Here is a 40,521-nt window from a genome sequence, read left to right as displayed (position 1 = left end):
GATATCAGCTTGATCCACCGTCGAGATGTACTGCTACGTCGCCCTCAGGAAATTCCGGCAACATGAACCAGAGAAACCGAAAAACCGATCCCGATTGACACCGGGAGTCATATCAGCCGTTCGGCCGAGTGGCGCGAAGAGTCGCGCCAGCCGATGATAAAGCCGTCTTTCGCTCACCGCGGCTTCCGGCCGGCAATCGATGTTTTCTATTCCTGATCGTTTTAGCGCGCATGGCACTGCGCGTGCCTGTGCAGCACTCACTGCCGATGGCGCTGGCGGTGCCGTGCGAGTTGGCCTCGCTACGCAAGCCTCCGTTGCGCCCGACGACGCACCGGCCGTGCGCCTGCTCTCCGAAACACTGCGCGAAGCCGCACGGCGCAACGCCTCCGACCTGCATATCGAGCCGCTCGAACATGGCTGGCGCATTCGTCTGCGCATCGACGGCGTATTGCACGAAGCCGCGCGGCCGCCGGCGCACCTGCGCGACGCCTTCGTCACGCGCATCAAGGTGCTCGCGCGCATGGATATCGCCGAGCGCCGCGTTCCCCAGGACGGACGTCTGCGGCTCGCGCCACGCGGTGAAACGCAGGCGCATGAAGACTATCGGGTGAACTCATTGCCTACGTTGCACGGAGAAAAACTTGTGCTGCGCCGGCTCGAAGCCTTGCCTGCCGATCTCTCGCTCGCCGCGCTCGGTCTCGATGCAACGCAGCAGCAAACGCTCGAGGCGGCGATCGGTGCACCCCATGGACTCGTACTGGTCACAGGCCCGACCGGCAGTGGCAAGACGCTGTCGCTCTATTGCTTCCTGCAGATGCTCAACAACGCATCGCGCAATCTTTGCTCCGTCGAGGACCCCGCGGAAATCCAGCTCGCCGGCATCAATCAGGTCAACGTGCGCGAGAAGGCCGGGCTCACCTTCGCGTTGGCACTGCGAGCGTTGCTGCGCCAGGATCCGGACGTCATCATGATTGGCGAGATCCGCGACGAAGAAACCGCCAGCGTCGCGGTCAAGGCAGCACAAACCGGCCACCTCGTGCTCTCCACCCTCCATACGAACGATGCGCCCGCCGCGCTCGCCCGGCTCATCGACATCGGTGTGGAGCCGTATAACCTCGCCGCTGCATTGCGGCTCGTCACGGCGCAGCGGCTCGTGCGACGCCTGTGTCCGCAATGCCGCATGAGAGCCGATGAATCGGCAGCGGCACTTGGCGCAGTCGGTCTCGATTGCCGCCAGGACCACGCAAAGCAGGAATCGCAGCCCTTTGTCGCGCACGGGTGCGAGGCGTGCCACGGCATCGGCTACCGGGGGCGTATCGGCATTCATGAGGTCATGCCGGTGAGTGCCGCCATGCGCGACCTGATCGTGGCGCAACGCAGCGCGCACGAGATTGCGCGCCAGGCGCGCGCGGAAGGCGTGGCCACACTGCGCGACGCGGCGCTCGCACGCGTGCGCGACGGCACGACGAGCCTCGCAGAAGCGCTCTGCACAACGGACGTTCCGTCATGAGGCGCGCACCGCCGCCGTCCGACTGGCGCTTCGCCTGGCGCGGGCTCGATGCCGCAGGCACCGCGCGAAGCGGCACGCTGATCGCTTTTGATGCGGCGGCAGTGCGCGGCATACTCAAACGCGAGCGCGTCACCGCCACCGTAATCGAGCGGCGCGGCCCGGCTCCGCAACCGCGCGCGAGTCAGGCCGACATCACACGCTTCACGCGTCAGCTCGCCAGTCTGCTGCGCGCCGGCTTGCCGCTAGCGAGCGCGCTCGACCTGCTCGCGCAGGCGCCGGGACCGCGTGGGCTGCCGCGCATCGCCGCCACACTCGCGCGCGAGATCACGGCGGGCATGCGCTTTTCCGACTCGCTCGCACAGCATCCTTCACGGTTCGGCGCGCTCTACTGCCAGCTCGTCGCTGTCGGCGAGGCTTCGGGCGCGCTCGCCGCCGTGCTCGCCCGCCTAGCCGACGACCGCGAGCGCGCCGCCGCGCAACGCGCCAAGGTGCGCGCGGCACTCACCTACCCGGTCGCGGTGCTGCTGCTCGCGCTCGCCATTACGGCCGCGCTGCTGGTCTGGGTCGTGCCCACCTTCAAGCAGATCTTCGACGGATTCGGCGCGACCCTGCCCGCCCCCACGCAATTCGTGCTGATGCTCTCGGACGCCGCCGCGCGCTGGAGCATGCCTGCCGCCGTCTGTGCCGCCAGCGCCACATTCGCGTTGCACGCGCTGTTGCGCCGCTCCGAAGCATTTCGCCTCGCTTTCGGGCGCGTCGTGCTCGCGCTGCCGCTCGCGGGCGCGCTGCTCACTACGTTGTGCGCCGCACGCTGGAGCCGTGCGCTAGGTACGCTGCTCGCCGCAGGCACGCCGCTAGCCGATGCCTTCGACTCGCTTACGCATGCGAGTGGCAACGCCTTCTTCGACCGCGCGAGCGCGGATATCAGTGCGCGGCTGAGGCACGGCGAGCGGCTTGCCTCGGCCATGCGTTCGGCCGGCTGTTTTCCCGCGGACGTGATCCAGCCCGTTGCGGTCGCCGAGGAATCGGGCGCGCTCGACGCCATGTTGCTCGACGTGGCCGCGCTCGCAGACCGTCAGGTGGACGAAAAGATCGCGCTTGTCGCCAGCCTGTGCGAGCCGCTCGTGATCGTGGTGCTCGGCGCACTGGTCGGAGGCCTCGTCGTCGCCATGTATCTTCCCATCATTCAACTCGGCAACGTGGTGTAGCATCGCTGCCAGATTACGGTTCTCCACTCATGCCCGCCCTCCTTTCGTCCGCCATTGCTGCGCCCGCATCTTCCATGATGGATTCGAGCGTCCCGGCCGCAGCGTTTGCGTCGCTTGCGTCGACCACGTCCGTCGATACGGCCGCCTCGTTCGCTGCCGCCCTCGGTACGCTACCGCCCGGGCTGCTGATGGGCTTCGCGATCGTGATCGGCCTTGTCGTCGGCAGCTTCCTGAACGTGGTCGTGCATAGGCTGCCGATCATGCTCGAGCGCGCATGGCGTGCGGACGCCGCCGAAGCATTCGGCCACGCGCCCACGAGCGGTGAGTTCTCTGGAAACGACCGAGCAAATGACGGCGCGGGCGACGGCGTAAATGGCAGCGCAAACCACGCCCCGAACGACGGCCTGCCCGCCCGCTACAACCTGTGGTTGCCGCGCAGCGCCTGCCCGCATTGCGGCCACGTGCTGCGCGCATGGGAAAACATTCCCGTCGTGAGCTGGCTCGCGCTGCGCGGCCGCTGCTCGAAATGCGGCACGCGCGTGAGCGTGCGCTACCCGGTGATCGAACTCGCCGGCGCGGCGTGCGCCGCTGCCGCGTTGCTCGCGTTTGGCCCCACGGGCAAGGCACTTGCTGCGTTCGCGCTGTGCGCGACGCTCATCGCCACGAGCGCCATCGACCTCGAACATCAACTGCTGCCGGACGCGATTACGCTGCCGCTCATCTGGGCCGGGCTGCTCGTGAATCTCGCCGGGACTTTCGCCGACCTGCACGCCGCAGTGATGGGCGCCGTAGCGGGCTATCTCGCACTCTGGTGCGTCTACTGGCTGTTCCGGCTACTGCGCGGCATCGAAGGCATGGGACACGGTGATTTCAAATTGCTCGCCGCGCTCGGCGCCTGGCTCGGCTGGGCCGCGTTGCCGCAGATCGTCGTGATCGCCGCGGTGACCGGCGCCGTGATCGGTCTCGCCGCCACCTTGAGCGGACGCATGCGCTTCGAAGAGCCGCTGCCCTTCGGGCCGTATCTCGCTGCCGGCGCAGTCGTCACGCTGTTTGCAGGCACACCGCTTTATGCTGTTTTTGTGTAGGGGAATGGACCAATGATTGCGGTTGGCTTGACTGGGGGCATCGGCAGCGGCAAATCCACCGTCGCGGATCTGTTCGCGGCGCGCGGCGTGCCGCTCGTCGACACGGACGTGATCGCGCACCGCATCACCGCGCCGCACGGCATTGCGATGGCCGAGATCGCCGCGCAATTCGGCCCTGAATTCGTCGCCGCCGACGGCTCCATGGACCGCGCACGCATGCGCACGCTCGTGTTCGGCGACGAGTCGGCGCGCAAGCGGCTCGAAGCCATCACGCACCCGTTGATTCGCGCCGAGACCGAGCGCGAGACGCGCGAGGCCAATGGGCCTTATGTGATCGTGGTCGTGCCGCTGCTCGTCGAATCCGGTAGCTGGAAAATGCGGGTCGATCGCGTGCTCGCCGTCGATTGCAGCGTGGAAACGCAGATCGCGCGCGTGATGCGTCGCAATGGCTTCACGCGCGAGCAAGTGCTTTCGATCATCGCCCGCCAGGCCACGCGCGAAGCGCGCCTCGCCGCTGCCGACGACGTGATCGTCAACGACGGTGCCACGCCAGAGTCACTCGCGCAGGACGTCCAGACGCTGCACGAGCGCTACCTCGTCCTGTCACGCGCGTAACGAAGGGTAAAAACAGTGGTCAAACCGCCTGCGGCGCGCGCCGTAGCGAAGCTCGCTGTTTCGCGGCGTTAGAGAACGGTGCGGGTCGGCAAAATGCCTTGAATCGGGGGCTTGCGCGGGCATAGTGCGGGTGGTGCGCGATTGCGACCGCAGACTCGCGGCATTAGAATGTGCTGCAATCCTTCACCGACCACGTCCGAGGCGAGCGCGCTTGATTCTTTACGAGTATCCCTTCAACGAGCGAATCCGGACGCTGCTGCGCCTCGAAGATCTCTTCGAGCGCTTCACGTTTTTCCTGACCCAGGAGGATCCGAGGGAACATCACGTCGCGCTCACGACGCTCTTCGAAATCGCGGAAGTCGCTGGCCGCGCCGACCTCAAGTCGGACCTCATGAAGGAACTCGAAAGGCAACGTCAGACGCTCGCACCGTTCCGCGGAAATCCCGGCATCGAACAGAACGCACTCGAAGCCGTCCTTGGCGAAATCGAGCAAACGCTCGCGGGCCTCACGCAGATGCAAGGCAAGACCGGCCAGCATCTCGCGGACAACGAATGGCTCACCAGCATCCGTAGCCGCGCGATCATTCCGGGCGGCACCTGCAAGTTCGATCTGCCTTCGTACTACGCATGGCAGCAATTGCATCCGGACCAGCGCCGCCAGGACATCGCCAAGTGGGTCACGCCCCTCTTGCCGCTGCGCGACGCCGCGAGCATCGTGCTGCGCCTCGCGCGCGAGTCCGGCCAGGCATCGAAAGTCATGGCGATGCAAGGCAGCTATCAGCAAATGCTCTCGGGTCGCACGTATCAATTGATGCAGGTGCGCGTGGCACCGGAATTGCATGTCATTCCCGAAGCGAGCGCCAACAAGTACATGCTTTGGGTGCGCTTCACCGTGCAGGACGGCAATCTGCGTCCGCGTGCCGTTGATCAGGACGTGCCGTTCCAGCTCACGCTGTGCAGCCTGTAAAGTGCTGATTGTGTAGTGCTCCTGCCAGGTGCGCCCGCGAAGTGCTTCCGCGAGGTCGCCCCTTAAAGGCACGCCAATTGCGCGCTTGCTGATGCGCCGCGGTTTTTACCGCTTTTGCCAATCTCGGCGCCGTCATGCGAGGCGGTGCCCAGTCACAGACCGTTCTAACGAATGACCACCGTTGTCAAATGTCCGACCTGCGGCAAGGATGTCCGCTGGGTGCCGGAAAACCGCTTCCGCCCGTTCTGCTCAGAACGCTGCAAACAGATCGATCTCGGCGCATGGGCCGCCGAAAAGTATCGGATCGGCGGCAACGAAGAAGATACGCCGCCGGACGACGAAGCGCCGCCCACGGACACGCGCCAGTAAGCGCAAGCACTGCGCCGCGCCCGCGCGCGACGTAAAAAAAGCCGCTGCACGTTGTGCGCAGCGGCTTTTGTCTTTCTATCGAGGCAGACTCACCCGAGAGGCAGGCTCACTCGGCCGCCAGCCACTCCAGCACAGGAATGGTCGCGGGCAAGAGCGGCTCGACGCTGGCTGGCAGCGACTGCCAGACGAACGCCTGGCCCTCGCGGCCATGCGGCTCTCCGCTCCATTCGGTCACCTTGCAGAAGTAGAGCCGCACATAGGCATGCGGGTAGTCATGCTCGAGCGTATGCCACAGGTGGCACGATTTCACGTCGATGCCCAGTTCCTCGTGCAGTTCACGCGCAAGCGCAGCCTCGACGGACTCGCCCTTCTCCAGCTTGCCGCCCGGAAATTCCCAGTAGCCAGCATAAGGCTTGCCTTCGGGACGCTGGGCCAGTAGATAACGGCCATCGGGTTGTACCAGCACGCCCACCGCAACTTCCGTCACCGGGCGCGCCGGCGCAGCCGGATCCTTCATCTGATCGCTCATGCCGCTCATGCCTCTTGCGCCTTCTTGCCCGACCAGTCGCGCGCAAACTGCCACGCCACGCGACCCGAGCGCGAACCGCGTTCCAGCGCCCAGACGAGCGCATCGCCGCGCGCCGATTCGACTTCGGCGTCACCGCAACCGAAGTGACGCAGCCAGTGGCCGACGATCGTCAGATAGTCGTCCTGCTTGAACGGATAGAAGCTCACCCACAGCCCGAAGCGCTCGGAAAGCGAAATCTTCTCTTCCACCACTTCACCCGGATGAATCTCGCCGTCGGGCATGTGCTTGTACGACTCGTTGTCGCTCATGTACTCGGGCAGCAGGTGGCGACGGTTCGAGGTCGCGTAGATCAGCACGTTGTCCGACTGCGCAGCCACGGAGCCGTCCAGCGCCACCTTCAGCGCCTTGTAGCCCGACTCGCCGTCTTCGAACGAGAGATCGTCGCAGAACACGATGAAGCGCTCGGGGCGCGACGCGATCAAATCGACGATATCGCCCAGATCGTGCAGATCGTCCTTGTCGACTTCGATCAGACGCAGGCCGTCTTTCGCGTACGCGTTCAGGCAGGCCTTGATGAGCGACGATTTGCCGGTGCCGCGCGCGCCCGTCAGCAACACATTGTTCGCGGGCTTTTTCTGCACGAACTGACGCGTGTTGCGGTCGATGAGGTCCTTCTGGCGCTCGATGTTCTGCAGGTCATCGAGCGAGATCGCCGAGATGGCCGGCACCGGTTGCAGAAAACCGCGCCCCTGGCGCTTGCGCCAGCGAAACGCGACTCCCGCACTCCAGTCGACTTCGGGCGTGGCCGGCGGCAGCACGGCTTCAAGGCGGCCGAGCAGCGCTTCGGCACGGGTCAGAAACTGTTCGAGCTTGTCCATGGAAATCGAGCTGAAATCAGAAGCTGGAATTAAAAGCCGGGATCAGGAACCGGGATCAGGAACCGGGATTAAGAACCGGGATTAAGAACCGGAATTAAGAACGATAGTCGGCGTTGATGCTCACGTAGTCGTGCGACAGATCGCAGGTCCAGACGGTCGCCTGCGCATCGCCACGGCCGAGCAGCACGCGGATCAGGATCTCGCTCTTCTTCATCACACGCTGGCCGTCTTCCTCGCGGTAGTCGGGGTTGCGCCCACCGGCCTTGGCGACGAGCACATCGTCGAGATACAGGTCGATCTTTTCGACGTCCAGATCGGTCACGCCCGCATAGCCGATGGCAGCCAGAATGCGGCCCAGATTGGGATCGGACGCGTAGAACGCCGTCTTCACGAGCGGCGAGTGGCCGATCGCGTAAGCGATCTGGCGGCACTCGGCCACGTCCTTGCCGCCTTCCACTTGCACGGTCATGAACTTGGTCGCGCCTTCGCCGTCGCGCACGATCAGTTGCGAGAGCGTCTGCGCGACTTCGGTCACGGCGTCGCGCAGCGCGGCATAGGCGGGCGAATCCGTCGACGTGATCGCGGGCAGGCTCGACTTGCCCGATGCGATCAGGATGAACGAGTCGTTGGTCGAGGTGTCGCCGTCGATCGTGATGCAGTTGAACGAGCGGTCGGCCACGTGCTTCACGAGTTCGTCGAGCACGGGCTGTGCGACGTTCGCGTCGAACGCGAGGAAGCCGAGCATGGTCGCCATGTTCGGCTTGATCATGCCCGCGCCCTTACTGATGCCCGTGAGCGTGACCGTGTGACCGTCGATCGTCACCTGGCGCGATGCGGCCTTCGGCAGCGTATCGGTCGTCATGATCGCCTGCGCGGCGTCGTACCAGTTCGCGGCCTTGCGGTTCGCGAGCGCTGCGGGCAAGCCCGCCTTCAGGCGGTCGATCGGCAGCGGCTCCAGAATCACGCCGGTCGAGAACGGCAGCACCTGCGAAGACTCGATGCCCGCGAGACGCGCGAGTTCGTCGCAGGTTTCGCGCGTGTTCACGAGACCCGGCTCGCCGGTGCCCGCGTTCGCGTTGCCGGTATTGATCACCAGCGCCCGGATCCCTTTGCCGCCCGCGCGCACCTTCGCGAGATGCTCGCGGCACACCGTCACCGGCGCGGCGCAGAAGCGGTTGAGCGTGAACACGCCCGCGACGCTCGCGCCTTCATCGACGGAGATCACCAATACGTCCTTGCGGTTGGGCTTGCGGATATTGGCTTCCGCCCAGCCGAGCGTCACGCCGGCGACCGGGTGAAGTTGTGCGGGATCGATCGAGGGGAAATTGACAGCCATGGTGGCGACCTGTCGAAAAGGCAATGCCGGCGGCGGCATCTGTCAGCCGGGCCGGCATTCGGGATTCAAAACACAAGGCCCGCCAGGAAGAGCGGGCCACCGGAATCAACGGTCAAGCCGCGTAATGTGGCGAGCGGCGGGTGGCGAGCGGCGGGTGGTGAGCGGCGCGAGCCGTGCCAAATGCACACTGCGCTGCACACGCGCCGCCGCGTCCATCACGAGATCTTGCCGTGGCACTGCTTGTACTTCTTGCCGCTGCCGCACGGGCACGGATCGTTGCGGCCGACCTTCGGCACGCCCTGGCCGTCGGGCACAGCAGCGTGCGCGTGGGTCATGGCCGCGCCGACCATGGCCGCTGCGGCATCGGCTGTCACCGGGGTGTCGGATGTCGGCGCCGCCTCGGCTTCAGCGAATTCGGCGTGACGGAATTCGACGTTCTCCAGATGGCTGCCATGCTCGTCCATCTGCTCTGCGGCTTCTTCGAGTTGCTGCGGCGACTGGATCTGCACGTTCATGACGATGCGCGTGACTTCCGTCTTCACGGCATCGAGCATCGCAGCGAAGAGCTCGAACGCCTCGCGCTTGTACTCCTGCTTCGGATTCTTCTGCGCATAGCCGCGCAGATGAATGCCCTGGCGCAGGTGGTCGAGCGCGGCGAGGTGTTCACGCCAGCTACGGTCGAGCGTTTGCAGCATGACCGAGCGCTCGAACGCGCTGAACGATTCGCGGCCCACGAGCGCGACCTTCTGCTCATAGGCTTCGTCGGCGGCGGCGAGCACGGCTTCGAGAATCTCATCGGCATCGATCGACGACGACTCGTTGATCATTTCCTGGATCGCGAGGTCGAGCTGCCACTCGTTGCGCAGCACCTCTTCGAGCTCGGGCACGTCCCACTGCTCTTCGATGCTGCCGTGCGGCACGAACTGGCGCACGATGTCCGTGATCACGCCGTGACGCATCGCGCCGATGGTTTCGGTGATGTCGTGCGCCTCGAGCAGCTCGTTGCGCTGCTGGTAGATCACCTTGCGCTGGTCGTTCGAGACGTCGTCGTATTCGAGCAGTTGCTTGCGGATGTCGAAGTTGCGCGCTTCGACCTTGCGCTGCGCCGACTCGATCGAGCGCGTCACGATGCCCGCCTCGATCGCCTCGCCTTCCGGCATTTTCAGGCGGTCCATGATCGCGCGCACGCGGTCGCCGGCGAAGATGCGCAGCAGCGGGTCTTCGAGCGACAGATAAAAGCGCGACGAACCCGGGTCGCCCTGGCGGCCCGCACGGCCGCGCAACTGGTTGTCGATACGGCGCGACTCGTGACGCTCGGTGCCGATGATGTGCAGGCCACCGGCGGCCTTCACCTGGTCGTGCAGCGTCTGCCATTCGTCGTGCAGTTGCTGGATGCGACGCGCCTTTTCGTCGGCGGGAATCGATTCGTCGGCTTCGATGAACGCGGCCTGCTTCTCCGCGTTGCCGCCCAGCACGATGTCGGTGCCGCGGCCCGCCATGTTGGTGGCGATGGTGACGCGCTTCGGACGGCCGGCTTCGGCGACGATGGCCGCTTCCCGCGCGTGCTGCTTCGCGTTGAGCACCTCGTGCGGCAGACCGGCCTTGGTCAGCAGGTTCGAGAGCAATTCCGAACTCTCGATCGACGTCGTGCCGACCAGCACCGGCTGGCCGCGCTCGTGGCATTCGCGGATGTCGCGAATCACCGCGTCGTAGCGTTCCTTGGCGGTCTTGTAGATCTGGTCCTGCTTGTCGATCCGCTTGGGCACGCGGTTGGTCGGAATCACGACCGTTTCCAGGCCGTAGATCTCGTTGAACTCGTACGCTTCGGTGTCGGCCGTGCCGGTCATGCCGGAGAGCTTCGCGTACATGCGGAAGTAGTTCTGGAACGTGATCGAGGCGAGCGTCTGGTTCTCGCTCTGGATCTTCACGTGCTCCTTCGCTTCCACGGCCTGGTGCAGGCCGTCCGACCAGCGGCGGCCGGCCATCAGACGGCCCGTGAATTCGTCGACGATGATCACCTCGCCATTCTGCACCACATAGTGCTGGTCCTTGAAGAACAGCGTGTGTGCGCGCAGCGCGGCGTACACGTGGTGCATCAGCGTGATGTTCTGCGCCGCATAGAGGCTCTCGCCCTGGCCGATCAGGCCCCACTCGGCGAGCATGCGCTCGGCTTTCTCGTGGCCCGATTCCGTGAGGAACACCTGGCGCGCCTTTTCGTCGAGCGTATAGTCGCCCGGCTTCTCGACGCCCGTGCCGTCGGCTTTCTCTTCGCCGATCTGGCGCTCGAGCAGCGGCGGCAGCGCGTTCATGCGCACGTAGAGCTCGGTGTGATCCTCGGCCTGGCCCGAGATGATGAGCGGCGTGCGCGCTTCGTCGATCAGGATCGAGTCCACCTCGTCGACCACGGCGAAGTTCAGCGCGCGCTGCACGCGCGCCTCGGTCTCGTAGACCATGTTGTCGCGCAGGTAATCGAAGCCGAACTCGTTGTTCGTGCCGTAGGTGATGTCCGAGCCGTACGCCTCTTGCTTCATGGCGTGATCCATCTGCGACAGATTGATGCCGACGGACAGACCGAGGAAGTTGTACAGACGCGCCATCCACTCGGCGTCGCGCTGGGCGAGGTAGTCGTTCACCGTGACCACGTGCACGCCACGCCCGGACAGCGCGTTCAGGTACACGGGCAGCGTGGCGACGAGCGTCTTGCCCTCGCCCGTGCGCATTTCGGCGATCTTGCCGTAGTGCAGCACCATGCCGCCGATGAGCTGCACGTCGAAGTGGCGCATCTTCAGGACGCGCTTGCTGGCCTCGCGGCAGACGGCGAATGCCTCGGGCAGCAGCTCGTCGAGCGACGTGCCATTGGCCACGCGCTCGCGGAACTCAACCGTTTTCGCGCGCAGCTGGTCGTCGGTGTATTGCTCGATCGTCGGTTCGAGCGCGTTGATCGCCGCGACCTTCTTCTGATATTGCTTGATCAGGCGCTGATTGCGGCTGCCAAAGATTTTCTGTAAGAAACCGGTGGTCATCGGATCGGTGTCTGCGTCGCGGCTTCGGCCGGGATTCCTGCGCAGCTCGCTTGCGGCTCTTCAGCCCCGGATTGCGCCGGATTTGCAAACGATTCTCGCGCCACGCACCCGGATCGGAAGGACCTCGGCGGCTTAAGCCCAAATTGGTGGATTCGAATCGGGCATTTTAGCACGCACCCTGGTCGCCGCCCGTGTCGGCCGCTTGAAGGATGTCGTGCGCAACGCCCGCGCTGACGCGCCTTGCGAGCCGTTGGGACAGTTGGCTCGCGGTCGGCTCGCGGTCGGCTGACAGTCCGGGCCGAGCCCCATGCCGCGGATGCCCGCCGCATTCGTCCTGCGGGCTCGGCGGTTTGCGGCCAGGCGGTCCTGGCCGAATGGCGGCAAGGCGCGTTGGGGCAAAGTACGCGGGCTACAATGACAACCATAACGCGCAGCCCGCGCGCCTCCTCTTCCTGTCACATGAGCCGTTTCTCGCCGTTTTCAAGGCCGGATGCCGCAGCAGCCGCGGCTTTGCGTACCTCGGGTATCTCAGGCACTTCGGCCAGGCCGGGCAAATCGCGCAAATTTGCCTCGCCGCGCGCGCCGCAGCCGCTCACCGAGGTCCTGAGCCGCACCGACGCATTCGCGCCCCTGCGCGCCGGCGTCGAGCAAATCGCGGCCATCCAGCGCGACCTCGACGCGCTGCTGCCCGACTATCTGGCCGCGAGCGTGGAACCGGGCTTCATCAAGGACGGCAAGCTCGCCCTGTTCGCGGCGCACAACGCCCTCGCGGCACGGCTGCGGCACCTCGAGCCGCGCCTCGTGGCCGATCTCCAGGCGCGCGGCTGGCCGCTGGACGGCGTGCGCATTCGCGTGCGCCCGCAGGCGGTAAAGGACGCGCCATTGCCCAAGCAGGCGCGCATGACACCGGCAGGCGCCGCCGCGCTCGCCGCGCTCAGTGAAAACCTGCCGCCCTCACCGCTCCAAGAAGCGCTCGCGAAGATGGCCGCGCGCCATTTGACGCGGCGCTGAGCAAGGCCAAACAAAATAATCTGAAGGGAAAATAAAAAAGGGTGGCGTCGAGCCACCCTTTTTCGTTGCACAGCCGGAGCAGACGCCCGGCGCGCGGATCAGGCAAACGCCGTCTGCGCCTCGTAACCGAAGCCGCGCGGCGCCTTCTGTGCGTCGCCAAACGTGACGATCTCGTACGCGTCCTCGTGCGCAAGCAACTCGCGCAGCAATGCGTTGTTCAGGCCGTGGCCCGATTTGTACGCATCGTACGAAGCCAGCAGCGGATGACCGACCACGTACAGGTCGCCAATCGCGTCCAGCATCTTGTGCTTCACGAACTCGTCGTCGTAACGCAGGCCGTCGTTGTTGAGGATGCGGTACTCGTCCAGCACGATTGCGTTGTCCATGCTGCCGCCGCGCGCGAGGCCCAGCTCGCGCATCATCTCGACTTCATGCGCGAAGCCGAAGGTGCGGGCACGCGCGATCTCGCGCACATACGAAGTATTCGCGAAATCGACTTCGAGCGCCTGGCCCGTTTTGTCCACGGCCGGATGACGGAAGTCGATGGTGAACTTCAGCTTGAAGCCGAAATACGGGTCGAGGCGGGCGAACTTGTCGCCATCGCGCACTTCCACGGGCTTCTTCACCTTGATGAACTTCTTGGGCGCGTTCTGCTCTTCGATGCCGGCCGACTGGATCAGGAACACAAACGACGATGCGCTGCCGTCCATGATTGGAATCTCTTCCGCCGTGACGTCGATATAAAGATTGTCGATGCCAAGACCCGCACACGCGGACATCAGGTGCTCGACCGTCGACACACGTGCGCCGTCCTTTTGCAGCACAGAAGCCAGGCGCGTATCGCCAATCGACATTGCCGACGCGGGGATGTCCACCGGTGTCGGCAAATCCACGCGCGAAAACACGATGCCCGTATCCGGCGCCGCCGGGCGTAGCGTCAGATCGACCTTGCGGCCCGAGTGCAGGCCGATGCCGACCGTCTTCACGATCGATTTGATGGTTCGCTGCTTCAACATAGTTTTCTGCTCATTGAAAATCCCAATCGGGACTTTTTAACTCATAGCGCGAATTATACTCCAAGTCTGCTGAATCCGTCGTTGCCGCAGGCGTGACAATCTGTTTCCCGTTGTTACTCGAGCGGGATGGACGACGGGCCGATGACCGGAACGGAGGCGTTCCCGGCCAGCGGCCCGCACGGCTTGTGGTAATAGCCCGTCACATTTACGCCGCCGGCCCGTTGCACTCGGGCAACGCAGGCGCGGTAAATGCGCTCATGTGGGGCTTAACGCGGCAAGTATGCTCGCGGCATCGCTGACTTCGAACTTGCCGGGTGCCTCGACGTTCAGCGTCTTGACCACACCGCCGTCGACCACCATGGCGTAGCGCTGGGAACGGACTCCCATGCCGCGCGCCGACAAATCCTGCTCCAGACCGAGCGCCCGGGTGAACGCCGCGCTGCCGTCCGCCATCATGCGTACCTTGCCCGAGGTCCGCTGATCGCGCCCCCACGCGCCCATAACGAACGCGTCGTTGACGGACACGCACCAGATTTCGTCGACGCCCGCTGTGCGCAGTGCTTCGTACTGCTCGACATAACCTGGCACGTGCTTTGCCGAGCACGTCGGCGTAAAGGCGCCCGGCAATCCGAAGATCACCACGCGCTTGCCCGCCGTCTGCTCGCGCACGCTAAAGCTGTTCGGCCCCAGCGTGCAGCCCGCACGCTCGTCTTCGATGAATTCGAAGAGCGTTGCGTCGGGCAGCGTATCACCCACTTTGATCATGACTCGTCCTTCACATCGATGCGCAAAGCGTTCCGGCACGCTTGCAATTCAGTTGGCAACTGCCTCGCCGAAGACCTCGCCATTGTGCTACTGACACGGACTGCCTGCACCTATTTGCCGCGCGTCAAAACGCGGCGGACAGACCGCCCTGCCAGGCATCCTCGCGGATGCGGCGTCGAGGCGCTTCTTCGTCTTCATTGCAGCACCATGCCGGCAACTCCGTCTGCGGGCGGGCGCACCCGTAACGCTTGCGCCGCGCCGCAGCAGGATTTCGCTTGCAGTGCGCCTCAGTCGGCCTGCTTGCGCAGGAACGCCGGGATGTCGTACGTGTCGACACCCTTTTCCTGCAGCGCCTGAACGTGCGAAGCCGCGGTGTCACGCGACGTGCGCCACACTGCCGGCGTGTCGAGCGCGCCGTAGTCGGCGGTTTGGCCTTGCTGCGGCGCGTAGGTGTGCTGAACCGCGGCAACCGGGTGATTGTCCGTGCCGGTGCGCAGCAACGTCATCGGCGCTGCCTGCTGCTTGTTCGCCGCGCGGCCGAGGCCCGTGGCCACCACCGTCACGCGCAACGCGTCGCCCATCGCATCGTCGTACACCGCACCGAAGATCACCGTGGCGTCGTCGGCCGCGTAGCTCTTGATGGTGTTCATCACTTCGCGCGTTTCCGACAGACGCAGCGAACGGCTCGACGTGATGTTGACCAGCACGCCGCGCGCACCCGAAAGATCCACGCCTTCGAGCAGCGGGCTCGCCACGGCCTGTTCCGCCGCGAGGCGCGCGCGATCGACGCCGGCCACCGTGGCCGTGCCCATCATCGCCTTGCCCTGCTCGCCCATGACCGTCTTCACGTCTTCGAAGTCGACGTTCACGAGGCCATCCACGTTGATGATTTCAGCGATGCCTGCAACTGCGTTGTTCAGAACGTCGTCCGCGCACTGGAAGCACTTGTCCATCTCGGCGTCATCGCCCATCACGTCGAACAGCTTGTCGTTCAGAACGACGATCAGCGAGTCGACGTGATCCTCCAGTTGCTGCGAGCCGGCTTCCGCCACGCGCATGCGCTTGCCACCTTCGAATTCAAACGGCTTGCTCACCACACCAACGGTGAGAATGCCCATTTCCTTGGCGATCTGCGCGACCACGGGCGCCGCGCCCGTACCCGTGCCGCCACCCATGCCCGCGGTGATGAACACCATGTGCGCGCCACGCAGCGCGTCGGCGATACGCTCACGCGCTTCTTCCGCTGCCGCGCGGCCCATCTCGGGCTTTGCTCCCGCACCCAGACCCGTGTTGCCAAGCTGGATCACGGCAGACGCGCGCGAACGCGAAAGCGCCTGGGCGTCCGTGTTCATCACGATGAAGTCGACGCCTTGCACGCCGCGGTTGATCATGTGCTGCACGGCATTGCCGCCAGCGCCACCGACGCCCACCACCTTGATGATGGTGCCGTTGGTTTCCGTTTCCAGCATCTGGAATTCCATGTTGCCTCCGTCAAGAAAAAGATATCCGCACCTCGGCCGTTATTCAGGGGTGAGTCGGGCAACCCACTCCTGCGCGCCAGCCGCCGGCACCAGCGCTAAATCGGTCTCTGCTCTTACCCTTACACACGGGTCACTGCGTTATTCACTGCATTGATTAATCGCTGCACCAGCCACTGCATCAGAAGTTGCCGAGGAACCAGTCTTTCATGCGTGAGAAGACCTGCCCCATCGACCCCGACTGCACGGCAACCTTGCGACCGCGCATACGCTGCGCGCGGCCCTCAACGAGCAGCCCCATCGCCGTCGAATAGCGCGGATTGCGCACGACGTCGGCGAGACCGCCCGCGTACTCCGGCACGCCAATGCGCACCGGCTTCAAGAAGATGTCTTCGCCGAGCTCCACCATGCCCGGCATCATCGCGGCGCCGCCCGTGAGCACGACGCCCGAACTCAGCAACTCTTCATAACCCGACTCGCGCACCACCTGCTGCACGAGCGAGAACAGCTCTTCCACGCGCGGCTCGATCACGGCCGCCAGCGCCTGGCGCGACAGCGTGCGCGGACCGCGCTCGCCCAGCCCCGGCACCTCGATCATTTCGTCGGGATCGGCGAGCGCCTGCTTCGCGATGCCGTAGCCCACCTTGATGTCTTCCGCGTCGGGCGTGGGCGTGCGCAGCGCCATGGCGATGTCGCTCGTCACCTGATCGCCCGCGATCGGAATCACCGCGGTGTGGCGGATCGCGCCTTCGCTGAAGATCGCGATGTCGGTCGTGCCGCCGCCCACATCCACCAGCACCACGCCGAGTTCCTTCTCGTCGTCGGTGAGCACCGCCAGCGACGACGCCAGCGGTTGCAAAACCAGATCGTTCACTTCCAGACCGCAGCGGCGCACGCACTTAACGATGTTCTGCGCCGCACTCACGGCGCCCGTGACGATGTGCACCTTCACTTCGAGGCGGATGCCGCTCATGCCGATCGGCTCGCGCACATCTTCCTGACCGTCGATGATGAATTCCTGCGTGAGGATATGCAGCACCTGCTGGTCGGTCGGGATGTTGATCGCCTTCGCCGTTTCGATCACGCGCGCGACATCCGTTTGCGTGACTTCCTTTTCCTTGATGGCGACCATCCCGCTCGAATTGAAGCTGCGGATATGGCTACCTGCGATGCCGGTGAACACATTAGTGATCTTGCAGTCGGCCATGAGTTCCGCTTCTTCGAGCGCGCGCTGGATAGACTGCACCGTGGCCTCGATGTTCACCACCACACCCTTCTTGAGACCCTTCGATTCGCTCTGGCCAAGGCCGATCACCTCGTAGTGACCATCGCCCTTCATTTCGGCGACGATGGCCACCACCTTCGCTGTCCCGATGTCGAGGCTGACCAGCAGATCCTTATAGTCTTTACTCATATCGTGCTCGTTGCGTGTGATGTGCTGTTACTTCTTCCCCGGAGTCGGCGTGTCGCTGATGAAGCGCATGCCGGCCGCCCGAATGGCAAAACCGTTCGGATAACGCAGGTCCGCATATTCGATCTCTTTCCCCCAACGTTGCGTGAGCGGCGTCCATGCCACGATGAGCCGGTGCGTGCGCTCAGCAAGCGTGGTGGCATTGCGCTCGCGTCCGAGTTCCACCTGCATGCCGTTCGAGAGCTTCACCGTCCACGCGTAGCGCGGCGAGAGCATCACCTCTTCCGGGTCGAGGCCCAGTGGCGCGAACCACTTCTGGAAATCACGATAGCGCGCGACCACTTCGGGCGCGGTGCCGTCCGGACCATCGAACGCGGGCAGGTCTTCGTCGAGCTCGCCCTGGTTCGCGGTGAACAGCTCGCCATCGGTGCTCACGAGCTGGTCGCTACCCCACGTGCCAAGCGGCTTGTACTCTTCGAGATTCACCGCAAGCGCATTCGGCCAGACGCGGCGCACGCTTGCATGGCGCACCCACGGCATCTGCTCGAACGCGGCGCGCGCGGCATCCAGGTTCACCGTGAAGAAGTTGCCCTTCAGGCGCCCGACCACGCTCGCGCGCACGGTCGGTTCGTTGATGTGCTCGGTGTCGCCCTCGATGCGGATCTCGCGCAGCGCGAAATTCGGGCGCTGCACGAGCCAGTAGCCGCCAGCCGCCAGGAGCGCGAGCACGAGCAGCGCGTGCAACGCGTTGGCGGCGAGATTGAGCTGGCGTACGTTATTCCACATGTCGAGATTGTCGATTCAATGCACGGACTGCAATTCGTTAGTCAGAGATTGCTTAGCGGTTCAATCCTTCAGCGTGAGCGCGAGCACTTGCACCACGAGGTCGCGGTACTCGATGCCCACCGCGCGCGCGGCCTTCGGCGGCAGCGAGTGATCGGTCATGCCCGGCGCCGTGTTCACTTCCAGGAAATACGGATTGCCCTCGCCGTCCATCATGAAATCGGCGCGGCCCCAATCGGTGCAGCCGAGCACGTCGAACGCGCGGCGCGCGATCTTCTTGAGCTCCGCTTCTTTTTCCGGCGCCACGCCGCACGGAATCAGGTACTGCGTGGTGTCGAGGATGTACTTCGCGTCATAGTCGTAGAACTCGCCCGCCGGCACGATCTTGATGATCGGCAGGTCCAGGTCGCCGGCGACGCACGCGGTGTACTCGCCGCCGCCTTCGATGCTCTTCTCCACCAGCACGATCTTGTCGTGCTGCGCGGCTTCTTCGATCGCAGGCACGAGTTCTTCCGCCTTCTTCACCTTGATGACCGCGACGCTCGAGCCTTCGCTCGCCGGTTTCACGAAGAGCGGCAAGCCGAGCTTCGCGACGATCGCAGGGGCCTGCGCAGCGTAGTCATCGCCACGCAGCACCGCGACGAACGGCGGCGTGGGAATGCCAAGCTGCTGCCACACGAGCTTGCTGCGGAACTTGTCGAGGCCGAGCGCCGAGCCGAGCACGCCGGTGCCCGTATAGCGGATGCCGTAGAAGTCGAGCGCGCCCTGGATCTGGCCGTTCTCGCCGTAGCCGCCATGCAGCGCGTTGAACGCGCGCACGAAGCCTTCGTCCTTGAGCGCCGAAAGCGGCCGCTCGGACGGATCGAACGGATGCGCGTCGATGCCCGCGCTCTTGAGCGCCTGAAGCACCAGCGTGCCCGACTTGAGCGACACCTCGCGCTCGGCGGACACGCCGCCGAACAGCACCGCAACCTTGCCGAACTGCTTCGGATCGAATCTGGAATCGATACTGCTCATGTCACTCACGCCTTTTGTTCCTGTTGCGCGATCCGGCCCGGCACACCGCCGATCGAACCCGCACCCATCGTAATCACCACGTCGCCGTCGCGGACCACCGCGGCCAGCGCGTCCGGCACTTCATCCACCGTTTCCACGAACACCGGCTCGACCTTGCCCGCCACGCGGATCGCGCGTGCGAGCGCGCGGCCGTCGGCGGCCACGATCGGCGCTTCGCCCGCTGCGTACACATCGGTCAGCACGAGCGCATCGACAGTCGAGAGCACCCGCACGAAATCTTCGAAACAGTCACGCGTGCGCGTGTAGCGGTGCGGCTGGAATGCCAGCACGAGGCGGCGCTCGGGGAACGCACCGCGCGCCGCCGCGATCGTCGCGGCCATTTCCACCGGGTGATGACCGTAATCGTCGATCAACGTATAGGTGCCGCCGCCGTTGACCGGAATCTCGCCATATCGCTGGAAACGTCGGCCCACGCCGTTGAATTCCGCGAGCGCGCGCTGGATGTCCGAGTCCTTCACTTCGAGCTCGGTCGCGATCGCAATTGCGGCCAGTGCGTTCTGGACATTGTGCGTGCCCGGAAGGTTCAACACGATGTCGATCGAAGGCGCGTCTTCGCGCATCGCCGTGAAGTACATCTTGCCGTCGCGCGCCATCACGTTGACCGCGCGCACCTGCGCATCGGACGCAAAACCGTAGCGGATGATCGGCTTCGAGACGAACGGCAGGATTTCCTTCACGTTCGGGTCGTCGACGCAAAGCACTGCGATGCCGTAGAACGGCAGACGGTGCGTGAATTCGATGAACGCCTGCTTCAGGCGCGCGAAGTCGTGCCCGTAGGTGTCCATATGGTCGGCGTCGATGTTCGTGATGACTTCGATCACCGGGAACAGATTCAGGAACGATGCGTCCGATTCGTCGGCTTCCGCCACGATGAAATCGCCCGTGCCGAGACGCGCGTTCGCGCCCGCGCTAATCAGGCGTCCGCCGATCACGAAGGTCGGGTCGAGCCCGCCGGCCGCCAGCACGCTCGCGACGAGCGACGTGGTGGTGGTCTTGCCGTGCGTGCCCGCGATCGCGATGCCTTGCTTCAGGCGCATCAGCTCCGCAAGCATGACCGCGCGCGGCACGATCGGGATGCGTCGATGGCGCGCCGCCAGCACTTCGGGGTTGTCGCTGCGCACTGCGGTGGAGACGACCACCGCGTTCGCACCTTCGATGTTCTCCGCGTCATGGCCGATCGCGATGCGCGCGCCGAGCGCGGCGAGGCGGTCGGTGACTGCGTTCTTCGTGAGGTCCGAGCCGCTCACGTGATAGCCGAGATTGACGAGCACTTCGGCGATCCCGCTCATGCCGGCGCCGCCGATGCCAACGAAATGGATATGTTTGACGATGTGTTTCATTGCTTTCCTCCCGGACTGGCGCCCGCCACGACCGCGCAAATGCGCGCGACCTGATCGGCGGCGTCGGGTTTTGCGAGCGCGCGGGCGCGCCCGGCCATGTCTGTGAGCGATGCTCGGGTTTGTTGCTTGAGCCAGTCCGCGAGCGCCTCTGCCGAAAGCTCGCGTTGCTGCACCACGCGTGCCGCGCCCTCTTGCGCGAGAAACGCCGCGTTGGTGGTCTGGTGGTCGTCGACCGCGTAGGGGAACGGCACGAACAGCGCCGCCACGCCCACGGCCGCGATCTCGGCCACCGTCATTGCGCCCGAGCGGCAGATCACGAGATCCGCGTTTTCGTAAGCGCTTGCCATGTCGTCGATGAACGGCACGAGCTGCACGGTGTCGCCCGGCTCGAGTCCTGCAGCGACGTAGTTCTGACGCAATGCGTCGATATGCTTTGCGCCCGCCTGATGCACCACGTGCGGACGCCCTTCCGGTGCGAGTTGCGCGAGCGCACGCGGCACGACTTCGTTGAGCGCCGCCGCGCCGAGGCTGCCGCCCACCACCAGCACGCGCAGCGGACCGCTGCGCTGTGCGTAACGCGCCTGCGGCTGCACCACGTGTTCGAGTTCCTCGCGAATCGGGTTGCCGGTCCACTCGGCGTGCGGCAACGCGCCCGGGAATGCCACGAGCACGCGCTTCGCGAGCTTCGCGAGCACCTTGTTCGCGAGGCCCGCGATGGAATTCTGTTCGTGCAGCACGAGCGGGCGGCCCGACAGCGCGCTCATCACCCCCGCCGGGAACGTGATATAGCCGCCCATGCCGAGCACGACGTCGGGCTTCACGCGGCGCAGCGCCGCGAGGCTCTGCGTGCACGCGCGCAGCATGTTCAACGGCAGCATCAGCTTGGTCTTGAGGCCCTTGCCGCGCACGCCGCCAAACCGCACGTACTCCATCGGAATGCCGTGCTTGGGCACGAGCGTCGCTTCCATGCCCGCGGGATTGCCGAGCCACACCACGCGCCAGCCCCACTGCTCCATGCGATGCGCGACGGCGAGCCCCGGGAACACATGTCCCCCGGTGCCGCCGGCCATCACCATGAGCGTGCGCGTTGCAGGGGTCATACCTTGCCTCCGCGCATCAATACCCTGTTCTCGTAGTCCACGCGAAGCAGCACCGCGATAGCAATACAGTTCAGCAAAATACCGGAGCCGCCGTAGCTCACGAACGGCAGCGTAAGACCCTTGGTCGGCAGCAGGCCCAGATTCACGCCCATGTTGATGAACGCCTGCGCGCCGAACCACACGCCGAGGCCCTTGGCAATGAGTCCCGCGAACGTGCGGTCGAGCGCGAGCGCCTGGCGGCCGATCTCAAACGAGCGGCGCACGATCCAGTAGAACAGCAGAATCACGATCAGCACGCCCACGAAGCCCAGCTCCTCGCCGATCACGGCAAGAATGAAGTCGGTGTGCGCTTCGGGCAGATAGTTGAGCTTCTCGACACTGCCGCCGAGACCCACGCCGAACCACTCGCCACGACCGAATGCGATCAGCGAGTGCGTGAGCTGATAGGCCTTGCCCTGTGCGTAGCGCTCGTCCCACGGATCGAGGTACGCGAAAATCCGCTCCCGGCGCCACGGCGACGCCCACACGAGCAACGTGAAGGTGCCGATGGCCGTGGCCACGAGGCCGCCGAACAGCTTGCCGTTCACGCCGCCGAGGAACAGCACGCCCATCGCGATCGCGGCGATCACCATGAACGCGCCCATGTCGGGCTCGAGCAGCAACAGCGCGCCCACCACGCCCACGGCAAACGCCATCGGCAAGAAGCCCTTGGCGAAGCTGTGCATGTATTCCTGCTTGCGCACCGTGTAGTTCGCGGCGTAGATGGTCACCGCGAGCTTCATGATTTCCGAAGGCTGCATGTTCGTGATGCCGAGCGGAATCCAGCGCCGCGCGCCGTTCACGCCCTTGCCGACGTGCGGAATCAGCACGATCACGAGCATCGCCAGGGCGATGAGAAAGAGTTTGGGCGCGTAGCGGTCCCACGTGGAAATGGGAATGCGGAACGCCACCAGCGCTGCAATCGCGGCAACCGTGAGCGAGATGAGATGGCGCACGAGAAACGCATAGTCGCGGTACTGGGCGTACTTCGGCGAATCGGGCATGGCGATCGAGGCCGAGTAGACCATCACCACGCCAAGGCCGAGCAGCGCAATCACGGCCCACAGCAGCGAGTGGTCGTAGTCGAGCATGCGCGAGCGCGCCGGACGCACGCCGCTGACGACGCTCGAAATGCCACGCGCGCGCGCGCCGCCGCTTGCGGCACTACCGACACCGCCGGCACCGCCGACACCGCCGACACCACGGGCGTCGCTTGCGCCACCGCTCGCATCGCGCGACACGCGTGCGCCGAAACGTTCGGACCAGCTCATATCATCGTCCCCCGTTCTGCGGCGATTTCTTCCACCGTGTCGCGAAATACCGCCGCGCGATGAGCGTAGCCCTTGAACATGTCAAAGCTCGCACACGCCGGCGAGAGCAGCACCACGTCGCCCGGCTCGGCGAGTGCCGTGGCCGCGCGCGTGGCTTCTTCCAGCGTGGCGTGGTTGGCGAGCGCAACACCCGTGCTTTCGAGCGCTGCGCGAATCTGGGGCGCGTCGCGGCCGATCAGCATCACCGCACGGCACCAGCGCGACACCGGCGCCGCGAGCGGCTCGAATTCCTGACCCTTGCCGTCGCCGCCCGCGATCAGCACCGCGCGCTGCGCGAGGCCGTCGAGCGCCGCCACCGTCGCACCGACGTTCGTGCCCTTGCTGTCGTCCACGTAGTCGATGCCGTCGATCGACGCGATCAGCTCCACGCGGTGCGGCTCGCCGCGATACTCGCGCAGGCCGTGGAGCAGCGCTGCCGGCGCCAGATCGATCGCACGCGCGAGCGCGAATGCCGCGAGCGCGTTCGCCGCGTTGTGCAGGCCACGGATGCGCAGCGCGTCCGCGGGCATCAGGCGCTTCATCGAGAGATTCACGGGCGCGGCGTCGAGCTGCTTGCGGCGGCGTGGCGAGACTGGCTCGTCAGTCGCGTCGCGGTCGTGGGCCTCCACGAGCCACAGCATGCCGTTGTCGCGCGAGACGCCATAGTCGCCTTCGCGCTGCGGCTCATTGATGCCGAAGGTCACGACCTTCGCCTCGCCACTCTGTTGAACGCTCGCGAGCGACATCACACGCGCGTCGTCGCGGTTGAGCACGCGCGTGGTCCGCGCGCCGAAGATGCGGCCCTTCGCGGCCGCGTAGGCGTCGATGCCGCCGTGCCAGTCGAGATGGTCCTGCGTGATATTGAGGATCGCCGCTGCGTCGGGCGCGAAGCTGTGCGCCGTCTCCAGTTGGAAGCTCGAAAGTTCGAGCACCCAGACGTCGGGCAGCGCCGTGTTGTCGATGGCCTCGGCGAGCTTGTCGAGCATCGCCGGGCTGATGTTGCCCGCCACGGCCACGCGCTTGCCCGCGCGTTCGCAGAGCATGCCCGTCAGGCTCGTGGTGGTGGTCTTGCCGTTGGTGCCCGTGATGGCGAGCACCTTCGGCGCGTAGCCGCTCTCGCCGAGATGGCGCAGCGCCTGCGCGAAGAGTTCGAGCTCGCCCCAGACTTCGATGCCGCGTTCGCGCGCGGCGGCGATCAGCGGCACGAGGTCTGCCGCCAGCGGCGAGAGGCCCGGGCTGATGGCGACAAGCTCCACGCCTTCGAGCAGCGCCGTAGAGAACGCGCCACCGACAAAGTCCGCGTCGATGCCGCGCGCGGCGAGTTCGGGCAAATTGGGCGGGACTTCGCGCGTGTCGGCGACGCGCAGGCGGCAGCCATGGCGCGCACACCAGCGCGCCATCGCGAGCCCCGATTCGCCGAGTCCCAGCACGAGCACCATCGGCTTTTGCCGATCCCGAAACTTCTCGCCAAACATCGCTTGCTTCCCTTTCTTACCTTGATGGATCTGGAGTGCTGATCAACGCAGCTTCAAAGTCGACAAGCCGATCAGGCACAGCATCAGCGTGATGACCCAGAAGCGCACGACCACCTGCGTCTCTTTCCAGCCGGACAGCTCGAAATGGTGATGCAGCGGCGCCATCTTGAAGATGCGGCGCCCTTCGCCGTAACGCTTTTTCGTGTACTTGAACCAGGTGACCTGCAGCATCACGGAGAGCGTTTCGGCCACGAAAATGCCGCCCATGATGAAGAGCACGATTTCCTGGCGCACGATCACGGCGATGGTGCCGAGCGCGCCGCCGAGCGCGAGCGCACCCACGTCGCCCATGAACACTTGCGCCGGATACGTGTTGAACCAGAGGAACGCGAGACCTGCCCCGCCCATCGCCGAGCAGAAGATCAGCAGTTCGCCAGCGCCTGGAATGTGCGGGAACAGCAGGTACTTCGAGTAGACCGAGCTGCCCATCACGTAGGCGAACACGCCGAGCGACGCGCCCACGAGCACGACCGGCATGATCACGAGGCCATCGAGGCCGTCGGTGAGGTTCACGGCATTGCTCGCGCCGACGATCACGAAATACGTGAGCGCGATGAAGCCCCACACGCCAAGCGGGTAGCTGATCGACTTGAGAAACGGCAGCAAGAGGTCCGCTTTCGCGGGCAGGCCCATCGAGAGGCCACTGCGCACCCAGGCCATGAAGAGGTCGAACACGCGCACGTTGCTCGCCTCGGACACGCTGAAGGCGAGGTACACCGCCGCGAACAGGCCGATCACCGACTGCCAGAAGTACTTCTCGCGCGAAGACATGCCGCGCGGGTCCTTGTAGACGACCTTGCGATAGTCGTCGACCCAGCCGATCGCGCCGAAGCCGAAGGTCACGAGCATCACGATCCAGATGAAGCGGTTCGTGAGGTCGCCCCACAGCAGGGTGGAAACGGCAATGCCCAGCAGGATGAGCACGCCGCCCATGGTGGGTGTGCCCGATTTCACGAGGTGCGTCTGCGGGCCGTCCGTGCGCACGGCCTGGCCGACCTTCATTTCGGTGAGCTTACGGATCACCCACGGGCCGAGAAAAAGCCCGATCGCCATCGCGGTGATGGTCGCCATCACCGCGCGGAACGTCAGATAACTGAACACGCGCAAGAAGCTTGCGTCATTCTGCAGCCATTGCGCCAGCGCCAGTAGCATGCCTTGTATTCCTTCGTATTTCAGTGCGCGCCGGACGCTGCGTCCGGTGCAGGGGGTTGCGGATTCGTGAGGGCAGCCACCACGCGCTCCATCTGCATGAAGCGCGAGCCTTTCACGAGGATCGTTGCAGCGGCGCCGTAACCGGCGCCTGCGAGCGCGCGAACCAGCTCGGGCACGCCGGTGGCATGCAGTGCGCCTGCGCCGAATGCCGCCGCGGTGTCGCGCGCTGCGTCGCCGAGCGTATAGAGGGCGTCGATGCCGCGCTCTTTCGCGTAGGCGCCCACTTCGCGGTGGAACGCGGGACCGTCTTCGCCGACTTCGCCCATGTCGCCGAGCACCAGCACGCGCGGCGACGCGTGCGAGGCCAGCACGTCCACGGCCGCACGCACGGAGTCGGGGTTCGCGTTGTAGGTGTCATCGATCACCAGAGCGCCCGCGAGTTCCCCAAGCGCTGCACGCTTGACCTGCAAGCGGCCCTTCACGGGCTGGAACGCTTCGAGGCCGCGGCGGATCGCGTCGAGTGAAACGCCGGCCGCGAGCGCCGCCGCCGTGGCCGCGAGCGCGTTGTGTGCGTTGTGCGCGCCGAGCACCTGCAACTCGACTTCGAGATGGCCTTCGGGCGTGGCGATCGAGAGACGGCTTGCGCCTGCGCTTTTGCCAGCGCTTTTTCCTGGACCCGCCACCTGCTTGCCCGTCACCGCCGCTTCGACCGCGCGCTCGTCCGTATGCAGCGCGAAATCGAACACACGCGAGCCCGTGGCCGCCACGCGCCAGATGCTCGCGTAGGCGTCATCGGCGGGAAACACCGCGGTGCCCTCGGGCTTGAGCGCGTGGATCACGCTCGCGTGCTCGAGCGCGACGGCTTCGACCGTCGCCATGAATTCCTGGTGCTCGCGCTGCGCGTTATTCACCACTGCGACGGTGGGCTCGGCGAACTTGGCGAGCAGCTCCGTCTCGCCCGGATGATTCATGCCGAGCTCGACCACCGCCAGCTTGTGCGCGGCGTTCAGGCGCAGCAGCGTGAGCGGCACGCCGATGTCGTTGTTCAGATTGCCCGCGGTCGCGAGCCGCGCGTCTTCACCCACCGCTGCGGAGAAGATCGACGCGATCATTTCCTTGACCGTGGTCTTGCCGTTGCTGCCCGTGACCGCGACGAGCGGCATCGTGAAGCGACGGCGCCAGCCGAGCCCGAGCGCGCCGAGCGCCGTGCGCGTGTCGTCCACGCGCAGCGCCGGCATGCGCCAGTCGCCGGGGCTGCGCGACACGAGCGCCGCGCTCGCGTGACGCCCCGCTACTTCGGAGAGGAAGTCGTGCGCGTCGAAACGGTCGCCCTTGAGCGCGACGAAAAGATCGCCGGGACCCGCCGTGCGGCTGTCGGTTGCGATGCGCTCGAACGTGGCGTTCTCGTCGCCGAGTACGCTCGCGCCCGGAATCATCGCTGCTGCTTCGCGCAGGGAAAGCATTGTCATTCACCGCCTCCGCGCCCATGCCGATCCGAGGTCGGACGAGCTGCGAGAGCAAGCCGCGCGTGGTCCTGATCGGAGAACGCGCGCTTCTTGCCCATGATTTCCTGAGTTGCCTCGTGCCCCTTGCCGGCCAGCACGACGACGTCTTCCTTCGCCGCGCCGCGCACCGCCTGCAGGATCGCGCTCGCGCGGTCCTCGATGCGGCGCGCCTTCTCCGGCTCGCGCATGCCGCCCGCGACCTGGTCGATGATCGCGGCAGGCGATTCGCTGCGCGGGTTGTCGCTCGTGACGACGACCTGGTCGGCGAGACGCTCGGCGATCGCGCCCATCAGCGGACGCTTGGTGGCGTCGCGGTCGCCGCCGCAGCCGAACATGCAGACGAGCTGGCCGCCGCGCGCCGCCGCGATCGGGCGCAGCGCCTCGAGCGTCTTTTCGAGCGCATCGGGCGTGTGCGCGTAATCGATCACGACGAGCGGCTCGTCGTGGTCCGCACGACCACCCAGACGCTCCATGCGACCGTTCACCGGCTGCAGCTTCGAGAGTTCGTTGAGCGCCGCGACGAGCGGCACCTGCGCCGCGAGCAGGGCGCCGAGCACGCCCAGCAGATTGCTCACGTTGAAGAGACCGAGCGTCTGCACTTCGACGTTCGCCTCGCCCCAATCCGAGGTTTCCAGATGGAACGCCGTGCCCGTGGCCGTCGCGCGCACGTCGTCCGCGCGCAGCCAGGCGTCGGCGGCGGGGAGATCGGCGGCAGGCGTCGCCACGCAACAGGCAATCGTGCGCAGTTTGCCGCGCGTGGCGGCCAGCAGGCGCCGGCCCGCCGCGTCGTCGGCGTTGATCACCGCAGCGTGCAGGCCCGGCCACGCGAACAGACGTGCCTTCGCGGCCTCGTAGGCTTCGAATGTGCGGTGATAGTCGAGGTGGTCCTGCGTGAGATTGGTGAAGATCGCGATGTTGAACGAGGTGCCATTCACGCGGCCCTGGTGCAGCGCGTGCGACGAGACTTCCATCGCCACGGCCTGCGCGCCTTGCTGGCGCAATTCGGCAAGCGAGCGCTGGAGTTGCGGCGCATCGGGCGTCGTAAAGCCGGTATGCACGAGCTGGCCCGGAAAACCGCTGCCGAGCGTGCCGACGATCGCGCACTTCTGGCCGATTGCCGTGAGCGCCGAGGCGACCCACTGGCTGCACGAGGTCTTGCCGTTCGTGCCGGTCACGCCGATCACGAGCATGGCGTCGCTCGGGTTGCCGTACCAGCCACTCGCGATCTCGCCCGCGAGCACGTCGAGCTGCGGCACGGCGAGCGCGTTTTGCGCCTGCGCCGCGTCGAACTGGCCCGTATAGCCTTCCGGCTGATAGACGACAGCCGCCGCGCCGCGCGCGAGTGCATTTTCGATATGCACACGGTTGTCGGCGCCTTCCACGGCATAGGCGAGGAACACGTCGCCCGCCTTGAGCGAGCGCGTGTCGGCGTGCAGAGCGGCTTCGGGCGCCACGCGTGCGCGCAGCCACGCGAGCGCGTCCACGATCTGCCGGTGCGCGGGATGCTGGTTGCGCGTGGCGCTCATCGGACGACTCCGGGACGGTTCTTTGCGTTGTCGGCGACGGTCATATGACGCGCGCCGGCCGAGCTCTTGCTTGCAGGTGCGCTCACCGCGTGCTTCGCGGAAGCAGCAGGCGCGGCAGGTGCATTGGCGACGGCAGGTGCCGAAGCGCTGTCGTCGGAAACTACGAGCTGCTTGACCGGCATGTCGGGCGGCACATTGAGCGTGCGCAGCGTATCGCCGACGATACCCGAGAACACCGGACCCGAAACCGCGCCGCCGAAGTGGCTGCCGGCCGTCGGCTCGTCCACCGACACCGCGACGACGATGCGCGGATTCGGCATCGGCGCCATGCCGACGAACGACGCGCGGTACTTCGAGCGGTCATAGCCGTGCGGGCCATGCTTGTACGCCGTGCCCGACTTGCCGCCCACGCGGTAGCCCGGCACCGCCGCGTCGGGCGACGTGCCGTCCTTCGACACCACGCTCTCCAGCATCGTGCGCACTTCGCGCGCCGTGGTGGGCGAGAAGACCTGCGTGCCGACCACGGGCTGATCGTCACCGGGGTGACGGAAGATCGTCACCGGCAGGATCTGGCCGTCGTGCGCGATGGTCGTATACGCGCGCGCGAGCTGGAACAGCGAGACCGACAGGCCATAGCCGTACGACATGGTCGCCTGCTCGATGCGGCGCCAGCTTTTCCACGGACGCAGACGGCCCGCCGCCGCGCCGGGGAACCCGACCTTCGGCGCCTGGCCGAGACCGATGCTGGTGTACATGTTCCACATTTCTTCGGGCTTGAGCGTCATCGCGATCTTGGTCGCGCCGATGTTGCTCGACTTCTGGATCACGCCGCCCACGGTGAGCACGCCGAACGCGGCATCGTCGGTGATGGTCGCGCCGTCGAGCGTAAAGTGGCCCCCGCCCGTATCCACCAGTGTAGACGGCGAGACGCGATGCAAATCGAGCGCCAGCGAGACCGTGAACGGCTTCATGATCGAGCCCGGCTCGAACACGTCGGTCAGGATGCGGTTGCGCAACTGCTCGCCGGTGAGGTGCGAGCGATCGTTCGGGTTGTAAGTGGGATAGTTCACGAGCGCGAGCACTTCACCCGTGCGCACGTCCACCACCATCGCCGCTCCGGCCTTGGCCTTGAACTTCTCCACCGCCGCCTTCAGGTTCGAATAGGCGATGTACTGGATCTGGCTGTCGATCGACAGTTCGACGTCCTGCCCGTTATGCGGCACGACGGTCTCGTCCACGTCCTCGACGATGTGGCCCACGCGATCCTTGATGACGTGGCGAATCCCGGGCACGCCCGCGAGAATCTTCTGGTCGGAGAGCTCCACGCCTTCCTGGCCTTCGTCCTCGACATTGGTGAAGCCGATCAGGTGAGCGGTGACCTGGCCTTCGGGATAGAAGCGCTTGTATTCGTTACGCTGATAGATACCGGGAATGTCGAGCGCCGCCACCTTTTGCGCGACGTCGATCGGCACCTGGCGCTTCACGTAGACAAAGGTCTTGTCCACGGAAAGCTTGCCGCGCAGTTCCTTGGTGGACATGTTCAGCAGCGTGCCGAGCTGCGTGAGCTTGTCGGCGCCGAGGTCGTCGGGCACGTCTTCGGGAATCGCCCAGATCGCGCGCACGGGCAGGCTCGTCGCGAGCACGAGGCCGTTGCGGTCGAGAATCTTGCCGCGCGTGGCGGGCAGCTCGAGCGTGCGCTGATAGCGGCTCTCGCCCTGCTTCTGATAGAACGCGTTGCCCGGACCCTGGATCCAGAACGCCCGCGCGGCGAGCGCGACGAACGCCATGAACAGCATGAACACGACGAACTTCGAGCGCCACATCGGCAGGCGCACCGAGAGAATGGGGTTCGGGGTAAAGGCGACAGTCTTGCGGTTATTGCCTTTTTTCATCGCGTACCCCCACGGCGGCTTTTTGCGGCGGCAGTGGCAGCCGCGCCCTGGGCCGGCGCGGAGGTGGGTACGGGCGCGTCGGCAGCGCTGACGGCGCCCGGCGCGAGTGTCAGGTATTGCGTGCGTCCGGTCGTCACGGGCTGCATCTTGAGCGAATCGGTAGCGATTTGTTCGACGCGCGACGTCCGCGACAGCGCGCTCTGCTGATATTGAAGCTGTGCGTAGTCCTGCTGGAGCTGACGCTCCTGCGACTGCGCGCGTTGCAACTGGAAAAACATCTGACGCTGCTGATTGGTGGCGTTGACGACCGACAGCGCGCACCCCATGACGACGATCAGCAGGAAAATATTCAGACGGTTCATGGCGTGACGCGCTCCGCGATGCGCATCACGGCCGAGCGGGCACGCGGATTGGCGGCGACTTCCTCGTCGCTCGCGAACACGCGCCCGAGCAGCTTCAAAGGCGGGCTGGGCAGGTCGACGGCACGAATCGGCAGACGGCGGTCGATCGCAGGCGCCGTGGCGTGCGCCTGCATGAACCGTTTCACGATCCGGTCTTCCAGCGAATGAAAGCTGATGACCACGAGCCGCCCCCCCTGATCCAGCAACGACATTGCTGCGTCTAGTACGACTTGCAGCTCCGCAAGCTCTTGATTGACGTGAATCCGTATAGCCTGAAAGGTGCGGGTTGCCGGGTCCTTACCCTTCTCACGGGTTTTGACGGCGTTAGCCACGATTTGGGCAAGCTCGCCCGTGCTGTCGAGAGGCCCGAGACGGTCGGACTCTGCCCGGCGAGCAACAAGCGCCTTTGCAATCTGAAAAGCAAACCGTTCTTCCCCATAATCTCGAATCACCTCCGTCAGTTCCTGCAACGTGGCCCGCGCGAGCCAGTCGGCTGCGGACTCGCCGCGCGTCGGGTCCATCCGCATGTCGAGCGGACCATTGGCGCGGAAGCTGAAACCACGCTCCGGGTCGTCGATTTGCGGCGACGACACACCCAGGTCCAGCAACACACCCGACACACGCCCTACCCCGCGCGCCGCGATGGCGTCGCGCAGTGAAGCAAAACTCTCATGCACGATCGAGAACCGCGCGTCGCTCACCTGCTGTGCGGTGGCGATCGCCAGCGGATCCTTGTCGAACGCGATCAGACGCCCGGCTTCGGAAAGCCGGTCGAGGATCGCGCGACTGTGCCCGCCGCGCCCGAACGTGCCGTCCACATAGACGCCGTCCGCGCGCGTCACGAGCGCATCGACCGCTTCATCGAGCAGCACCGTGCGATGCTGCAATCCCTGTCCCATCGCAGATGCCATAGCGTTTTAAAACCGCGATCAGAACGTGAAATTTTTCAAGGCGTCGGGCATGCCCTGCGCCATCGCCGCCTGTTCCTTGGCGGCGTAGGTCTGCGCATCCCACAACTCAAAATGACTACCCATGCCGAGCAGCATGACTTCCTTTTCCATTCCTGCTGCAAGACGTAATTCAGGCGACACGAGCACGCGGCCCGCACTGTCGACATCGACGTCGGAGGCATTGCCGAGAAAAATGCGGCGCCACCAGTGCGCGTCCATCGGCAACGCCGCGACTTTCGCGCGGAACACTTCCCATTCGGGGCGCGGAAATAGCAACAGGCAGCCGTCCGGGTGCTTGGTGATCGTCACCCGGCCTTCTGCCTGTTGTTGCAGCGCATCCCGATAGCGGGACGGAATCGACATCCGTCCTTTCGCATCGAGTGTGAGCGCCGACGCCCCCTGGAACAATTTGCTCCCCTCATGCGGCGCCGATCGCCGCCCGTCTAAATCTCAGGAAATTTACCCGAACGCGTATCTGAAATCACACAAAAATACACTTTCTCACACTGTCTCCCACTTTAGAGGAACGACCCACGAGGGTCAAGGTGGGTGGCGCGATTTTTGACGAAATTTATCCGCTAGAACAAGGACTTAGCGGCGCTTGTTCAAGTCAGACGAAAAACCAAAAACCGTTATGAATGAATGAGCTAACGAAGGTTGTGAAGGTGATACGTGAAATGCGCGGAGAAACCACGTTGGTGCGGGGGCTTGGCGGGATTAATTCGGGCGGGTGAAAGCTGTGAAAGATTAAGCGTTGCGCGGGCCGGGCTGACGCACCGGCCCGCGGCAGCATATCAAATGTAATACGCGGTGCGGGTCATGATTTTCGATGCTGCACGCATCAACGAGCGCACCGGCAGCGGCAATTCCACGCCACCCAGGTCCGTAGCCGACTTCGCATGGGCGATCTCGTCGGTACGCATCTGCTCGACGATTGCGCGCGATTCGACATCGGCGGGCGGCAGCGCATCGAGATGGCTGTCCAGATGATGCTCGACCTGACGCTCGGTTTCAGCCATGAAGCCAAGGCTGATCTTGTCGCCAAGACGCCCTGCCGCCAGGCCGATGGCAAGCGCTCCGGCATACCAGAGCGGATTGAGCAGGCTCGGACGCGAGTCGAGCGCTTCGAGGCGGCGCGCGGTCCACGCGAGGTGATCTTCCTCTTCGCGTGCGGCCTGCTCGAACGCAGCCTTGAGTGTGGGCGAGCGCGCGGAAAGCTTTTGCGCCTGATAAAGCGCCTGCGCGCACACCTCGCCCACGTGATTCACGCGCATGAGGCCAGCCGCGTGAGTACGCTCGGCAGGCGTGAGCTCGCCGGGCTGCGGCGCCGCGACCGTGGAGCCGGACGCCTCGAATGATTCCGGCGACGCGGACCAATCCACGGCGGCCGCTGGCAGATCGGCAGTGGCAGCAGATGGCTGCGGCATGGGTCGCGACATGCGCGACACGCCCGTGATCGAGCGCAGGCCTCGATCGAACTCGATAATCAATTCGTCAAACGTCATCCAACCTCCCTCCGTACCTTCCGCAACCTGCCGCCATCGACCGCAAAGCGGACCGCACAAAACCCGACCGACCGGACGTTCGAGATCACTACAGGAACTCTCATCGCGCCGTCAATCCGGGGCTGCGCCGATTTCAGGCGCATATTTTAGACCATGTTGTGTAAACGAAACAGGTACTTACGTACGCCCGCCTTTTCCTTTTTCTCACATAAACGGTTTGTTACATTACGGGCAACTTCTCGCGAAGTTGGATGGCCGGGCCCCCCGCTAGACAATAAAACGGCCTCGCTGACAAGACGCATAAAAGTCGTAAAACACTGGAGATCATTCAATGAAGAAGTCGCTTCTCGCGCTCGCTGCGCTGGGCGCGTTCGCGGGCGTTGCTCACGCTCAGAGCAGCGTCACGCTGTACGGCATCATCGATGAAGGTTTCAACATCAACACGAACTCGGGTGGCAAGCACCTGTACAACCTCTCGAGTGGCGTGATGCAAGGCAGCCGTTTCGGTCTGCGTGGTGCTGAAGACCTCGGCGGTGGCCTGAAAGCGGTCTTCGTGCTCGAAAACGGCTTCGACGTGAACAACGGCGGCCTCGGCCAGGGCGGCCTGATGTTCGGCCGTCAAGCCTATGTCGGCCTGAGCAGCGGCCAGTTCGGCACGGTCACGCTGGGCCGCCAGTACGACGCGCTCGTCGACAACGTCGGCCCGCTCGAAGCCGGCGACCAGTGGGCTGGCTACATCGGCGCTCACCCGGGCGATCTCGACAACTTCAACAACGCATATCGCACGAACAACACCGTCAAGTACACCAGCGCCGACTACGCTGGCCTGCACTTCACGGGCACGTACAGCTTCGGCAACACGGCTGGCGACTTCACGCACAACCAGATCTGGTCGGTCGGCGCGAACTACAGCAACGGTCCGCTCGTGCTGGCAGCCGGTTACCTGAACGCACGCACGCCGGGCGCAACGGGTGGCCTGTTCAACAATGGCGGCTCGGCTACCGACACCAAGGCTCCGGTCAGCTCGCCCGTCTACGGCGGCTTCCAGTCGGCCAACACGTACCAGTCGATCGGCGCAGGCGGCGCTTACACGTTCGGCGCGGCTACGTTCGGCTTGACGTACTCGAACGTCAGCTTCCGCAACCTCGACTCGTTCGAGACGGCCGCGATCGCCAAGGCCGGCCCGCTCTATCGCCGCGGCCAAAACGCCACGTTCAACAACGTCGAAGCGAACTTCAAGTACCAGTTCACGCCGGCACTGCTCGCTGGCTTCGCGTTCGACTTCACGGACGGCGGCAGCACGACCCTCGCGAACGGTACCAAGAACGACGGCGCGAAGTACTTCCAGTACGCACTCGGCGCGGACTACTTCCTGTCCAAGCGCACGGACGTCTACGTGGTCGGCGTGTACCAGCATGCTACGGGCACGGACTCGACCGGCCACGACGCAGTTGCCTCGATCAACGGCCTGACGGCGTCGAGCAACAACAACCAGTTCACGGCTCGCGTCGGTATCCGTCACAAGTTCTAATAAGAACAGCCGTTTCAGTCTCGAAGGCGCCTGCGGGCGCCTTTTTTCTTTGGCGCGCCCGGCGTGCTTTTTCGGCCGCCGCCTTACCCGCCAAAACGAAAGGCCCACCTTTGCGGGCGGGCCTTCGGTGCTTGCGTGACCTTGCGTGACCTTACGTGACTGCGGCGGAGATTACGCGCGCGCGTCGCGCAACTCGCGCCGCAGAATCTTGCCGACGTTGCTCTTGGGCAGATCGCTGCGGAACTCGATCGCTTTCGGCCGCTTGTATCCGGTCAGTTGCGTCTTGCAGTATTCGAAGACATCCGTGTCGGTGAGCGCCGGGTCTTTCTTCACGATATAGAGCTTCACCGCTTCGCCCGAGTGCGGATCGGGCACGCCCACGGCCGCCACTTCGAACACGCCCGGCAGCTTCGCGACAACATCTTCGATCTCGTTCGGATAGACGTTGAAGCCCGAGACGAGAATCATGTCCTTCTTTCGATCGACGAGCTTCACGTAACCGCGATCGCTCATCACGCCCACGTCGCCGGATTTGAAGAAGCCGTCTGCGGTCATGACCTTCGCCGTTTCTTCCGGACGCTGCCAGTAGCCCGCCATCACCTGCGGGCCGCGAATGCAGATCTCGCCCGCTTCGCCAATGGGTAGCTCATTGCCGCTGTCGTCGCGAATCGAGATTTCGGTCGACGGCAGCGGCAGGCCGATCGTGCCCGTGTATTCAGTCGCATTGGTCGGATTGCAGGTCACGCTGGGCGAGGTTTCCGAAAGACCGTAGCCTTCGACGATCGGTGTCTGCGTGCGTTCATACCAGCGCTTCGCCACGGCTTCCTGCACCGCCATGCCCCCGCCGTTCGCCACCAGCAGATGCGAGAAGTCGAGCTTGTCGAAATCGGGATGATTGAGGATCGCATTGTAGAGCGTGTTGACCGCAGGGAAGGTCGTGATCGAATAGCCCTGCAGGTCCTTGATCATGCCGGCGATGTCGCGCGGATTCGGAATCAGCACGGCGAGGCCGCCCGTGCGCATCGTCAGGAGACCGCAAACGGTGAGCGCGAATACGTGATAGAGCGGCAGCGCCGCGACCGTCACCGGCTGAGCGCCGGCGGGCAGACGCGCGAGCGCGGGCTCGGTCCACGCGGCCGACTGCAGCACGTTCGCGACGAGGTTGCGATGCAGTAGCGTTGCGCCTTTCGACACGCCTGTCGTGCCGCCCGTGTACTGGAGGAACGCGATATCTTCGGGTTTCTGCTCGACGGGCTTGAACGTGAGGCGCGCGCCAGCCGAAAGCGCGTCGTTGAAGCTCACGTGGCCCGGCAGGCTCCATGCGGGCACCATTTTCTTCACGCTGCGCACGACGTAGTTCACGATGAAGCCCTTCGCCGCGCCGAGCATGTCGCCCATCGACGCCACCACGATGTGCTTCACGCGTGTCTGCGCGACGACCGCCTGCAGCGTAACCGCGAAATTCTCGAGGATGACGATCGCTTCGGCGCCGCTGTCCTTGAGCTGATGTTCGAGCTCGCGTGGCGTGTAGAGGGGATTCACGTTCACGACGACATAGCCCGCGCGCAGGATCGCGGCAAGTGCGACGGGATACTGCAGCACGTTCGGCATCATGATCGCGATGCGCGCGCCGGGCGCGATGCCGCGCGACTGGAACCATGCTGCGAGCCGCTTCGAGAGTTCGTCGAGCTGACCGTAGGTAATGGCCTTGCCCATGCACGCGAACGCGGGCTTCGACCGGTTCGCGCTGAAGCTCTCCGCGAGCAGCGCCGTGATGGACGCATATTGGCTCGCGTCGATTTCCGCGGGAACGCCGGGTGGGTACGATTTCAGCCAGACTTTATCCATGCGGCGTCTCCTCCTGAATATTTTAGAATGGTCGTGCTAAAACGCTGATCGTAGCATGCGCTCCCGCGCTTTTCCGCCACGAATCAGCGAGTTAGAAAGCCCCCTCGAACTACAGCTAGTGCTCTTCAAGGGCCTTTTTAGTGTGCTTTGTTCAGGCTTACGCGCGTTCGACTTCCACGAGGCAGTCGTAAAACGTGGCCGAGCCGCCCAGATCGGTGAGCGCCTGGCTCGTTACTTCGTTCGCGTTGCGGCCGTCCGGCGCGAGCTTCTTCCACCAGATCGACAGGCCGACCACGAGGCCCTCACGCGCGCGCTCGGAGACGCGCGCTCGTGCTTGCATCGACCCGCGGTCGTTGAATACGCGCACCTGGTCGCCGTCGGCGATGGCGCGTTGCGCCGCATCGGCGGGATGGAGGTCGAGATGTGGCTCGCCTTCGGTGGCCCGCAGGCTCTCGACATTCACGAAGGTACTGTTGAGGAAATTGCGCGCGGGCGGCGAAATCATCGCGAGCGGATAGCGCATGGCCAACTCGGGCGCGCCGTCCGCCGATTCATGCGGCGGCAGGTAGTCGGGCACCGGATCGATACCCGCCTTCGCAAGCGCCTCGCTGTAGAACTCGCACTTGCCCGTGGGCGTGCGAAAACCGCCATTGGCGAACGGCGCATCGGCGATATTCAGCTTCACCCAGCCGTTCTGTTTGAGCCTCGCCCAATCGGCGCCCGCAAGCGCGGGATCGCTCCAGTCGAACGCGTGCGCGGCCACCTCCTCGTCGCTTTCGAAGAGCGCGGGCTCGGTCAGGCCCATTGCACGCGCAATCGAGCGGAAGATCTCAGTGTTCGGACGCGCCCCTCCTACCGGCGCGATAGCGGGCAAATTGGCCATCACGTGCGTATGGCCGTAGGACTTGTGAACGTCGAGATGCTCGAGCTGGGTCGTGGCGGGCAACAGCAAATCGGCGTAATCGGCGGTGTCGGTCTGGAATTGCTCGAGCACGATCGTGAAAAGATCTTCGCGCGCGAAGCCCGCCGCCACCTTCACCGACTCCGGCGCGACCGCCACCGGATTCGAGTTGTACACGACGATCGCCTCGATCTTCGGGCCGAACGTGGCGTCGCCCGCATGCGTGAGCGCGTCGCCGATCTGGTTCATGTTGACGATGCGCGGCTGATGCTCAGGCCAGCCAGGAATCAGGTCGGGACGCTGGAGCGCGTTCCCGTCGACCGGCGCCCAACCCGACGAAGAAAGCAGCACGCCGCCCGAACGCTCGCGCCAGGCGCCAGTCAGCGCCGGCAGGCACGCGATTGCGCGCACCGCGTTGCCGCCGCCACGCACGCGCTGCAGGCCGTAGTTCATGCGAATCGCCGCCTTGCGTGTGGAAGCGTAGAGGCGCGCGAGATCGACGACGGTCTGCTCCTCGATGCCGCAAATCTGCGCGACGCGCTCGGGCGAATACGTGAGCGCACGCGCCTTCAGTTGCTCGAAGCCGTGCGTATGCGCGGCGATGTAGTCTTGATCGAGGCGCTCTTCGGTGATCAGCACGTGCATCATGCCGAGCGCGAGCGCGCCGTCGGTGCCCGGCTTCAGCGCGATGTGCTGATTGCACTTCTCCGCCGTGAGCGAGCGATACGGGTCGATCGCAATCAGCTTCGCGCCGTTGCGCTTCGCTTCCTGCGCTCGCGTCCAGAAGTGCAGGTTGGAGGCAATCGGATTCGCGCCCCAGATCAGGATCACTTCGCTTTCGGCGAAATGCTCGGTGTGCATGCCGAGGCTCGCCCCGTACGTGTAGCGCAGTCCGGCTGCACCCGCTGCTGCGCAGATCGCGCGGTCGAGCCGCGACGCGCCAAGCTTGTGGAAAAACCGCTGCGCAATGCTGTCGCCCTGCACGAGGCCCATCGTGCCTGCGTAGCTATACGGCAGGATCGCTTCGGGCGCGCGTTGCGCGATCTCGCCAAGACGCTCGGCTGCGATTTCGCATGCCTCGTCCCAGCTGATCGGCTCGAAACGTCCCTCCCCCTTGCGGCCGACGCGCTTCATCGGTTGCGTGAGGCGCTTCGGATGATGCACGCGTTCGGCGTAACGGGTCACTTTCGTACAGAGCACCCCTTGCGTTGGCGGATGATCGGGATCGCCGCTCACCTTGATGGCCCTGCCGTTCTCGACGGTCACGCGCATCGCGCAGGTATCGGGGCAGTCGTGGGGACAGACTGCGCGGGCAAACTCGGCTCGGGCGTTCATGAGGAATCCGTCGATGAAAGGTGATGTCGATATCGCAATTTTATTATGTCCAGCGTGCAGAGCCGGCACGCGCCCGGGTGGTTGCCGCGAAAAAAAAGGTTCGGCGTAGAATGGTTCGTCCAGGTCCGCCTAAAAACAAAGGCGGGCACCCACTTTCTCGAGCACTGTCCGCCATGAAACTGATCCCGGAAATCCAGGCCGCCCAAGGCGAAATTCAGGGCCTACGACGAACGATCCACGCCCACCCGGAACTGCGCTACGAAGAAACCCAAACTGCCGAGCTGGTTGCCGCGAAGCTCGCCGAATGGGGTATCGAAGTGCATCGGGGGCTGGGTAAAACGGGCGTTGTCGGCGTGCTCAAACGCGGCAACGGTACGCGATCCATCGGGCTGCGCGCCGATATGGATGCGCTGCCCATTCAGGAGCTGAACACATTCGATCATCGCTCTCACAACGATGGAAAGATGCACGCATGCGGCCACGATGGGCATACCGCGATGCTGCTCGGTGCAGCGCAGCATCTCGTGCAGCATGGTCAATTCGACGGCACCATCGTGTTCATTTTCCAGCCGGCGGAGGAAGGCGGTGCGGGCGCGAAAGCCATGATCGATGACGGACTGTTCGCGCGCTTTCCCGTGGATGCGGTGTTCGGCATTCACAACTGGCCCGGCATGCCAGCAGGCTACTTCGGCGTGACCGAAGGGCCGATCATGGCATCGAGCAACGAGTTTCGCATCGAAATCAAAGGCGTGGGATCGCATGCCGCGTTGCCGCACAACGGACGCGATCCGGTTTTCACCGCAGTGCAGATCGCCAATGGACTGCAAAGCATCATCACGCGCAACAAAAAGCCGCTCGATACGGCCGTGCTATCGATCACGCAGATTCATGCCGGCGACGCGGTGAATGTGGTGCCGAATACGGCCTGGATTGCGGGAACGGTGCGCACTTTCACGACGGAAACGCTCGATTTGATCGAGACGCGTCTGCGCAAGATCGCCGAAAGCACGGCGGACGCATACGAATGTTCCGTCGACATCGCGTTCCATCGCAACTATCCACCGACGGTGAACAGCAGCGCGGAAGCCCAGTTCGCGGCGGAAGTGATGAGGGAAGTCGTGGGCGCCGATCGCGTCGACGATAGCGTCGAGCCGACCATGGGCGCCGAGGACTTCTCGTTCATGCTGCTGGAAAAACCGGGCTGCTACGCGTTCCTCGGTAACGGCGACGGCGGGCACCGCGAGGCTGGCCACGGCGCAGGTCCGTGCATGCTGCACAATGCCAGCTACGACTTCAACGATCAGTTGTTACCGGTTGGCGCCTCGTTCTGGGTGCATCTGGCGACGAAATTCCTGGCACAGAAATAGATTTACAGCGGCTTCAACAAAAAAGCCGTCCTGTGCGTTCGCGGGGCGGCTTGTTTGCTTTTGCTTTGTGCGTGATTTGCGCACCTCTTGAATTTCCCGCGCCCAAACGCCAGAACCCCGGTGCTCTTTCGGAGCGACCGGGGTTCTGGACGTACTGCATAAGGAGCCTGACGATTACCTACTTTCACACGGGCAATCCGCACTATCATCGGCGTGGAGCTGT

The 40,521-nt window shown here is 64.8% G+C and carries 33 protein-coding genes; 9 read left to right on the top strand and 24 right to left on the bottom strand.

What is annotated here, in order from left to right; all coding sequences use genetic code 11:
• Positions 1-199 precede the first annotated feature (199 nt).
• The 6 genes from L5014_RS33700 (at position 200) to yacG (ending at position 5,754) form a co-directional block, all read left to right on the top strand.
• The gene (locus L5014_RS33700) at positions 200-1,510 is read left to right on the top strand and encodes a GspE/PulE family protein (RefSeq protein ID WP_420800180.1); all 1,311 of its coding nucleotides are present in this window, start codon (positions 200-202) and stop codon (positions 1,508-1,510) included.
• Entirely contained in the window at positions 1,507-2,718 is a 1,212-nt protein-coding gene (locus L5014_RS33695; RefSeq protein WP_238468228.1) for a type II secretion system F family protein, read from the top strand. Before L5014_RS33700 ends, L5014_RS33695 begins: the two co-directional genes overlap by 4 nt.
• A gap of 188 nt (positions 2,719-2,906) precedes the next feature.
• Complete coding sequence (locus tag L5014_RS33690) at positions 2,907-3,803, top strand: prepilin peptidase (RefSeq protein WP_420800182.1); 897 nt, start codon at positions 2,907-2,909, stop codon at positions 3,801-3,803.
• A gap of 12 nt (positions 3,804-3,815) precedes the next feature.
• Positions 3,816-4,418 carry a dephospho-CoA kinase gene (gene coaE, locus L5014_RS33685; RefSeq protein WP_238468224.1) on the top strand — a complete coding sequence of 201 codons (603 nt, stop codon included), beginning with the start codon at positions 3,816-3,818 and terminating at the stop codon, positions 4,416-4,418.
• A 211-nt stretch (positions 4,419-4,629) separates the two neighbouring features.
• Positions 4,630-5,385, top strand: coding sequence for a cell division protein ZapD (zapD, locus tag L5014_RS33680; RefSeq protein ID WP_238468222.1), 756 nt, complete (start codon positions 4,630-4,632; stop codon positions 5,383-5,385).
• Positions 5,386-5,556: 171 nt separating this feature from the next.
• Positions 5,557-5,754, top strand: coding sequence for a DNA gyrase inhibitor YacG (gene yacG, locus L5014_RS33675; protein WP_028220118.1), 198 nt, complete (start codon positions 5,557-5,559; stop codon positions 5,752-5,754).
• 106 nt (positions 5,755-5,860) lie between these two features.
• Here the strand turns inward: yacG and mutT are convergent, their stop codons facing one another.
• From mutT to secA, 4 genes are all read right to left on the bottom strand, one after another.
• Positions 5,861-6,283, bottom strand: coding sequence for an 8-oxo-dGTP diphosphatase MutT (mutT, locus tag L5014_RS33670; RefSeq protein WP_238468220.1), 423 nt, complete (start codon positions 6,281-6,283; stop codon positions 5,861-5,863).
• A 5-nt stretch (positions 6,284-6,288) separates the two neighbouring features.
• Complete coding sequence (locus L5014_RS33665; RefSeq protein ID WP_238468218.1) at positions 6,289-7,161, bottom strand: ATP-binding protein; 873 nt, start codon at positions 7,159-7,161, stop codon at positions 6,289-6,291.
• 94 nt (positions 7,162-7,255) lie between these two features.
• Complete coding sequence (gene argJ, locus L5014_RS33660) at positions 7,256-8,497, bottom strand: bifunctional glutamate N-acetyltransferase/amino-acid acetyltransferase ArgJ (protein WP_238468216.1); 1,242 nt, start codon at positions 8,495-8,497, stop codon at positions 7,256-7,258.
• A 215-nt stretch (positions 8,498-8,712) separates the two neighbouring features.
• Positions 8,713-11,520: a preprotein translocase subunit SecA gene (secA, locus tag L5014_RS33655; protein ID WP_238468214.1), complete on the bottom strand. Its 2,808-nt coding sequence runs from the start codon at positions 11,518-11,520 to the stop codon at positions 8,713-8,715.
• Between the two features lie 459 nt (positions 11,521-11,979).
• Here secA and L5014_RS33650 point away from each other — a divergent pair, with 459 nt between their 5' ends.
• On the top strand, positions 11,980-12,531 hold the full coding sequence (locus tag L5014_RS33650; protein WP_420800181.1) for a DciA family protein: 552 nt from the start codon (positions 11,980-11,982) through the stop codon (positions 12,529-12,531).
• 98 nt (positions 12,532-12,629) lie between these two features.
• Here L5014_RS33650 and lpxC read toward each other — a convergent pair whose 3' ends face one another.
• The 18 genes from lpxC to coq7 form a co-directional block, all read right to left on the bottom strand.
• Positions 12,630-13,547, bottom strand: coding sequence for a UDP-3-O-acyl-N-acetylglucosamine deacetylase (gene lpxC / locus L5014_RS33645; RefSeq protein ID WP_238468212.1), 918 nt, complete (start codon positions 13,545-13,547; stop codon positions 12,630-12,632).
• A 255-nt stretch (positions 13,548-13,802) separates the two neighbouring features.
• Complete coding sequence (locus tag L5014_RS33640) at positions 13,803-14,312, bottom strand: peroxiredoxin (protein ID WP_238468210.1); 510 nt, start codon at positions 14,310-14,312, stop codon at positions 13,803-13,805.
• A gap of 287 nt (positions 14,313-14,599) precedes the next feature.
• Complete coding sequence (gene ftsZ / locus L5014_RS33635; protein WP_238468208.1) at positions 14,600-15,793, bottom strand: cell division protein FtsZ; 1,194 nt, start codon at positions 15,791-15,793, stop codon at positions 14,600-14,602.
• A gap of 178 nt (positions 15,794-15,971) precedes the next feature.
• Entirely contained in the window at positions 15,972-17,204 is a 1,233-nt protein-coding gene (gene ftsA / locus L5014_RS33630) for a cell division protein FtsA (protein WP_035532931.1), read from the bottom strand.
• Between the two features lie 27 nt (positions 17,205-17,231).
• Positions 17,232-17,987 (bottom strand): cell division protein FtsQ/DivIB, encoded by a 756-nt coding sequence (locus L5014_RS33625; RefSeq protein ID WP_238468206.1) that lies wholly within the window; start codon positions 17,985-17,987, stop codon positions 17,232-17,234.
• Positions 17,988-18,047: 60 nt separating this feature from the next.
• Positions 18,048-19,001, bottom strand: coding sequence for a D-alanine--D-alanine ligase (locus L5014_RS33620; RefSeq protein WP_238468204.1), 954 nt, complete (start codon positions 18,999-19,001; stop codon positions 18,048-18,050).
• A gap of 5 nt (positions 19,002-19,006) precedes the next feature.
• Entirely contained in the window at positions 19,007-20,401 is a 1,395-nt protein-coding gene (murC, locus tag L5014_RS33615; RefSeq protein ID WP_238468202.1) for a UDP-N-acetylmuramate--L-alanine ligase, read from the bottom strand.
• The gene (gene murG / locus L5014_RS33610; protein ID WP_238468200.1) at positions 20,398-21,501 is read right to left on the bottom strand and encodes an undecaprenyldiphospho-muramoylpentapeptide beta-N-acetylglucosaminyltransferase; all 1,104 of its coding nucleotides are present in this window, start codon (positions 21,499-21,501) and stop codon (positions 20,398-20,400) included. Before murG ends, murC begins: the two co-directional genes overlap by 4 nt.
• Complete coding sequence (ftsW, locus tag L5014_RS33605) at positions 21,498-22,811, bottom strand: putative lipid II flippase FtsW (RefSeq protein ID WP_238468198.1); 1,314 nt, start codon at positions 22,809-22,811, stop codon at positions 21,498-21,500. Before ftsW ends, murG begins: the two co-directional genes overlap by 4 nt.
• Entirely contained in the window at positions 22,808-24,325 is a 1,518-nt protein-coding gene (gene murD / locus L5014_RS33600) for a UDP-N-acetylmuramoyl-L-alanine--D-glutamate ligase (RefSeq protein ID WP_238468196.1), read from the bottom strand. The genes ftsW and murD overlap by 4 nt, the downstream gene beginning before the upstream one ends.
• Before the next feature lie 42 nt (positions 24,326-24,367).
• Positions 24,368-25,537 carry a phospho-N-acetylmuramoyl-pentapeptide-transferase gene (gene mraY, locus L5014_RS33595; protein WP_238468194.1) on the bottom strand — a complete coding sequence of 390 codons (1,170 nt, stop codon included), beginning with the start codon at positions 25,535-25,537 and terminating at the stop codon, positions 24,368-24,370.
• A 20-nt stretch (positions 25,538-25,557) separates the two neighbouring features.
• Positions 25,558-27,006, bottom strand: a complete 1,449-nt coding sequence (locus L5014_RS33590) for a UDP-N-acetylmuramoyl-tripeptide--D-alanyl-D-alanine ligase (protein WP_238468192.1) — start codon at positions 27,004-27,006, stop codon at positions 25,558-25,560.
• Positions 27,003-28,568, bottom strand: a complete 1,566-nt coding sequence (locus tag L5014_RS33585; RefSeq protein ID WP_238468190.1) for a UDP-N-acetylmuramoyl-L-alanyl-D-glutamate--2,6-diaminopimelate ligase — start codon at positions 28,566-28,568, stop codon at positions 27,003-27,005. The genes L5014_RS33590 and L5014_RS33585 overlap by 4 nt, the downstream gene beginning before the upstream one ends.
• A complete protein-coding gene (locus L5014_RS33580) occupies positions 28,565-30,460 on the bottom strand; it encodes a peptidoglycan D,D-transpeptidase FtsI family protein (protein ID WP_238468188.1) in 1,896 nt (631 codons plus the stop codon). The genes L5014_RS33585 and L5014_RS33580 overlap by 4 nt, the downstream gene beginning before the upstream one ends.
• A complete protein-coding gene (gene ftsL / locus L5014_RS33575; RefSeq protein ID WP_238468186.1) occupies positions 30,457-30,822 on the bottom strand; it encodes a cell division protein FtsL in 366 nt (121 codons plus the stop codon). The genes L5014_RS33580 and ftsL overlap by 4 nt, the downstream gene beginning before the upstream one ends.
• Entirely contained in the window at positions 30,819-31,772 is a 954-nt protein-coding gene (gene rsmH, locus L5014_RS33570; RefSeq protein WP_238468183.1) for a 16S rRNA (cytosine(1402)-N(4))-methyltransferase RsmH, read from the bottom strand. Before rsmH ends, ftsL begins: the two co-directional genes overlap by 4 nt.
• 18 nt (positions 31,773-31,790) lie before the next feature.
• Entirely contained in the window at positions 31,791-32,219 is a 429-nt protein-coding gene (mraZ, locus tag L5014_RS33565) for a division/cell wall cluster transcriptional repressor MraZ (RefSeq protein ID WP_028214080.1), read from the bottom strand.
• 386 nt (positions 32,220-32,605) lie between these two features.
• On the bottom strand, positions 32,606-33,316 hold the full coding sequence (gene coq7, locus L5014_RS33560; RefSeq protein ID WP_238468181.1) for a 2-polyprenyl-3-methyl-6-methoxy-1,4-benzoquinone monooxygenase: 711 nt from the start codon (positions 33,314-33,316) through the stop codon (positions 32,606-32,608).
• Between the two features lie 331 nt (positions 33,317-33,647).
• Here coq7 and L5014_RS33555 point away from each other — a divergent pair, with 331 nt between their 5' ends.
• Positions 33,648-34,847 (top strand): porin, encoded by a 1,200-nt coding sequence (locus L5014_RS33555; protein ID WP_238468179.1) that lies wholly within the window; start codon positions 33,648-33,650, stop codon positions 34,845-34,847.
• Between the two features lie 171 nt (positions 34,848-35,018).
• Here L5014_RS33555 and L5014_RS33550 read toward each other — a convergent pair whose 3' ends face one another.
• Positions 35,019-36,695: a long-chain fatty acid--CoA ligase gene (locus tag L5014_RS33550; RefSeq protein WP_238468177.1), complete on the bottom strand. Its 1,677-nt coding sequence runs from the start codon at positions 36,693-36,695 to the stop codon at positions 35,019-35,021.
• Between the two features lie 157 nt (positions 36,696-36,852).
• A complete protein-coding gene (locus L5014_RS33545; protein WP_238468175.1) occupies positions 36,853-38,931 on the bottom strand; it encodes a molybdopterin-containing oxidoreductase family protein in 2,079 nt (692 codons plus the stop codon).
• Positions 38,932-39,104: 173 nt separating this feature from the next.
• On the opposite strand from L5014_RS33545, the gene L5014_RS33540 reads away from it, so the two are divergent.
• Complete coding sequence (locus tag L5014_RS33540; protein WP_238468173.1) at positions 39,105-40,298, top strand: M20 aminoacylase family protein; 1,194 nt, start codon at positions 39,105-39,107, stop codon at positions 40,296-40,298.
• Positions 40,299-40,521 lie beyond the last annotated feature (223 nt).

It is taken from the genome of Paraburkholderia tagetis, assembly GCF_022213065.1.
GTDB classification, from domain to species: Bacteria; Pseudomonadota; Gammaproteobacteria; order Burkholderiales; family Burkholderiaceae; genus Paraburkholderia; species Paraburkholderia tagetis.
This window is presented reverse-complemented; position numbering and strand designations above follow the sequence as displayed.

Bases quoted from the DNA above. Each gene is read 5' to 3' on its own strand.
- L5014_RS33540 (WP_238468173.1), top strand. From the start codon at position 39,105: ATGAAACTGATCCCGGAAATCCAGGCCGCCCAAGGCGAAATTCAGGGC.
- ftsA (WP_035532931.1), bottom strand. From the start codon at position 17,204: ATGAGTAAAGACTATAAGGATCTGCTGGTCAGCCTCGACATCGGGACA.
- L5014_RS33650 (WP_420800181.1), top strand. From the start codon at position 11,980: ATGAGCCGTTTCTCGCCGTTTTCAAGGCCGGATGCCGCAGCAGCCGCG.
- murG (WP_238468200.1), bottom strand. From the start codon at position 21,501: ATGACCCCTGCAACGCGCACGCTCATGGTGATGGCCGGCGGCACCGGG.
- L5014_RS33700 (WP_420800180.1), top strand. From the start codon at position 200: ATGTTTTCTATTCCTGATCGTTTTAGCGCGCATGGCACTGCGCGTGCC.
- L5014_RS33555 (WP_238468179.1), top strand. From the start codon at position 33,648: ATGAAGAAGTCGCTTCTCGCGCTCGCTGCGCTGGGCGCGTTCGCGGGC.
- argJ (WP_238468216.1), bottom strand. From the start codon at position 8,497: ATGGCTGTCAATTTCCCCTCGATCGATCCCGCACAACTTCACCCGGTC.
- L5014_RS33625 (WP_238468206.1), bottom strand. From the start codon at position 17,987: ATGTGGAATAACGTACGCCAGCTCAATCTCGCCGCCAACGCGTTGCAC.
- yacG (WP_028220118.1), top strand. From the start codon at position 5,557: ATGACCACCGTTGTCAAATGTCCGACCTGCGGCAAGGATGTCCGCTGG.
- L5014_RS33580 (WP_238468188.1), bottom strand. From the start codon at position 30,460: ATGAAAAAAGGCAATAACCGCAAGACTGTCGCCTTTACCCCGAACCCC.
- ftsW (WP_238468198.1), bottom strand. From the start codon at position 22,811: ATGAGCTGGTCCGAACGTTTCGGCGCACGCGTGTCGCGCGATGCGAGC.
- L5014_RS33690 (WP_420800182.1), top strand. From the start codon at position 2,907: ATGGGCTTCGCGATCGTGATCGGCCTTGTCGTCGGCAGCTTCCTGAAC.
- murD (WP_238468196.1), bottom strand. From the start codon at position 24,325: ATGTTTGGCGAGAAGTTTCGGGATCGGCAAAAGCCGATGGTGCTCGTG.
- L5014_RS33545 (WP_238468175.1), bottom strand. From the start codon at position 38,931: ATGAACGCCCGAGCCGAGTTTGCCCGCGCAGTCTGTCCCCACGACTGC.
- L5014_RS33550 (WP_238468177.1), bottom strand. From the start codon at position 36,695: ATGGATAAAGTCTGGCTGAAATCGTACCCACCCGGCGTTCCCGCGGAA.
- coaE (WP_238468224.1), top strand. From the start codon at position 3,816: ATGATTGCGGTTGGCTTGACTGGGGGCATCGGCAGCGGCAAATCCACC.
- L5014_RS33585 (WP_238468190.1), bottom strand. From the start codon at position 28,568: ATGAGCGCCACGCGCAACCAGCATCCCGCGCACCGGCAGATCGTGGAC.
- L5014_RS33590 (WP_238468192.1), bottom strand. From the start codon at position 27,006: ATGACAATGCTTTCCCTGCGCGAAGCAGCAGCGATGATTCCGGGCGCG.
- coq7 (WP_238468181.1), bottom strand. From the start codon at position 33,316: ATGACGTTTGACGAATTGATTATCGAGTTCGATCGAGGCCTGCGCTCG.
- secA (WP_238468214.1), bottom strand. From the start codon at position 11,520: ATGACCACCGGTTTCTTACAGAAAATCTTTGGCAGCCGCAATCAGCGC.
- ftsZ (WP_238468208.1), bottom strand. From the start codon at position 15,793: ATGGAATTCCAGATGCTGGAAACGGAAACCAACGGCACCATCATCAAG.
- mutT (WP_238468220.1), bottom strand. From the start codon at position 6,283: ATGAGCGATCAGATGAAGGATCCGGCTGCGCCGGCGCGCCCGGTGACG.
- L5014_RS33665 (WP_238468218.1), bottom strand. From the start codon at position 7,161: ATGGACAAGCTCGAACAGTTTCTGACCCGTGCCGAAGCGCTGCTCGGC.
- murC (WP_238468202.1), bottom strand. From the start codon at position 20,401: ATGAAACACATCGTCAAACATATCCATTTCGTTGGCATCGGCGGCGCC.
- L5014_RS33640 (WP_238468210.1), bottom strand. From the start codon at position 14,312: ATGATCAAAGTGGGTGATACGCTGCCCGACGCAACGCTCTTCGAATTC.
- lpxC (WP_238468212.1), bottom strand. From the start codon at position 13,547: ATGTTGAAGCAGCGAACCATCAAATCGATCGTGAAGACGGTCGGCATC.
- mraY (WP_238468194.1), bottom strand. From the start codon at position 25,537: ATGCTACTGGCGCTGGCGCAATGGCTGCAGAATGACGCAAGCTTCTTG.
- L5014_RS33695 (WP_238468228.1), top strand. From the start codon at position 1,507: ATGAGGCGCGCACCGCCGCCGTCCGACTGGCGCTTCGCCTGGCGCGGG.
- ftsL (WP_238468186.1), bottom strand. From the start codon at position 30,822: ATGAACCGTCTGAATATTTTCCTGCTGATCGTCGTCATGGGGTGCGCG.
- rsmH (WP_238468183.1), bottom strand. From the start codon at position 31,772: ATGGCATCTGCGATGGGACAGGGATTGCAGCATCGCACGGTGCTGCTC.
- L5014_RS33620 (WP_238468204.1), bottom strand. From the start codon at position 19,001: ATGAGCAGTATCGATTCCAGATTCGATCCGAAGCAGTTCGGCAAGGTT.